General features: G+C 41.2%; 42 protein-coding genes and 2 pseudogenes. 12 read left to right on the forward strand and 32 right to left on the reverse strand.

All coding sequences use genetic code 11. The annotated features are described in order from the left end of the window. The 4 genes from B0H50_RS13270 to B0H50_RS03560 all read right to left on the reverse strand — a co-directional run. Nucleotides 1-233 (reverse strand): FISUMP domain-containing protein (locus B0H50_RS13270; protein ID WP_269843923.1); only part of this gene is annotated, 233 nt, incomplete at its 3' end. A gap of 2 nt (nt 234-235) precedes the next feature. After that, nucleotides 236-943, reverse strand: coding sequence for an FISUMP domain-containing protein (locus B0H50_RS03550; RefSeq protein ID WP_106197872.1), 708 nt, complete (start codon nt 941-943; stop codon nt 236-238). 9 nt (nt 944-952) lie between these two features. Next, entirely contained in the window at nt 953-12,244 is an 11,292-nt protein-coding gene (locus B0H50_RS03555; RefSeq protein ID WP_109587257.1) for a LamG-like jellyroll fold domain-containing protein, read from the reverse strand. Between the two features lie 2 nt (nt 12,245-12,246). Continuing rightward, the gene (locus B0H50_RS03560) at nt 12,247-13,161 is read right to left on the reverse strand and encodes a sigma 54-interacting transcriptional regulator (RefSeq protein WP_106197874.1); all 915 of its coding nucleotides are present in this window, start codon (nt 13,159-13,161) and stop codon (nt 12,247-12,249) included. A gap of 130 nt (nt 13,162-13,291) precedes the next feature. Here B0H50_RS03560 and B0H50_RS03565 point away from each other — a divergent pair, with 130 nt between their 5' ends. The 4 genes from B0H50_RS03565 (at nt 13,292) to B0H50_RS03580 (ending at nt 17,107) form a co-directional block, all read left to right on the forward strand. Then, entirely contained in the window at nt 13,292-14,614 is a 1,323-nt protein-coding gene (locus B0H50_RS03565; protein WP_106197875.1) for an aspartate kinase, read from the forward strand. 2 nt (nt 14,615-14,616) lie between these two features. After that, entirely contained in the window at nt 14,617-15,705 is a 1,089-nt protein-coding gene (locus tag B0H50_RS03570) for a methyltransferase (protein WP_109587258.1), read from the forward strand. After that, complete coding sequence (locus tag B0H50_RS03575; RefSeq protein ID WP_106197877.1) at nt 15,702-16,304, forward strand: beta-ketoacyl synthase chain length factor; 603 nt, start codon at nt 15,702-15,704, stop codon at nt 16,302-16,304. The genes B0H50_RS03570 and B0H50_RS03575 overlap by 4 nt, the downstream gene beginning before the upstream one ends. Nucleotides 16,305-16,498: 194 nt before the next feature. Then, entirely contained in the window at nt 16,499-17,107 is a 609-nt protein-coding gene (locus B0H50_RS03580; protein WP_233244494.1) for a lysophospholipid acyltransferase family protein, read from the forward strand. On the opposite strand, the gene B0H50_RS03585 is transcribed toward B0H50_RS03580, so the two are convergent. The 16 genes from B0H50_RS03585 to B0H50_RS03660 form a co-directional block, all read right to left on the reverse strand. Then, the gene (locus tag B0H50_RS03585; protein WP_106197878.1) at nt 17,104-18,327 is read right to left on the reverse strand and encodes a beta-ketoacyl-ACP synthase; all 1,224 of its coding nucleotides are present in this window, start codon (nt 18,325-18,327) and stop codon (nt 17,104-17,106) included. The two genes, B0H50_RS03580 and B0H50_RS03585, sit on opposite strands and share 4 nt — an antisense overlap. Continuing rightward, complete coding sequence (gene fabG, locus B0H50_RS03590; RefSeq protein ID WP_106197879.1) at nt 18,327-19,046, reverse strand: 3-oxoacyl-ACP reductase FabG; 720 nt, start codon at nt 19,044-19,046, stop codon at nt 18,327-18,329. Before fabG ends, B0H50_RS03585 begins: the two co-directional genes overlap by 1 nt. 1 nt (nt 19,047) lies before the next feature. Continuing rightward, complete coding sequence (locus tag B0H50_RS03595; protein WP_233244491.1) at nt 19,048-19,515, reverse strand: ApeP family dehydratase; 468 nt, start codon at nt 19,513-19,515, stop codon at nt 19,048-19,050. Next, nucleotides 19,505-20,683, reverse strand: a complete 1,179-nt coding sequence (locus B0H50_RS03600) for a beta-ketoacyl-ACP synthase (protein WP_106197880.1) — start codon at nt 20,681-20,683, stop codon at nt 19,505-19,507. The genes B0H50_RS03595 and B0H50_RS03600 overlap by 11 nt, the downstream gene beginning before the upstream one ends. After that, nucleotides 20,683-21,249: a DUF3261 domain-containing protein gene (locus B0H50_RS03605; RefSeq protein WP_158275875.1), complete on the reverse strand. Its 567-nt coding sequence runs from the start codon at nt 21,247-21,249 to the stop codon at nt 20,683-20,685. Before B0H50_RS03605 ends, B0H50_RS03600 begins: the two co-directional genes overlap by 1 nt. 70 nt (nt 21,250-21,319) lie before the next feature. Then, complete coding sequence (locus B0H50_RS03610) at nt 21,320-23,614, reverse strand: MMPL family transporter (RefSeq protein WP_109587259.1); 2,295 nt, start codon at nt 23,612-23,614, stop codon at nt 21,320-21,322. Further along, complete coding sequence (locus B0H50_RS03615; RefSeq protein ID WP_109587260.1) at nt 23,601-24,182, reverse strand: LolA family protein; 582 nt, start codon at nt 24,180-24,182, stop codon at nt 23,601-23,603. Before B0H50_RS03615 ends, B0H50_RS03610 begins: the two co-directional genes overlap by 14 nt. Continuing rightward, complete coding sequence (locus B0H50_RS03620) at nt 24,175-24,612, reverse strand: acyl-CoA thioesterase (protein WP_106197884.1); 438 nt, start codon at nt 24,610-24,612, stop codon at nt 24,175-24,177. The genes B0H50_RS03615 and B0H50_RS03620 overlap by 8 nt, the downstream gene beginning before the upstream one ends. After that, nucleotides 24,609-25,568: an LpxL/LpxP family acyltransferase gene (locus B0H50_RS03625; RefSeq protein WP_106197885.1), complete on the reverse strand. Its 960-nt coding sequence runs from the start codon at nt 25,566-25,568 to the stop codon at nt 24,609-24,611. Before B0H50_RS03625 ends, B0H50_RS03620 begins: the two co-directional genes overlap by 4 nt. Beyond that, on the reverse strand, nt 25,544-26,347 hold the full coding sequence (locus B0H50_RS03630; RefSeq protein WP_106197886.1) for a glycosyltransferase family 2 protein: 804 nt from the start codon (nt 26,345-26,347) through the stop codon (nt 25,544-25,546). The genes B0H50_RS03625 and B0H50_RS03630 overlap by 25 nt, the downstream gene beginning before the upstream one ends. Continuing rightward, nucleotides 26,347-28,440, reverse strand: a complete 2,094-nt coding sequence (locus B0H50_RS03635; RefSeq protein ID WP_233244492.1) for an AMP-binding protein — start codon at nt 28,438-28,440, stop codon at nt 26,347-26,349. Before B0H50_RS03635 ends, B0H50_RS03630 begins: the two co-directional genes overlap by 1 nt. A 197-nt stretch (nt 28,441-28,637) precedes the next feature. Next, nucleotides 28,638-28,898, reverse strand: a complete 261-nt coding sequence (locus tag B0H50_RS03640; protein ID WP_106197888.1) for an acyl carrier protein — start codon at nt 28,896-28,898, stop codon at nt 28,638-28,640. Nucleotides 28,899-28,901: 3 nt separating this feature from the next. Continuing rightward, nucleotides 28,902-29,177 (reverse strand): phosphopantetheine-binding protein, encoded by a 276-nt coding sequence (locus B0H50_RS03645; protein ID WP_106197889.1) that lies wholly within the window; start codon nt 29,175-29,177, stop codon nt 28,902-28,904. Between the two features lie 166 nt (nt 29,178-29,343). Then, nucleotides 29,344-30,090 (reverse strand): aquaporin Z, encoded by a 747-nt coding sequence (gene aqpZ, locus B0H50_RS03650; RefSeq protein ID WP_106197890.1) that lies wholly within the window; start codon nt 30,088-30,090, stop codon nt 29,344-29,346. 93 nt (nt 30,091-30,183) lie between these two features. Then, nucleotides 30,184-31,446: a diaminopimelate decarboxylase gene (gene lysA / locus B0H50_RS03655; protein WP_106197891.1), complete on the reverse strand. Its 1,263-nt coding sequence runs from the start codon at nt 31,444-31,446 to the stop codon at nt 30,184-30,186. After that, on the reverse strand, nt 31,439-31,981 hold the full coding sequence (locus B0H50_RS03660) for a glycogen-binding domain-containing protein (protein WP_106197892.1): 543 nt from the start codon (nt 31,979-31,981) through the stop codon (nt 31,439-31,441). Before B0H50_RS03660 ends, lysA begins: the two co-directional genes overlap by 8 nt. A gap of 150 nt (nt 31,982-32,131) precedes the next feature. Here B0H50_RS03660 and rpe point away from each other — a divergent pair, with 150 nt between their 5' ends. Next, the gene (gene rpe, locus B0H50_RS03665) at nt 32,132-32,785 is read left to right on the forward strand and encodes a ribulose-phosphate 3-epimerase (protein WP_106197893.1); all 654 of its coding nucleotides are present in this window, start codon (nt 32,132-32,134) and stop codon (nt 32,783-32,785) included. A gap of 17 nt (nt 32,786-32,802) precedes the next feature. After that, on the forward strand, nt 32,803-33,759 hold the full coding sequence (locus B0H50_RS03670) for an NUDIX domain-containing protein (protein ID WP_106197894.1): 957 nt from the start codon (nt 32,803-32,805) through the stop codon (nt 33,757-33,759). Between the two features lie 43 nt (nt 33,760-33,802). On the opposite strand, the gene B0H50_RS03675 is transcribed toward B0H50_RS03670, so the two are convergent. From B0H50_RS03675 to B0H50_RS03700, 6 genes are all read right to left on the reverse strand, one after another. After that, complete coding sequence (locus B0H50_RS03675) at nt 33,803-35,536, reverse strand: chloride channel protein (protein WP_109587261.1); 1,734 nt, start codon at nt 35,534-35,536, stop codon at nt 33,803-33,805. Nucleotides 35,537-35,542: 6 nt separating this feature from the next. Beyond that, nucleotides 35,543-36,463 (reverse strand): magnesium transporter CorA family protein, encoded by a 921-nt coding sequence (locus tag B0H50_RS03680; protein WP_106197896.1) that lies wholly within the window; start codon nt 36,461-36,463, stop codon nt 35,543-35,545. Between the two features lie 105 nt (nt 36,464-36,568). Continuing rightward, nucleotides 36,569-39,163 (reverse strand): protein translocase subunit SecD, encoded by a 2,595-nt coding sequence (gene secD / locus B0H50_RS03685; protein ID WP_106197897.1) that lies wholly within the window; start codon nt 39,161-39,163, stop codon nt 36,569-36,571. A 99-nt stretch (nt 39,164-39,262) separates the two neighbouring features. Beyond that, nucleotides 39,263-40,696: a glycoside hydrolase family 13 protein gene (locus B0H50_RS03690; protein WP_106197898.1), complete on the reverse strand. Its 1,434-nt coding sequence runs from the start codon at nt 40,694-40,696 to the stop codon at nt 39,263-39,265. Between the two features lie 10 nt (nt 40,697-40,706). Then, on the reverse strand, nt 40,707-42,677 hold the full coding sequence (locus B0H50_RS03695; RefSeq protein WP_109587262.1) for a 4-alpha-glucanotransferase: 1,971 nt from the start codon (nt 42,675-42,677) through the stop codon (nt 40,707-40,709). A 133-nt stretch (nt 42,678-42,810) separates the two neighbouring features. Continuing rightward, nucleotides 42,811-43,710 carry a hypothetical protein gene (locus B0H50_RS03700; protein ID WP_106197900.1) on the reverse strand — a complete coding sequence of 300 codons (900 nt, stop codon included), beginning with the start codon at nt 43,708-43,710 and terminating at the stop codon, nt 42,811-42,813. A gap of 114 nt (nt 43,711-43,824) precedes the next feature. Between B0H50_RS03700 and B0H50_RS03705 the strand changes: the two genes are divergently transcribed. Beyond that, nucleotides 43,825-44,487, forward strand: coding sequence for a DNA alkylation repair protein (locus tag B0H50_RS03705; RefSeq protein WP_106197901.1), 663 nt, complete (start codon nt 43,825-43,827; stop codon nt 44,485-44,487). A 100-nt stretch (nt 44,488-44,587) separates the two neighbouring features. Here B0H50_RS03705 and B0H50_RS03710 read toward each other — a convergent pair whose 3' ends face one another. The 5 genes and pseudogenes from B0H50_RS03710 to B0H50_RS03730 form a co-directional block, all read right to left on the reverse strand. Continuing rightward, entirely contained in the window at nt 44,588-45,892 is a 1,305-nt protein-coding gene (locus B0H50_RS03710) for an O-acetylhomoserine aminocarboxypropyltransferase/cysteine synthase family protein (RefSeq protein ID WP_109587263.1), read from the reverse strand. An 8-nt stretch (nt 45,893-45,900) separates the two neighbouring features. After that, nucleotides 45,901-47,244, reverse strand: coding sequence for an aminotransferase class III-fold pyridoxal phosphate-dependent enzyme (locus B0H50_RS03715; RefSeq protein WP_106197903.1), 1,344 nt, complete (start codon nt 47,242-47,244; stop codon nt 45,901-45,903). 15 nt (nt 47,245-47,259) lie between these two features. Next, entirely contained in the window at nt 47,260-48,054 is a 795-nt protein-coding gene (locus tag B0H50_RS03720) for an ABC transporter ATP-binding protein (RefSeq protein WP_106197904.1), read from the reverse strand. Between the two features lie 9 nt (nt 48,055-48,063). Then, nucleotides 48,064-49,044 carry an ABC transporter permease gene (locus tag B0H50_RS03725; RefSeq protein WP_199191857.1) on the reverse strand — a complete coding sequence of 327 codons (981 nt, stop codon included), beginning with the start codon at nt 49,042-49,044 and terminating at the stop codon, nt 48,064-48,066. 314 nt (nt 49,045-49,358) lie between these two features. After that, nucleotides 49,359-49,637: pseudogene (locus tag B0H50_RS03730) on the reverse strand (N-acetyltransferase family protein); the annotation flags it as partial. Nucleotides 49,638-49,846: 209 nt separating this feature from the next. Between B0H50_RS03730 and B0H50_RS03735 the strand changes: the two are divergent. The 5 genes from B0H50_RS03735 to B0H50_RS03755 all read left to right on the forward strand — a co-directional run bounded on the left by B0H50_RS03735 (nt 49,847) and on the right by B0H50_RS03755 (nt 52,239). Further along, a complete protein-coding gene (locus tag B0H50_RS03735) occupies nt 49,847-50,167 on the forward strand; it encodes an XRE family transcriptional regulator (protein WP_233244493.1) in 321 nt (106 codons plus the stop codon). Then, nucleotides 50,167-50,694 (forward strand): ImmA/IrrE family metallo-endopeptidase, encoded by a 528-nt coding sequence (locus B0H50_RS03740; RefSeq protein WP_109587266.1) that lies wholly within the window; start codon nt 50,167-50,169, stop codon nt 50,692-50,694. The genes B0H50_RS03735 and B0H50_RS03740 overlap by 1 nt, the downstream gene beginning before the upstream one ends. 211 nt (nt 50,695-50,905) lie before the next feature. Beyond that, a complete protein-coding gene (locus tag B0H50_RS03745) occupies nt 50,906-51,373 on the forward strand; it encodes an EndoU domain-containing protein (protein WP_109587267.1) in 468 nt (155 codons plus the stop codon). A gap of 8 nt (nt 51,374-51,381) precedes the next feature. Continuing rightward, nucleotides 51,382-51,714 (forward strand): hypothetical protein, encoded by a 333-nt coding sequence (locus tag B0H50_RS03750; RefSeq protein ID WP_109587268.1) that lies wholly within the window; start codon nt 51,382-51,384, stop codon nt 51,712-51,714. A gap of 252 nt (nt 51,715-51,966) precedes the next feature. Beyond that, nucleotides 51,967-52,239, forward strand: a complete 273-nt coding sequence (locus B0H50_RS03755; protein WP_199219606.1) for a hypothetical protein — start codon at nt 51,967-51,969, stop codon at nt 52,237-52,239. Between the two features lie 235 nt (nt 52,240-52,474). On the opposite strand, the pseudogene B0H50_RS03760 reads toward B0H50_RS03755, so the two are convergent. Then, nucleotides 52,475-52,578: pseudogene (locus B0H50_RS03760) on the reverse strand (transposase); the annotation flags it as partial.

The raw sequence follows: 52,578 nt of genomic DNA on the forward strand, positions 1-52,578 counted from the left end.
AAGCTATCGTAACAAACGCTATATTCTGCATTATATTTCAAATTTTCCGCCATCCAAATTTGATCGCCTATCGTCGTATATTTGTAAACTTGTCCGTCGCGGTCATCGATAAATGTGCCTCGCCCACTTTCCGGGCAAACATCTCCTGCAGAAAATCCAGAGCTTGAATCCGAACAGGCAAAGAACAAAACAGAAATAAAACTAAATGCAAGAATTTCAAAAAACTTTTTCATCATCACTCCTTGATGCAGCGAATAGACATTTTGTTAGATCCATTATGAACCAAAGAAAATGTTCGTCCAGATAAAATGCCTGCTTTTATTGATACTGTTGAATCGGAATAAATATTTGGAGTTGAACTACAAAAAAATGCACTTTCCCCAACCCCTTGAATTTTAAAATGTTTATTCGAAAAACCGGCTGGCAGAACACTAAAACCACACGAATCTCCAGCATAATACATCGAATACTCCCAAAATAAATTTGATCGTAATCTTAATCCATATTCAGATTCAAATTTTCCATCAACCAACCTAGTATTTTCTCCGCCAATCGTATTCATCAGTGTCAGCCAATCTTCTTCAGAAGGCACACGCCACCCCGCTGGACAAACAGTTGCCACTAAATTTGAATCAAGATTGCCAAAATCTTCTTCATTTTCAATTAGCGCATACAACCTTCCAAAAATTTCGCAATAATTTTCGACATTATCAGCGCAATAACTATGCGGCGAATCGTAATTCAAATTTTCTGCCATCCAAATTTGATTGCCAATCGTCGTATATTTGTAAACTTGCCCGTCACGCTCATCGATAAATGTGCCGCGTAAATTTTCCGGGCAAATGCTCGCCGCATCAAAATCGCTAGCACTACTGCTATTTTCGGAGCATGCGATCGCACAAAGGCAAATCGCCAACAGTCCAAACCTCAAAATAAATTGCATAAAGTTTCCTTAGTGAAAAAGTTCCCAGGTTAAAATTTCTGTTCCTTTGCGTAAGACCAAATACGATCCCGGAAATTCCCGATTATTTACAGAAACAGAATGTTCTCCCGCATTCCAAAATCCGTAATACAAAGTTTCGAGAGGAATTCCTACTGCGTTGACTAATTCTAACGTATAAGTCGCGGGTTCTGCAATTTTGACAATCACCTCTTTACCCATACGGTGCAACAAATCTGCTTTTTTATTTTCCGATGATTTCGGCGCAGAGAATTGCGGCTGCGGAGCAAAACCAAATAAAATATTTCCTTGCAAATCTAAAGCCACAATTGAATCGGCAACGTTCCAATCTTGCGTCAACGCAGCGTGAGAAGGATCATTATTCGCATTCCAATTTCCTTGCCAATTTTCATAATGCAAAGCAAATTGAACGCCATTTCCAAAATCCGATTTTTCTTTCGGATTTAAAATTTCATTTTCATAGATAAAGGAAACATAATACAAATCACCGCCAGCATACACAACACTTTGTTTTGCAAAAGGATTATTATAAACATCAATAATCGCATTCAATGTATCGCGATAATAATAGCGAGTTTCAAAACCTTGAATTGCTGCAGACCCAATATTTTCAACAAGCATCGTGATATTGCTAGATTGATTTAAATCATTTGATACATCTTTTGCAAGAACTCGAACCGATTTCTTTGATTCTTTGGCAACGCCATCTTCATCAAAACAGGCGAATTCATTTAAAGCATGTCCCATTTCATCTAGCAACAAAACTCCAGTTGCATCGCCATTTTCATTTTTCAATGAACTTGGATCATCATCAGTATTCCATGGGAAATAATAATCGTTTCGATGCAATCCCATTTTAGGTCCTTCGCCAAAATACGGAGAACCATAAGCGGGAATATTTTCATTGAATGTCAATTCCGCATAATAAACACTGCCCGCATCAGAAGAAATCGTCATCGGTAAATTCGGATAAAAACTTACCGCTTGCACATCTTCGCCTTCTCCGCGATAATAATAGCGCAACCGCGTCCCTGCAAAAATTTCATTCGTCAAATTTTTGATTTTTACTTTTGGGCGCGCCCAAGTTTTATCTTCAGGATTTTCAAAATCCATCTCGACTTGAACTTTCGGCGTTTCTGTTTTCCAATCGCCAGCGCCATAATCCACATTTTCAGGAGAAATTTCTTTTTCGGAATTGACTAATGCAATGCCTGCAATGCTTAAATTTCCCAACGGACGAATTTCAATTTGCGTTTCTGTATTCGAAAGTCCAAGCGTTAGACCTTCGACTTTTTGGCTTTCAAAAAGTCCAGTTGAATGCATTGTATAAGTTCCTCGAATACCACCATTGACGAAAATTTCAACCTTTGATTCCTCGCCGACGAAATTTCGCAAAAGTAAATATAAGTTATAATTCCCTGTTTTAGGATAAACATTCCATGTAAAAAATCCTAAACCTGACGAATTTTTCTGCCGCACAAATCGCCGTCCCGGCGCAGCGCACGATTGATCAATCGTCAAATCGTTCAATTTTAAATCCGCAGCACGCGCTGTATAAATTTCATCGCGCTCTAAATTCAAAATGCCTTCATACAAATTCCGAATTTGCTCCGCATTCAACGCTGCCGTGTAAAAGCGCAAATCTTTGATTTGACCGACCGCAGCAATTTTCGGCGAACGATTTCCCAAAATAAATTTTCCATTTCCGCTATAAATAAATTCTTTGGCAAAGGATAAACTTTGTACAAATTCACCATTTTTATAGAGCGAAACTTTTTTCCGATTCATCACAAACACAAAATGTTCAAACGCTTTCGGATTTCGGGCAGCATTAAAATATTTTCGTTCGCTGCCGTTTTCTACAAAATATTTTTTCTCGGGATTCAGTCCAATTCCAAAGGCATTTTCACCATTCTTTCCAACAATCGAATATTCTTGTTTTTTAGAATTGTAACCCGCCTTAAAATTCATTTCAAGAGAAAATTCATGAATCGAATCGGCGCGAGAAATTTTCGCAGTCATCGTTTCATCCGTCGGCGCATACAGATAAAGGCTCGAGCCAAAAAGCCAACGCTTAGAAATTTTTGACAAATCAAAATTTTTTCCCGATTCTAAAATTTCAAAACCGGTTTCTCCCGCGCCTTCGGAAAGCGGCCACCAATACGCAAGCGACATCGGATACGGATAAAGTTTCGGCGTTTCAATTTCTGTTTTCACAAAATTATGGCCGTAATCTTCGGCAAGAATTTTGATGACCGCTTTGCAGCCGATGCATTTATTTAACGATTTTCTATCGAGAACGAAATCTTCGGCTAAAATTTTTTCATCAGAAACAACACGACTTTCAATTAGATTTCCGGCGAAGTAAAAATTATAAGTGACTTTCGCAATGCCGCTTTCCTTTTCGTTTAGCGAAATATCTGTTTGAATTAAACGGTCGTTTCCGCTTTCTAAAACTTCGTATTCCACATTTTCAAATTGCGGCGCAATCGAATCAATTCGAATATACGGACCCATTTTTTGAATCGAAGAATTGTCTTCGCCGTAGAATAAAATTTGAGAGCGGTAAATTTCTGCGGACTCTGAAATATCGGAGTTACGCATTTTCCATGCAATTGGATTTGCAGAAACTTCTTGATGCTCCGCCACTAAATTGTTAGAAGCATAAAGTTGCAGCAAGTAATTACTTTTTCCGCGACAAGGATAAGGCAATTCAAGATAACCATTTGAAGTTCCCGCCCAAATGGTGTCCAAATTAAAATCATTGCAAACTAAATTTTCAACTTTTGCAGAATCGGAATTTTTCAATTTTACATTCTTGAACAAACTCGAATCCATCGCAAAGAAAGTGGAAAAAGTTTTCGTCTTCGCCACAATTTTTACAAATGCCCAATTTTCATTTTCACTGGAGGCATTTCCTTGTTCATCCAAGTAGCCCGCGATTTGCGTTTCTAGCGGAATGATTTTTTTCGTTTCAAAATTCGGTTTATAAATTTTTAAATTCTGCGGATTTTGCTTTTGTTTTTCCAGAGAAATTCTATCGATTTGAAATTCGACTTGCGGCCAATTCTTTTCATCGTCACCGAAATCATGCGACGGCAACACTTCTAAAATCGGGCCTGTTATTTCTAAATTTTCAAAAGCGTTAAAATTATAATCGCTAAGTCCAATCGTTCGAACAGTCACATCTGTCGGATTTTCCCAAGCATTTTTCGAAAAATGAATGGACAAATTGCGATACATCGAATGAACAATCGTATCGTTTTCATTCACCAATTTTCCAACATGCAAATCAAATTTTCTGAAATAAGTTTGATTACTTTTGGAGCCGTAAGTCAAGAAAAACGAAGTATTTCCTTGCAAACGATTCATTTCCAATTGATACAAAATCGGAAGCGAATCTTTCGGCTGCTTTTCTTGAACGCCTTTCGTTATCGGATACAGCGCACCATCTTTGCTATAATACAATTCCCAATTTTGATTTTCACCGGGCACGCGTCCGCGAATCGTTGCGATTTCTTCGATCCGAGAATTTAACGGAATTTGATTTTTTGAAATTTCAAAAACTTTTTTTATTGAATCATATTTGGATTTTAAATAGGGATGAATTGTACGCGAATCCGAGCGTAAAAACAAAGAATCATCGGAAACTTTTAATTGTTTAAACCATAAACTCGAATAAATTGAATCTTTCAAATTTTGTTTCGCTACATTTTCCAAAGGAACATTTTGCGCAAAACTTTTGTCTTTTATTTTTTTATCCAGCGAATAAATGTAACGCCAAACCACGCTAGAATCAACGCCGACATTGGTAATTTTCCAAGTGGAATTATCCGTTTCAATTTTCCAATCCGAAGAATCCGCTTTGACAAGTTTTAAATTTCCGGATGCATGAATCGCATCATTTGGAGAATGATCCAATTGGAAGGTGCGCAAATTTTGAAACGGAACTTGCCAAAGTTTTTCACGCGTTTGATAATGATTCGGTTTTAGCGTATACGAAAATGTTGAATCGGCAAAATTTTTCTGCGGTAAATTTTGCAAATTCCAAATTGCCGAAGAATTAGCGAGCGACGAATCCGTTACCGGATTTCGCATAAGTTGCACTTGACAAAAAACGCTAGTGCATAAATTCAACCAAAGCGAATCATTCCAATCATTCAAACCGAAATGTACGCGTGAAAGAAAATTCGGATAATAGCGCACTGTTGAAAATTTTTCTGTTTGCGGAAGAATAATAGAATCCAACGATTTCGTATACGGATACGGCACACGGAAACTAGAATCCTGCTGAATTGCCGAACTCGGATTTAAAATCGGCGCCACGTCGAAAAGAATATTCAGCGGAGAAATTCCCAAAGCAACAGAAGTTGAAACTTGCGAATCTTGAATATTAGAAATTACACTTCCATAAGCGTGGAAATTTGAATCGCGCACAGTTACCGCATACGAATTTTCCGTGTTGAAAAATTTCACATCAAAATTTGACTGAATATATTTTCCACTTAATTCATCGGCAAAGAGAAGCGGATTCGTTTCCGTCTTTCGCATTTTCAAACGAGCCGCTTCCACTGCGGTCAAATCTTCGCCCTTGGAATCGTACTTCCACGAAATGCCATCAAAGAAATTGGGAGAATTTTGGTCGGATTCAAAATAGCCTTCATTTCCAAAAAGCGTTTTATTCGTCGGATCAAATCGCACAAACCGATTTGCCAAATTATTGTAACCCCACTTCGGATTCCAATATTCCTGTTTTACTTGTAAATGGAGTTTGACTTTGATATCACCTGCAGCTTTATATTGATGGCAACTAAAATGTTTAGCCTTAAACGATGTTCCAAACTGTTTTTTCTTTAATGGAACTGCGCGTATTTCAAGCATATTATAATGCGGATTCTCTAATTTTAATGAATCTTCCTTTTCTTCTTTGGGCGTTTTAGATCCACAAATAGAAGTTTCTACTTGCTTATCATTAACAGAACAAACTTGTTTTGCTGAATAAATTGGAAAAAATACCGCCATCGAATCTTGATAATTAAAAAAGCCACGATCATGCCAATATACTACTTGCCCCCCAAAATTATTAAACCAATAGTAAAGTTTTTTATGTTCATCATAAATATTACTATTTAAAATATTTGTTAATTGATAATCATCACTCTCATTTTTCAATTCCTCGTTTGCATATCCCCAAAATATATCATTGTCTAATTTCTGTCTGAGTATTTTATAAACATCTCTCGGGAAAATTTTAACTTCCATCACAGAAGTATAAGGTTCTGATGATTCCTTATAGCCAACAATGTTTAAATCAGCATCTAAATTGATTTCAAAAATTCCACTTATGCTAGAATTTTCATTCAATGTTAATGTATCAATTTTAATTCGATAAGGATAACTTTTATTTTTTAAAAAACACATTCGATCACCATTATCATTCCCTCCTCGTAAATAAAAATCATACCCCTGCGATGCCAACAGCACAGCTACAGTCACCGGAAATTCGCTTCGATGCCGATGAATGCCTACGCTGTAGCGGTACTTTTTATAAACCGCAGGATATTGATAGCCATTTTTCAAATCCCACTTGTAATGAAAAGTTCTTTCTTTTTCAGCTAAAAATTTTGAAGTTACGTTGGTGCGTAATTCATAATCTAAATTTCCTTCGAAACGATTATCACCATTTTTATCGATGTAAGATTCATCGATAAATAATGCAGCCGGAAATTCCGAATTCACATCGCCTTCATCCCAATTTGCGCCCGGCGCTTCGACTAATCCGCCGGCAAATTTCACATTAAACGCATATTCTTTTTCATCTAAAATTTTTCCGTTAACATCCTTGGCAGTGATTTTCAAATAATGCATTCCCATTTCTGTTTCTGCAAAATGATTATCCGTTTCGCCGTTCCAAGTTAATTTATATGCACTTCGAGATGTTCCCGCCGCAAGATATTTATTTTGAAGAAGAGTTTTAATTTTTTCTTTTTTGGCATTTAAAATTTCTGCGTTAATAAAACTTGAACGTCCGACAATTCCAAATTCATAACCAAGTCTTGCAAGTTGCATTTGCAAACTCGTCGAATCCACAAAGCCAATGTACACGGTGCCCGTATCGTTCATATCGCTTACAATTTTTGTCGCTGCCGCATTCATGAGCCACGAAATTGTATCGCTAAATAAATTTCCGGGATTCGATTTGGAATAAGCTAAAATTTTCAAACGAGACTGATTTCCATTCGGGTAAAGTCCCGTTTGCGTGAGTCCATGAAACGGGATTTTAATTTGATATTCCGACGGATGAATATAAAGAACTCCGCCAAAAACTTTCAATTCTTCGGAAGAAAATTTTCCCGAATAAATTTTATCTTGCGCATTTTCAACACTTGATAAATCAATTACGAAAGATTCATTCGTTTGAATTTGAATAAACAAACTATCTTGCAAATTAAATTTTGAAATGCGATTATACGCAGGAATTTCTGTCGAGTTAATTTTTATCGCCGGCACATTTACGCTATCATTGATTTCGTTTGGCTTTGCATTCAAAAATTTCACATTTTGATTCAAATATTTAATCGATAAATTCGCATCCAATCGCCCATTCGACGCGGAATCAAAAATTCCTTGAGCGTTTCCTTTCCAAAGTAAATTCCACACATCATTTGAATCTTGCCAAACCGTCAAGCCTTCATTTTCAAAATTTGGTTTTGTGCAGAAAGGCGATACAAAAACAGGATTAAAATATTCACTCTTCGCGGGCACAAAAACAGAATCATTCAAGACTTCAAGTTTTGCGTTAAGCACCCAATTTGTCGTATCCAATTCATCTTTTTTGAATTCAAATTTTACGGTATCTAAGTCGCCGACAATTTGATTTTTCGGAATTGAATACGCAATTCGTGGAACTTGCAACTTCGGTAAATTTTCAGAATAAATCACCAAACTTTTTTCCGTTGAAACCCACTCACAAGAATCTTTGCAAGCTCGCGTCGAAAGCCTTAAAATATATTCGCCATCGTTGAAATTTTCTGCATTCCAAATCGCTAAATCTTGCTTTTTTACATCAACAGTTGACTTTAAATAATCAATTTTATTCTGCGTGAAAATGGAATCTTTTGCTGCGCGATATTCAATTTTAAATTCGGCAAAATTATCGTTTGCATGCAATTCGGGATTTGGTGCAATTCCCGAAATCAAAATTTTCCCCGAATAATAATTTTGAATCGAATCATTCGGATAAGTAATTTCGGGATAACGTTTCCCAATCGAAATGAGCGTATGATTTTTTTCAAAATTTCCTGCTTGGTCCAAGCATCCAAAATGAATGTTGTAAAGTCCGTTTTTCCAATTTGATTTTAAATTCTGTGGAACTTCCACCGTAAAATAATTTTCTTTTGCATTTGCTTTTTTCGCAAAAATCCATTGTGAAAATTTTTCATCCTTTTCACTTTGCATGTAACATTGCAAATCGGATTGATTGATTTCTAAATCACGGCTTTGATTGAGTTTTACAGTCAATAAATTCAATTGACTTGCGCTATCAAAGACAATATCATTGGCGAAAATACTTTCAATATCCGGTGATGTTCTATCAACTTTTAAATTTTCGAAAATTTGATTTTCAAAAATATTTCCGGCGTCATCGATAATTTGCACATTGACATTATACAAACCGTCTTCTAATCGATTCGCCATCGGTTCTTCAAAAGTAAAATCTAACGAATTATTTTTCAGCGTTGCGAAATTCAAATACGATTTTTTCTTTTGCTGCAATGCATCTTCAAAAATTAAATTCACTTGTAAATCAGCGGAATCCATAACAGTCAATTTTTTCTGAATCTGAAACGCAATTTTCAAAGTATCGTCATCGTTCAAAATATTTTCATTCCTCTTCAACGATGGCTTATTTTGCAAAAATTCATTTTTCGCAAATTTCAGTTTCAAAGAATTCTTTGCAATCGTCGGAATTTCATTATCAATAAGCACAAATGATTCAACCATTGTGCCGTTAATGCCTTCGATAAAATTTCCATTTTGATTGACGACGAAATTCCAAACGTCTTCAGAAAATCTTAAGCTGTCTAATTTCTTTCCGATTTCAAAATTCGGCTTTGTATAATCAAACGCTTGCGCTAAAATTTTTACTTTGCCCGAAAATTTATTTTTCATCGGAAATTTAAAGTCATAATACTCTTCTGCTTTGTGCGAAGTTTTTAAAAGCGTTACCGTATCTTGATTTGAAATCGCAAGCACGCGCAACGCCCGAATTGAACGATTCGAAAGAGTATCCAGCGATTTGACAAATCCAATCGGTTGCGTTTCACGACCATTCAACAAATTTTTCGTCAACTCCATTTTAAAATGTGGCGCCGTTTTATCCACAGTAATAAAACTCTTATAAGAATTTTTCTGCGGCTTTACATTTTCACTCAGCGTATTTTTCGTACAATAAATCCATTCGATGAAATATTCGCCTTCGGACAAATTCAGCGATTTTAAATTCGCACTCAATGCATAAATATTTTCATTTTTCTTTTCCACATTTAATTTGACGCTATCAATGAAAATCAAAGTTGAATCCAATCGCGAAATTTTTGCGTACGCAGAATTTGCAACTATCGGATAATCTAAATTATTCAGTGTCCCCGAAATTTCTTCTAAACTCGAAATGACATCAAACGATTTGGGAAATTTTTCTTCAAACAAAATATCCGTTACCTGAAAATAAAAACTCAATTTTTGACTTCCGACAAATCCCAATTTATTCATCATCGAAACATACAAAACATTCACGTCATCTTCTTCTAGCGCAGAAAGCGTCACCTTATCATTCTTTTTTAATTTTCGATTGACTTTATCTAAAACATCTTGATTCAAAGAAATTTTAAATTGTCCATTTTTTAGAATCGGGCTTGTGCTTAATGTATCCACCGCTTGATAATCATACGAAACGCCGTAATGCAAAATCCATTTTCCATTCGTCATGCGCTGAAATGCAATCTGAATTTTCGTGTTAAAATCTAAACGAATCCACCACAAACTATCCGTTTCTAAATCATCAATTTGAAAATGAAATTCTTGAATAAAATCCGTTACCGCAATCGCATCGACATTTGAAAATTTCACTCGCTTATAAATGCGAGAATTTTGCTTTTCAAATTCCACTTTTTGAATCGGAATTTTTCCATTTTCAATTTGTTTTTCGCTTGATTTTTTTTCAAAATTTTCTTTTGAAATTTTCAAATGAATCGCAGAAGAATCGAGATTTTGATTTTCCTTTTTTAAAAGAAGAGGAATGATGGAATCATTTTGAATTTCGCTCACGATTGAAATTTTCGGTTCATAAAACAAAAAATTTTCTAAGTCGCTATAATAAACGGTGATTTTATTTTTGCTATCAAAACTTGAAACTTCTACTTTATTTGAATCCTTAAAAGATTCGTTCACTGCCATGTACTTTGTATTTTTTAAAACCTCAGCTTTTTTAAGAACAGATTTTGTTCTGCTCGCATTTTCAGTGAGCATCGCGATGTTAACGCCAAATTCTGCAGCTTGACAAATCGCCTTATATTGTCTCCCCAAAAAATTTAGAGCATTGCAAGCTGCTTTTAATCCCACATCCACTTTTTTGCGAGTACTTTCCAATTTTCCAATATCCGAAATTAAATTTTGATATTCTTTTAAATTTTCATATTCTTTATATTTTTCCGCAATATCATTCAGCGGATAACCAAAGCGCGGTGCGTTTTGAAAGACCGCTACATTTTTTGCCATCGCGCTATAATTGGGAACATCGAACGAACCTTCGTCAAAAAAATTCACCGCATAATTCGATAAATTTTGCGCCGTTAAATTCATTCCACTTTTTAAATTTCCTGCGGCGTTTTTGATTTCGTCAAATTGATTCACATATTCTAAAATGCTCGAATACAATTCCGATTTAAATCCATCGGGAATAATTTTTTCGATGAACGATAAAATCTTCAAAATATTTTGCGGAATTTTTCCGCTATCAAATTCCAATTCTCGAATTGCATTTAATGCATCCACATATTGATTGAATTCGCCTAATTTCAACTCACTTAATTTATCTGAAATTTGATTTTTCAATTCATCGGCTATTTTTCCTTTTGCTAAAATTTCTTGCGCCGATTTTTTTGCATTCGAAATTAACTCACTTTCATTGGGCAAACCTTTAAAAATTTGCTGCAAAGAATCGGCCAAAATCGCTTCTAATTTTTCTTGCGGAATATGATTTTTACTTTGATCAAAATAATCCGCTAAAGTCCTACGGCCATTTCCAATTGTCGGCATTCCATACGAATAAATCAAATTGTAATTCGGCTGCAAAAATGAATTTTGAATTTCTCTCGAATTTAAAAGCTGTGTGCTGCCCAAATAATTTTCCACCGGAATATTTTTCGCTTTTGCATTTTCGATTAACGTCTTATATTTCAAATCGTTCAAATCCGCATCTTGTGCCAAGTACCACAAAGATTGATTCGATTCATTGAAATGGGAAAATACTTCTGGATTTTTCAAAAATTTTTCGGCAGAATCATCCAATTTTAACGCGGCATAATTCACCGCTTTCGATGCAAGCGTCAACATAAATTCTTGAAATAAGCTGCTTTTATCTAACAAATATCCCGTTAGCGCAACCGACATCAGCGACGCGACATCGCCTGCATTTTTCTTTTGCTTAATCGCATTCAAATTTTGATTGAACAACGCTTGATCTGCAAAACCCGTGCCTTCGTGCGGCGTGTTGAAAAATAAAACTTGAACAAATTCACCTTGATAATTTTTACTTTGAATGTATTCTCGAACAGCTAAACCGCTTGCGCCTTCAACAACTAAAATAAATTGCAGCGGAACCATTTCGGGATTTTGCGATTTTAATTTTTCAAAATTTGATTTTGAATTTTTCTTTTTCCAATTTTTCAGTTCTACATTTTCTGAATTTTCAAACCAATTTTTTTGCGCTAAATCTAAAATTGAATTTTCCGCTTTCGAAAATTCCTGTGCAAATTCAATCGGCGATATTTCTCTTAAATCATAACTTGTGCAATAAACGGAACCTTTTTCCCGCGCAATTTTTTCTTCTACATAATTTTTTAAGGAAGAATTCCAACAAGTTTTTGCGTTTGATGTTTCTGTGTTTAATAAAATGTAAATCGCAGAATTATTTGATGCCATCGCATTCGCCGTGCAAATAGACGCGCAGACGAAAACCAAGCTCCAAAAGAGCTTTCTTCCATAACCCAAACTGTTTTTCATTTTTAGTTCTCCAAATTCCTCAGTTGTTGATTGTGAATTTTTATTTGATAACAAAGTGAGCCGCGGCTAATTCCCAGCCGTGCTGCCGCCTTTGTTTTGTTGTTTCCGCATTGCAAAAGTGTTTCTTGAATACTTTTCCAAGCGGGAGTTTTTACGCTGCGATATAATGACGCAGACAATTCCTGCACATGAATATTTTGTAATGAACGAAAATCCCACGGTTCACTCGACAAAATATCGTCCAAAGTTTCGCCCAAATTTTGCAAAAGCTGAAATCGTTCTAATACATTTTTCAGTTGCCGCACATTTCCGGGCCACGGAAATTGACACAAACTTTTTAATTCACTTTCTGTTAAATTTCGCGAAGACAATTCCCGCCAAATTTCTACTGCGATTGTGCGCAATTCATCGATCCGTTCACGCAGCGGGAGCAATCGAATTGGGAACACATTTAATCGGAAGAATAAATCCTCGCGGAATTTCCCTGCACACACCGCTGCTTGTAAATTGCGATGCGTTGCACAAATCAATCGAAAGTCCACCGGAATACTTTGCTGCGAACCGACCGGCGTCACCGAGCGTTCTTGTAAAATGCGCAGTAAACGCGTTTGAATTTCGAGAGGAAGTTCACCGATTTCATCGAGAAAAAGTGTGCCGTGATCTGCCGCGCGGACAAATCCTTGCTGATTAGAAACCGCTCCTGTAAAAGCGCCTCGGCACGAGCCTTCAAAAAGACTTTCCACAAGTCCGGGGCTAATTGCGCCACAATTTACCGCGACAAATGCGCCTTGCGCACGATCGCTCATCGCATGCAATCGCCTCGCCATCACTTCCTTTCCTGTCCCCGATTCTCCACAAAGAAGAACCGGAATGGAAGACCGCGCTGCGATCTCTAAAAGTTTTTTGGAATCCGCCATTTTTCTCCTTTTTCAGGTTCATTTTCAAAAAACGCGTATCTATTACTATAGACGCTTTAATCAGTCAAAATGTTTCAATTGTTTTCTATTTTTTACAAAAAAACGTTTTTTTTACAAAAGGAACATCTCCATGGCAGATCGCATCGTTTGCAAATTCGGCGGAAGCTCTGTTGCAGAAGCCGGTCAGTTTCAAAAAGTAAAAGCAATTGTCGAAGCCGACAAGCGCCGCAAAGTCGTCGTCGTTTCCGCTCCGGGAAAACGTAACCCGAAAGAAACAAAGCTTACCGATCTTCTTTATACGACCTACGATCTCGCTTCCAAAAATTTGGATTTTTCTGTTCCTTGGAAAATGATTTGCGATCGCTACTTGGATATTGCAAAAGATTTGAATTTGGAAACGAAAATTGGCGATGACCTCGCTGTTCTCGAATCGAAATTGAAAAATGAATGCGATAAAATTACCATCGACTTTCTCGTTTCGCGCGGAGAATTTTTATGCGCCCGCTTGATGGCAGAATATCTCGGAGCAAAATTCGTCGATTCGTATGATCTCATCGCCTTTGACGAACGTTATCGCATTACGCCGAAAAGTTATGAAACCATCGCTGAAATTCTTTCCGATGAAGAGCAACTTTTCGTCGTTCCGGGATTTTATGGCGAAGGCCCGCACAAACAAGTGAAAACTTTCTCGCGCGGCGGTTCGGATATTTCGGGCGCCGTTTTGGCAAACGGCATCAATGCGATTACCTACGAAAACTGGACCGATGTTTCGGGCATGCTCATGACGGATCCGCGAATCGTAGAAAATCCAAAGCCGATCAGCTATGTGAGTTACCGCGAAATTCGCGAACTTTCGTATTCGGGAGCAAGCGTTCTCCACGATGAATCGATTGCACCGTGCCGCGCTAAAAATATTCCGATTAACATTCGCAACACAAATCGTCCCGAAGATGCGGGAACAATTATCGGGCCAACTCCCGAAAAAACAGATTTCCCGATTACAGGAATTGCGGGACGTAAAGGCTTCTCGATGATTTACATTGAGAAGAGCATGATGAATAAAGAAGTCGGCTTCGGTCGCCGCGTTCTCGCCATTCTCGAAGGCGAAGGACTTTCTTACGAACTCAGCCCGAGCGGCATTGACTCGATGTCTATCGTCGTCGATTCCAAAAGTTTAGATGCTGTAAAGGATGCTGTTCTCGAAGATATTCTTTTGCAAATGCATCCCGACCGCGTGAAAGTTTTCCCGGGAATCAGTCTCGTTGCAACAGTCGGCCACGGTATGACAAACCAGATTGGAATTGCTGCAAAGCTTTTCTCTGCACTTGCCGAAAAAGACATCAACATTCGCATTATCGATCAGGGTTCTTCGCAAATTAACATTCTCGTCGGCGTGGACGATGCGAATATGGAAAATGCAATTCGTGCAATTTACAGCGCATTCGTGAAGTAATTATGTTTGATCATTATTACACCGACGAAATGGATGCGGTGAACGCAAAATTTGAGGCGCAAAAAATTGCGTTTGCGCCTCTTTCGTTCCAAGCGGCAAAAGCGCTTCGGAATTTAGGCATTTTGGAACTTGTGAGCAAATCCCGCAAAAAAGGTATCACCGTCAAAGAAATTGCAGATAAATTAAATTTATCCGAATACGGCGTTTCTGTTTTGATGGAAATGGGACTTGGCATGTCGATTTTTAAACTCAAAGAATCGACAACGGAAGATCTCATTTACACGCTTTCGAAAGTGGGATTTTTCTTACTCGCAGACGATATGACGCGCGTCAATATGGATTTTTCAGAAGACGTTTGCTACCAAGGCGCAGACGATTTAGAAAAATCAATTCGCACAGGAAAGCCCGAAGGCTTAAAACATTTTGGTAATTGGACGACCGTTTACGAAGGACTTTCGCAAACGAGCGATCAGTTCAAAAAAAGTTGGTTTGGATTTGATCATTTTTATTCGGATTTAGCGTTTCCAGAAGCGCTTCCGATTGTATTTGAAAAACCGGTGAAACGCCTTTTTGATATCGGCGGCAATACGGCGAAATGGGCAATTCAATGTTGCAAATTTAAAAGCGATGTTCAAGTTTCGATTATTGATTTGCCAGGGCAAACTGCAGTCGCCAAAGAAAATGCAAAAAAGGCGGGATTTGAAAATCGCATCGACACGATTTCGTGCAATGTATTAGATTCTGAAACGAAATTTCCAGAAGGCGCAAATGCCGTTTGGATGAGTCAATTTTTAGATTGTTTTTCGCTTCATCAAATCACAAAAATTTTGACGAAAATTTATCCGGCGGTAAATTCTGAAACGGATATTTATGTGCTTGAACCGATTTGGGATAAGCAACGTTTTGAAGCGGCTTCGTATTCGCTGCAAGCGACTTCGCTTTATTTTACTTGCATCGCAAACGGCAATAGCAAAATGTATCGCTATAAAGAATTGAAAGATGCCGTGGAAGCCGGCGGATTTCATTTAGAAGAAGCGCATCACAATTTAGGAATCAACAGTTATTCGCTTTTGCGTTTTCGTAAAAAATGAATTTATACGTCAAAAAATTTTCGGCGTGGACATCGGAAGACTTGCCTAAACTTCCCTACGTTTCAATGCTTTTTAGAAGGCGCTTAAGCGCGATTACTAAAATGGTCGTTGAAACGGTGCACGCCGTTTCCGAAAATTTAGAACCGGTTCATGTGACGTTTGCTTCTGAATTTGGAGAAATTGTAAGACAGCATAAAATTTCTGAAGGCATTTTAGAAACAAGCGAAGTGATGCCTGCGCAATTTAGTTTATCTGTTTTTAATGCGCCCGTTTCGGCAGCATCCATTGTCGAAAAAAATATGCAAGGTTACAGCGCCATTTTTGGTGGCATTTATTCTTTTGAAAATGGTTTGAAAGAAGCGTGCGCGCCTTTAATTTCTGGTCGCGAAACAGAACGCATGTTTGTTTTTGCTGATGAACGCATTCCAGAAGATTATCAAAAAATTGCGCCTTATCCCAATCCGATTTGCGCACTTGCATTACGCATTTCGACTCAAAAAGAAAATTCCATTTGCGAATTAGATTTCTCTAAATTGCCCGAATTTTCAACCGCCGCAGAACAAGCTCTTTACTTTTTAAACCATCGATTGCCCAAGTGAATTTAACGCAAAGAATCATTTATATTTGGCGTTTAATTGCTAAAGTTTTTGTGTACGCCATTTACGGGATTTGCAGTTCCCTTTATATGATTTTATTCCCCGTTATTTTTACTTTGTCTGGATTTTCAAAAAAAAGATTTCGAAATATTGCGCGCACAATCAATTTTTATTTTTTCCAATTTTTTGTTTTCTTGATGAAATTGCTCGGCATTTTAACTGTCAATATCAAAAATAAAAATCGTTTAAAAGAAATTCACAGTTGCGTTGTTGTTGCAAATCATCCGTCTTTTTTAGATGTCTTAATTTTATTTTCGTTAATTCCCAAAGCAAATTGCATTGTAAAAGGAACTCTTTCCAAAACGCCTTTTGTAAATGCGATTGTGAATTTATTTTTTATCCCGAATACGCTTCCGTTTGAAACGCAATTACAAGATGCAAAAATCGGAATGGACGCTGGCGAAACTCTAATTATTTTCCCAGAAGGAACGCGCACAATTCCCAAAGAACCTTTGCATTTTAAAAAAGGCGCTGCACGATTTGCTTTATTTGCGGACAAAAATATTCAACCTATTTATATCGGCGGAAACGAAAAAATCGGCATTCGAAAGCACGATAAATTTTTCAGCTTTCATCCGACAAGTCGCTATCATTACAACCTTGAAATTTTAGACCCCATCACACTTGAAAAATTTAAAGCACACCCCGAACCTTCTGCAATTTCACTTTTAACAAATGAAATGCAAAAAATTCTAGAAGCGTGCCGCGAAAATGATTCAGAATTAAAATCCGATTTTTCAATTTAAATGCGCTTAAAAATAAGCGACGTATTGATTCCTCCGAACGCAAAATTATTGCTCATAAAATATTCAATATCCATTTCGCGCCCTGTGCCTGTGATGTAATCTAATTCACCACATTCGGGATCCACATTTTTAAGATTCAAATTCGGACTGAACCATTTTTTGTTCATCATCTGAATACTTTCCCAAGCTTCAATTGCGCCGCAAGCGCCCAGCGTGTGTCCCACATAACTTTTTAAACTGCTGATGGGAACTGCGCGCCCTTTAAAAGCGCCGTATGTCGCTTGCGTTTCTGCGATGTCGCCGAATTTGGTTGCTGTTCCGTGTCCATTGACATAACCGATAGCATCAGGCGAAATTCCTGCATTTTTAATAGCCAATTCCAAAGCGATTTGCATCGTTTCTTTTTTCGGCTGCGTCAAATGATTGCCATCGGTATTGGTTCCAAAGCCGACGACTTCTGCATAAATTTTTGCGCCGCGCGCTTTTGCGTGTTCATATTCTTCTAAAATTAAAGAGCCTGCGCCTTCACCGATTACAAGGCCATCGCGGTCTCGGTCATAAGAGGCGGGAGTAATTTCGGGAGTGTCATTTTTTACGCTCGTTGCAAATAAAATATCAAAGACCGCAGAACCTGTCGGATTCAATTCTTCGGCACCGCCTGCAATCATCACATCTTGCATTCCTTGCATGATATTTTCGTAGGCATAGCCAATCGATAAACTTCCGGCAGTGCACGCGGTATTCGTTGTAATCAAACGTCCCGTCAGTCCAAGCAAAACGCTAATGTTTACTGCGCACGTTTGTGGCATGCAGCGAATGTAACTCGTAGCCGTAATTTTTGTCGAATCATTAAACATAATCATCGACATAAATTCTTTAATGGCTTCGAAATTTCCCATCGATGAGCCATACGCTACGCCGATGCGTCCTGCTTTTAATTCGGGATCATTCAAATCGTATCCCGCACAAGTTAACGCACGTTCTGCTGAAGCTACAGCCATATGAGCAACGCGTCCCATTCCGCGCATTTTTTTACGAGGAAATTCGGGCAAGTCAAACAAAATCGGAGCAGCAAGGCGCGTGTTAATTTGTTTGTAACAATCCCATTCCGGCATGCACTTAACGCAATTTTTAAATTCATGCAAGCGATTAAAAATCACTTCATCGTCCATTCCCAAAGGGGAAATGCTCGATCCACCTGTTACAACAACGCGACGCATTAAGCTAATCCTCCGTTTACAGAAATGACTTGGCGAGTAATGTAAGCTGCACCATCTGAAAGCAAGAATAAAACGGTTGCAGCAACTTCTTCAGGTTTTCCGACACGTTTCATCGGAATCGAAGGTAAAATCATATCGAGTGGAGCATCCTTAATCATTTCCGTTTCGATTAAGCCTGGAGCGACACTGTTTACCGTAATATTTCTTGAAGCCAGTTCGACCGCAAGCGCTTTACTTGCAGCAATTAAGCCGCCTTTGCTTGCGCTATAATTGACTTGTCCGCGATTTCCAATAATGCCCGAAACCGAAGCAATCGTTATAATGCGCCCTTTGCGTTTTCTGCACATCGGCATCACAATCGGTTGCAACACATTGTAAAATCCGTTTAAATTCACATCGATGACTTTATCCCAATAATCTTCTGTCATCGCAGGGAATGCGGTATCTTTGCAAATTCCCGAAGACAAAACGACTCCGTAATAAGCGCCATTTTCAGAAATATCTTTTTCTAAAACTTCTCTGCAATTTTTCCGATCCGTCAAATTAAATTGCATCAACTGAATTTTATCGCTGAAAGTTTCTGCGAGCTCTTTTAATTTTTCTGCGTGACTATTGTAATGCGCCACAACGGAATAGCCCGCTTCTAAAACAGCTTTCGTAATCGCAAAGCCAATGCCTCCGCTTGCACCCGTTACTAAAATGCGTTTTTCGTTTTCCATTTTATACTCCTAAAACTTGTTTCGGATCATCGACTTCAATCGTGTTCATCGTTGCCGTTGCGATGAGTTTATCGTTTACAAAAGCGCGCCCTTCAAAAGTGACCGCTTTATCCATACGAACCAACTGCTTTACCCAAAGCCGAACCGTTTCGCCATTACGAAAAACATTTTCATACGCTTGAAAATTGGTGACGCTTAAAATGAATCCCATTTTCGGCGGAAGATTCATTTTTTTACAAACGATTCCGATTAAAACAGAAACGCTCTGCGCCATATATTCAAAAGCAATCCAAACCGGAACGCCGTCGTAAATATCTTCGTAAAACATGCTTTTTTCATTTACATCAACTTCGGTTTCGGCGATAAAATTTTCCACATCGTATGACACCACACGCGAAAGCAAATGCATTTTTCCTTTGTGCGGAACAAGCTCCGAAACTTTTTCATGCGTATCAAATTCAGTCATCATTTTTCCCCAAAATAAGCGACACATTGCAGCCGCCAAAACCAAATGAATTGCTCATGCAAATATTTAAACGCGCAGAAGTTTCACCTTTTTTCACCAAATGAATTTGAGGAATTTCTAAATCGCGCTCGCCATCAAAATGATGCACCGGCAAAAAATGTTCCGCATTTTTTTTGTCTAAAGTTAAACAACAAAATGCAGCTTCTAATGCGCCCGAAGCTCCAAGCGTGTGCCCCGTTAATCCTTTCGTTGAACTACACGGAACATCGCAACCAAAAACGCGATTCACCGCGACACTTTCCATCGCATCGTTTAACTTTGTTCCGGTGCCGTGTAAATTGATGTAATCGATTTCCGTAGATTTGATTTTCGCATCGTCTAAAGCTTTTTGAATTGCTAATACAGCGCCTTCGCCATCGGCTCTTGGAGCGGTGACATGATCGGCATCTGCACTTTCACCAATTCCTAAAATTTCAAATTTTGCATTTTCTTTCTTTTTTGAAATTAAAAAGAATGCGGCGCCGTCGCCAATCGTTAAACCCGAACGATTTTTGCTAAATGGATTTGCCGGATTCATCGAAACCGCTTCTAAAGAATCGAAGCCGAGCACAACGGTTTCGGTTTCAATATCCACTCCGCCGACAATTGCCGCGTCGCAAAATCCCGCTTCAATCCAATTTCGCGCCGAAGCAAACGCCGATGCACTCGAAGCACACGCTGATGAATGTGTAAAAATCGGGCCTTTGATTTGAAATCTATCCGCAATAAATTCTGCGGCGAAATCCGCCTGTTGCATTTTCAAGCGATAATTTTTCGGATAATTATTTGTTTCTTTAAATTCTTGCAAAGCGCTGAGCGATGCTTCGGAACCGTTATCGCTTGAGCCCACAAAAATTCCAATGCGTTCGTTTCCAAATTCTTGAACGGCTTTTTCAATGGATTTTTCCATTTGCAAAAGTACGGATTCGCTTAAACGATTGACGTGATTTTCGTAAAATGAATTTTTCACATGCGGTAAATTTTCAAGCGCAATCGGAGCGACATAACGCAATTTTTCGCCATATTTTTTTTGAACAAATTTTGGCGGAAGTTTATTTTTTAACGCATTCCAAATCGTTTCTTTTTCAAATCCCAAAGCGCACGCAAGCGCAAAATCTTGAATGTACAACATTATTCTTTTCCTCGTTCGATTTGGTATTCGTATTTGCGAATGAGATTTTCAAAGCGAATTTGATTTTTTGATTTTTCCATTTTCATGAGAAGCGTATCATTCTCAGAAAGTGTGCGCACGAAAACATCTTCGTTTTTCAATTCTTTAAATTCCAATCCAACTTTTTTAAAATGCTTTTCCAAAACATTTTTCGGATAATACACAAATTGAATGTCCGCGATTATATATTCGGGTTTTACTTTTTTTGCATCCATCCATTTGCTTGTAAAAATCAACGAATCTTTTGTGTAAACTAAATTGGCGATTTCGTTTCCCATCGAACTAAAAATCATTAAATGGATGAGCGAATCATTTAATTGCATCCACGACATTCCTGTGATTTTTTTTTCACCATAATGCCCTTGCATCTGTTGATTTTCTTCGAGAGAATTTTCAAAAAATTCTGGCGAAATGAGTTCTCCCGATTTGGAATTGGAATAATACACCACTGCATTTTCTTTTAAACTTTTCGAAGACGATGCGCACGCGCTAAGCATCCAAACAGTAGCGGCTAAAACGAAAAGCATGCAGCGTGAAAAATTTCGCATCAAGTTAATTATAGAAATTTAATTTAAATTCCTTTGGATTTTTGTTCGTTCAATTTCTCGTAAACGGCGAAAGTAAAAAGCAAGCCGAAATTCCTAAAAGAACGGTTAAACCTAAAACAGAAACCGGCACGAAACTGCTCAAAGAAAGAGTTCCAAATGAGAAAAGCGTCGTGAGAGTTGAAAGCAAAACCGCAAAAGCGGTAGAGTCCGAATGGTCGGCCGAATCTTTAAAGAATAACGAATAATCGATGCCAATGCCAAGCACTAAAATCAGTCCTGTGATAGCGAAAAAGTTCACGGGAATTTCTAAATAGCCGAGCATTGAAAGGGTAAACAAACACGCTAAAATCGGAGCGCGCACAATGCGAAGTGAATCTCGCCAAGTGTAAACAAACGAAAGAATAAAGAACACCGCAAAATACGCAAATGCAACCAACGCAAGCGCAGAAACCGAAAGTTCCGTGAGCGCAGAATTGATCGTTTTCATTTTGTTGACCGCAAAAATTCCGTTTTCTGTGTCTTCAAAATTTTCCGCATTAAATTCTTCGCTTAAATGAAGCGGCATCACAGCGCTATAAAATTTTCCGTTGATTTCTCCAATCCAAAGCATCTCTTTTAAATTTTTAAATTGCATTGGCAATTCTTGATTTTCAGAAATGCCGCCGAATAATGCTGCGGGATTTTTTTGCGGGCGAATTTTCAACGCTTTGCAAAGTTTTTTATAACGCAGCGGAAGAGTGTGACGCAAAACAGAATCCATTTGCGCGCGCCGTTTTTCGGAAGGCACAAATTGCGAATACGCTAAAAAAGATTTTAGCAAAGAATCTTTTTCGGCTGCTTTTAATTTTTCGGCAAGCAATTCTTCTTTTTCTAAAACTTCTTCTTGTGAATTTCCAGTCACGATAAAATAAGTCGGAGAAATTCCCGTATTCATCCATTTGGCAACGCGCATTTCGCTTTCGCCCAAATCTTTGGAAACTTGATAAAGTGCGCGAATATCGGTGCGCACATTCATCTTAGAAAATCCAGGAATCAATGCAGCAATTAAAACTGCAAAAATCAAATAGCGCGGAATTTTCGGAATGCGTTCTAATTTTGAATATCCCGCTAAAATGAGTTGCGGAAATTTCAACGAGAATTTTTTACGCGTTTTCATCTTTTCAGAAACTTTCGGGAAAACCAAAAGCACAGAAAGTAATGCGCTCAAAAGACCGATCATCGAGAAAAACGCCATTTGACGAAGCACCGGAAAATCAACGATCATGAGCGCAACATAACTGAGTTCCGTCGTCATGAATCCGAGCAAAATACTTTTCACTTGGGCATTTTTATCGGCGAAATGATGCAGCGCATAATCAATGCTCACGCCGATGACACTTGTTCCAAATACAAATGTGAAAATATGAATTTCATGAAATGCGGCTAAAGTCGCGCCCGTTGCCGCAAGAATCGCAATCAAAATGGACGAAAGAATCGCAATGATTGGAACCGCTGAACGAAACACAATCAAAAGCAAAGCGAAAACGACAACCGTTGAAATGCACGAAATCCAAGCGACTTCTTTTTGCGCTTTTTTAGAACTCGCATAACTATGAAACGGAACGCCCGAACGCATCACCGATAAATTCGGATGCGCTTTTTTTAGCAGATCAATTTTATTTTCTAACGCAGCGATTACGTGATCATCCGAAGCAAAATCCGATACGTTACTTGCCATTTCTGCATTCACAAAAATATAAGTCTTCCCCGAATCTTCAACGGTAAACATTCCGTTTCGAAGTGTTAAATTCCCCGACAACAAAGGATTTTTTAGAACAAGTCTATCTTCCACATTTTGCGCTAACAAATACGGATCTTCATGCAAATGTTTTAAATCGGCAATTGCAAAAGAGCCGTAAACATGCGCAAGCGATTGATTCAAAAAATAATTTGCCCGCGCCGAATCTTTCATTTTTAAAATGGCGGGATCTTGTAATGCAAATCGATTTTCAAAAAGATAATTCGAAACTTCTTCGTATGATGACGAATCGATTTTCCATGTTGCAAATTCAATTTGTTTACTTTCTAAAAGAAGTTGCCCGATTTCATTTGCCGAAGCTTCTGCCGTTGAAAAATTGGAGTCGCCGACAAAAATCATTAAATGCGACGCAGAGCGCAGCGAAAGTTCCGATTCCGCCGTTTGAATTTCTGTATTCGATTCCGAAATCGGAAGCATCGAATATAAACTTTTATCGATTTTCCACGGATACGCAATGACGACTGCGACGATTAACGCCAAATGCAAAATCGCCCAAAGCGCCATATTAAAATAGCGCTGTTTACTTAATTGATTATCGGAATTCATACGTCAAAATATTTCCTTCGCCATCGACGATTTCCATTTTTTCTAAAACTTTTTTTCCAGAAAGAGAAATGGTTGCGATTGCTTTTTTCACCGCATTTTCTTTCGGCGTTAATCCAATATTCCACTTTCCTTTTTCCGAAACAAAGTAAGCCTGAAAACGTTCTTGAATTGCTGACGTATCACCGCAAAAAACCGCTTGAAATGTTTTTGCGATTTCACGAAAGATTGCATTATCTGCTGCGTTCATTTCGGATTTTGAACCGTCCGCAAATGTTTGCACAATTTTTGTTTTCGAAATTTCAAGTTTCGACGCAAACGGTTTTTGCGTGTCAAACACAATTCCGTCTTCCGCAGAAATTTCATATTTGCCCGAAGATTCAAAAGTGCGATCAATTTTTGGCACAAATCTTTTTTGCTTAAAACTGCCGTGCATTTTTTCTGTTTTTGCAAATATTTGCATTACTTGCAAAACTTCTTGCGATTGAAAATCGGCGGGAGAATTCCACAAGTCCGCTTCGGCAAAAAGAAACGCCGACGAAAAAAATATCCACGCAAAAATTTTACGCATGATTTTCCTCTGCCAAATATTTGTCCACGCGTTCTACAAAATCTTTGGGCGAACCGATCATCGATTCGTGCGTTTTGACATTTACCGCCATCTGCGTGCTCTCGGCTTTTGTAATGACTTTTCCTGTTTCTTCATCGATGAATTTATAACTGATTTTCATGCAGACATCATATTCTTCGAGAGTCGTTTCGATGCGAAATTTTTGCATAAAATGCAGCGGTCGAATATACTTAATATGCAACTGCACAACAGGCCAAACATATCCCGCTTTTTCCATTTCAAAATACGTGTAACGAATTTTGCTCAACAAATCACAGCGCGCCGTTTCCATATACTTCACATAATTGCCGTGCCACGCAATATTCATCGGATCTAAATCGTAAAATTGCACTTGAATTTTTGTAATCGCTTTTACTTTTTGGGAACTCACGATGATTCTCCTTTTTGCCAGAAGTCGTAAAAATTATACCATTGATAGGGATGTTTCAAGCAAAACTTTTCCAAGTAAGATACAAATTCATTGGCAAGTTCTGCTGTTTTCTGTTTTTGTTCCGAGCGTTTTCCGTTCCATTCTACTTGAGAACGAATCACATGAAATTCGTATGGCGATGTGATGTCTAAATCTTTTTTGCGAAAAGCAAAAATAAAATAGATGGGCGCTTTTAAAATGCCCGCAAGAGTAAATGCGCCTTCGGGAAATTCTGCGGTTTCTCCTAAAAATTTTAATGGAATCATTCGATTTTGAAAATGCGCAGAAGTCCTATCGCCAGCGATGGCGACTAAATTTCCCGTTTCAATTTTTTCACGCATTTGAATTGCCGTTTCAACGCCGATTTCATTTGCGTTAAAACTATTTTGCAGCAATTCCGGATTGAGTTTTTGAAGAATCGCATTAAAATTTTTTGTGCCCAAAAAATCAATGACAGGAAAAACTTGAAATTTTCGAATCGTGTGTTCTTTCTGATAACTCGTAAGCGAGCGCGTCGCTTCAATATTTCCTAAATGCGAGCACAAAATAAATGCACCATTTCCCGCATTTAACTTTTCAACCAATTCCTGCAAATTATCATTTTGCGTTTCGAGTTCAGACAAATTCATCTTTCCCGCCCAACCGCGAATTTTTTCAATCATCGAAAGAGCGAAAGCTAAAATATGTTTGTAAACAGCAAACGCGGGCACTTTTTGATTTTTGATTGCAAAGACATGCTGCAAATAATGGCGAGAACGCCGCCGCACAGGAGCTGCGCCTAAATAAAAGAAAAAAACGACGACAGCGGTAATGCATTCCACGCATTTCCGCGGAAGATGCACCGTTGCCCACAACATAAACCGCAGTTTCCAAGCGGGTTCTGCCGTTTCTTTTATCTGTGACCAGTGTTCTTCCATTTATGTTCACCCATTTTCTGCTGACGTGATTTTCGAAATTCTGCAGCGCGTTTTTTCGCCACAAGAAGTTTCGGCAATCGCAAAAGCATGCCGCAACAAAGACGCGTATGCAGCCAAGAAATATCGATGTTATCGTGCAACATTCGGAAATTGGAAATGCCGTGTTCCGGATAATTGACTTTCACCGGATAAGAAAACATGCTTACTCCCGCCCACGAAAGTCGCACTAAAATTTCAATATCAAATCCCATGCGCAGCGAACGCAAATTTTCTAAAATCGGCATCGTTTGCAAAATCGGATAAATGCGAAATCCGCACATCGCATCGGGAACTCGCCGAGAAAGCGTTTCAATCTTCACCCAAAAATTGGTAATCTTTCGACCTTGTTCACGGCTCTTTGGCACAGACGCATTGTACTGCGGAAAACCTGCGATCAAACTTTTAAAATGCCTCCGCGATTCTTTGAGAAAAAACGGAATGGCTGCGGGATGATGTTGTCCATCGGCGTCAATTTGAAGCGCATGCGTAAATCCTTCTTTGTGCGCTTCGCGCATTGCAGTGCGAACAGCTGCGCCCTTTCCCAAATTAGAGCTGTGCGAAATCACCGTCACATCGGGAAATGATTCGGCGACTTTATTGAGCACTTGCAAATCTTCGGGAGAATTTCCATCGTCCACAATAAACACGGGCAAATTTTGTTCTTTTAAATTTTTCACCACCGACCAAACCGTATTTGCATGATGATAAACGGGGACAATAGCGCAGGGCTTAAATTCCATTACAACTCCTTTTTGAGCACAAGGGTGCCCGAAGCGCAAACTTTTTCACCTTCTAACAACATGCGAAATGCGAGTTTTCCCGTTTCTTCCGAAAATTTTTCTTCGATTAAAAACGGAACATTGGGAAAAATCGGATGCATAAATTTAATGCGGAGCATTCGATCTAAATGCGAATTGCGTTTTAAAAATCCGCGGAAAAATCGCAGCACTAAATCGATTTGCACAACCGCCGGCAACAATTTAAATTCGGGAAAATGTCCATTGTAATAATCACTCGTTTCAGGAATCACGCATTTGACCGTAAACGCATTTTCTTCGAGATGATAACGCAAAATTTTAAAATTGAAATTTTCTGGAATTTCAAATAATCGTTGAATGTCGCGCACTTTAATTTTTCCCATCACATCTTGCGGAAGTTCTTCTAAATAGCGCCACTTTTTTGGAAGCACGGTATTTTCCAAAAATCCAGAAAGATGAGCGCGGAAATATTCATTGATTTCTTTTTTCGATAAATTTTGAAACTGCGATAATCCCGCTTCGTTTAAAACAATTGCCGCCGCTAAAAATTGGCGTTTACCCGTCATCGGAACCACGCGCACATCGCGGACTAATTTTGTTTCGCGCAGGCGATTTTCTACTTCGGGAAGCGAAATGCGCTTTTCTTCAATTTTCACAATGGAATCTGCGCGCCCGCACAAAGTAAATTTTCCATCGTTTTCAATTTTCCCTAAATCGCCGGTTAAAAATCCTTCGGCATCTGTATAAGACGATTGAATTTTTAAGCAACCATTTTCTGCTAGCGAAATTTGATTGGGCGGAATCGGCGTCCACAAAATTTCTTCTCGAATATCACGAGTCGCAATGGCGCCCGCTTCGGTGCAACCGTAAATTTCTTGAACGCCATTTCCCGAAAGCGTTAAAACTTGACTGGCGACATCATCGGGCAAAACGCCGCCCGCCGATAACCAAAACGGTTTCGTTTTAAAATGCAATGGCGTTTTACTAACCGCTAAGCGTTTTAAAAATGCGGGACTCGCCACAATGACTGCGGGCTCTTTTTCAATCTGCGCAATTTCTTCGGGAAATTCAAATCGCATTCGACGAATTGGAAGCCCCGCAGAAATCGGTAAAAAAATTGAAAACGCAAGTCCGTAAATATGATGATGATTCACCGTCGAATAGATATTTCGATTCGCAAAATTTTTGGCAAATCGTTTTGCTAAAGCCTCCGCTTCATTTTCAAATTGCATTCCTGTTTTTGCAATTTCTTTCGGCGCGCCCGTCGTTCCCGATGTAAAAATAGAAGCTTTGACCGTTTGAATATCAAATGTTTCCCACGATTTTTCCGCAGAAAATTTCTCTAACACTTGCGGAATTTGCAGCGCATTTTCTGCACCCGAATCATTTAAAAATCCGATATTTGATTTTTGAATTTCGCGGATAAATTCTGGTTTGCAATTTGCGGTAAGCAAAATTTTCTTTTGACTTTGAAAAAGCGCAAATAAGGCGACGATAAAATAATACGAGTCATCCGCATTTAAAATCCACGAATCGAAGGATTCTTTTTCTATCGCGGTGCGAAGTTTCGAGACATCGGTTTTCAAATCTTTCCACGTTTTATTTTCCGAAGCGATTCCATTTCCGCTAAATGCAACCACTGCATTTTCCGGTCGCGAGTCTGCGCGGAGTTTTGAAAACGGGATGTAAGACTGCAGAGTTGATTGTTTCATTTTTCGCACTCCATATTCAACCACAAACAAAATTCCCATGCAAATATAGGAGATTAAACCGTTGTAAAGAGACCAAATTTTTTCATCGGCGAGAAGAACGGTCCACATCGCGATGCTTCCGTTTACGATGAAAAATAGGCACCACGCAATCGTGACTTTTTTACAATAACTTTCCACCGAGAAAGCATCTGCCGAAAGTAAAATGCGTTTGTCCGCAAAAGTCGCCAGGCGAAAAATTAAATTCGGTTTTCGAAAAAGCGTTGCCGAAAAAATGCAAAGCATTCCTGCGTTCACAAGAACCGGATAAATTTTCACCAAAATTTCATTGTTAAACGCAAACGCTAAACTGCCACAAAGAAACAAGAAAATGCAAAAGCCAATTTCTTTTGCTTTCAAATGGCCTTGTTTTTTTGTTGAAGAAAAAAGATGAAACGCCGCAAGCAAAAGCAATAAAAGGCTTAGCTTACGCGGCGAAAGCCCCCAAAATCGGAGACCGCAAAATACCAGAACAGGATAAAGAACCGATAACGCGGCAAAAAAAATCTTGCCCGTTAACGATTTCATTTTTTATCGAGAGAACCTTGAGCGGCGTCGAAAATTCCATCGACGACATCTTGTAAAGTCCGCATTTTTTTGAAGACTTCAGGATCCATATTTTTCGGAATATACTGTTTGAATTTAACGATTAAATCGACAGCATCAATGCTATCCAAATTCAAATCTTCGTATAATTTCGCTTCGGGAACCACTTTCTCGGGCTCCATTTCAAAATCGTTAATCAACGCTTCACGAATTTTTCCGTAGAGTTCTTGCTTGTCCATAAATTAGTCCTTTTTATTTTCCCGGATGTATGCGGCAAGGGCATTCACGGAAGCAAAATGTTTACGGGTTTCTGCGTTGACGGTAGAAAATGTCACGCCAAAATTATCCTTGATGGCAATTCCTAATTCCAAAGCGTCAATGCTATCGAGTTCAAGTCCTTTGCCTTCTTTATCTTTTCCAAAGAGAGGCGCATCGTCATCGATATCCGCTGGGGTGATATCTTCTAATTCAAGCGCTTTGATCAGCACATCCTTGATTTGCAAATTCAAATCGGACATAAAATCTCCAACAAAGTGATGTTCAAAATATAGTAAGTGCAACGCAAAAAATGATCCCGTTTCACGAGAAAATGAAGTGCAAAAGGTAAGAAAAAGGCGGCCTAAAAAAGAGACCGCCCATTTTCATTTTATGCGTTACACACAAAGTAACTTTTTCGTCGAAAAATTACTTTTCGTCTTTTCCGCATTTGCAGCACTTGCAGCAAGCGAGGAACTTGTAAGCAACACCGCCGATGACGCCGCCGAGAATCGGAGCGACCCAGAAGAGCCAAAGTTGCTTAATCGCTGTTCCGCCGACAAAAACTGCAACAGCCGTAGAACGAGCCGGGTTCACCGAAGTATTCGTTACCGGAATGCTGATGAGGTGAATGAGAGTTAAGCAAAGACCGATTGCGATCGGAGCAAAACCCGCCGGAGCGCGGCTATCTGTTGCGCCCATAATCACAAACAGGAAAACTGCAGTCAGCACCATTTCGATGAGGAATGCAGAACCCATTCCGAATGTTTTACCGCCAAATGCATTGCGGCCAGCTTCATTCAAAGAATCCGACCAACCGTTCGTTGCGAAGGCGCCGATGCCCGCGTTTAAATCGGGGCAAGCGATTGCATAAAGCACTGCTGCTGCGATAATGCCACCGATTACTTGTGCGATAATGTAAGCCGGAGCTTCTTTTGCAGAAAAACGTCCACCAGCGACCAAGCCCAAAGTTACAGCCGGATTCAAATGGCAACCCGAAATGTGGCCGATAGCGAAAGCCATTGTGAGAACGGTAAGGCCGAAAGCCAATGCAACACCGACATAGCCGATGCCAGTTGTCGGAACACCACAAGCGAGAACTGCTGCGCCGCAGCCACCGAAAACGAGCCAAAATGTACCGATTGCTTCTGCGATAGATCTTTTTGCGAGAGACATTTTTTCTCCTTTGAAAATTTTGCCTTTAATATAAAAAAGCCTCGATCCTTCTGAAAGAGGAATCCGAGGCAAATGTGATGTAGTTTACAGAGATTAGAGAGCGATGATTTTTTCGTTTTCCATCAACTGTTCAAATGTCTGCCGTTCACGAATCACGTGCAATTCTCCATTTGAAAGAAGAATTTCCGGAGCGTAACGACGGCTATTATAATTGCTCGACATCGCACTTCCGTAAGCACCTGCATCGTGCAAAACCAAGAAATCGCCGACTTTAGCTTCGGGCAATTTCCGCGTTACGACAAAGCCGCCTTCTTCTTGCGTAAAGACATCACCCGATTCGCAAAGCGGACCTGCGACGATGACATCTTTTTCGGAATCCAATTTGCGTCCATCTTTTGAAACAATGGAAATCGCATGATAAGATCCGTAAAAAGACGGGCGCACGAGATCATTGAAGCCAGCGTCTACCAAATAGAACAATTTATCTTCTTGGAATTTTACCGCGCGAATTTCGGCGACGAGCACAGCGCTTTCTGCGACCAAGTAACGTCCCGGTTCCACTTCGAGAGCGACATCATGTCCGATCGATTGCGCAATATCTTTGCGGGCTTTATCCCACAAATCGTAATATGCTTTTACATCGATGCGGTTTCCTTTTTCGCTTTCTTTATACGGAATCGGAAGTCCTCCGCCTGCAGAAATCACGCGGAGATGTGAACCTAAACGGCGCGAAGCGTCGCGCATGGCATCGCAAACTTTGGAAAGATGTTCAAAGTCCGAGCCGCTGCCGATATGCATGTGCAGACCCGTAATCCACATTCCGTTTGCCTGCGCCAACTTAACGCAATCTTTAATCTGCGAATGCCAAACGCCGTGTTTCGAAAGCGGTCCACCCGTATTCGTTTTTTGCGAATGACCGTGGCCAAATCCCGGATTCACGCGAAGAGTCAAATTTGATTTCACTCCTGCGTCAGCGAGTTGCTGAATCATATCCGCCGAGCCGACGTTCACATGGATATTGTATTTCTTCACAAGTTCCAATGCGTCGCGGTCAAAAATATCCGCCGTGTAAACGATTTGCGGAACTTGCTTGTCGCTTTCGTCGCCTTTAAATCCTGCGCGTAAAGCGCGGACAATTTCACCAGCACTCACAGCATCCACTACAGCGCCACATTTTTTAATCAGCGAAATAATGGAAAGATTGGGGCAAGCTTTTTGAGCGAAACGAACTGTATCGAAGCACTTGAGTTCCTGAACACGCTTTTCGATAGTCGCCCGATCATAAAGCCAAAAAGGGGTGCCGTATTGCGCGACACCCTCTCGAATAATTTCGTCCGAAAAAATCGAATTAGACATTCTTGACGCTATTTTCGCCACCCTGACCGTCAGGAACGCGGTCCGGATTTGCTTGGTCAATTTCCCAGCTTCCGTCAAAGACGAATTTATATTGGTAAGAACCTGCAGCAAGACTTGTTTTCAAAGTCCACACGCCTTGTTCCCCTTTTGTCATCGCAGCCGGAGTCCAGTTGTTGAATTCGCCCGCGACTTCAACCTTTTGAGAATCGGGAGAATAAACGCTGAAGACGACTTCGGTCAATTCGACCTTGGACGCTTTCTTCGCTTTCGGAGCTGCTTTGACAACTTTTGCCGCCTTCGGAGCCTTTGCGACTTTTGCAACAGTCTTTTCAACTTTCGCCAGTTTGACAGCTTTCGGAGCAGCCTTCGGTGCAGCTTTTGCGGCAACTTTAGAAGCAGCCTTATTTGCCACCTTTTCCACTTTCGCCGGCTTGACAGCCTTCGCTACCGTTTCTTTTTTCGGAGCGGTTTTTGCAGCCTTTGCAGGGGCTTTCTTGGCAGGAGCCTTTCTCACAGTTTTCGTTTGAGTTGACATCGATCAACCTCCTTTTATTGTGCATAAAATAATAGCAAATTAAACTCAAATTGTGTATTTCCTTTTTTTAGTTTTTGTTTTTAGAAATGCTTCAAAAGAGAACAAAAACTCTTTCTATTTTTTGCGAAAACTTTTTCCGGAAGAATTCTTATGACAAAGCCTTCTGCAATCATTGCCCCGAGCGTTTTGAACGCAAACTTTCTCCGCTTACAAGATGAAATTTCTGCGATAGAAAAAGGCGGCGCAGGACTCGTTCACTTAGATATTATGGATGGACATTTCGTTCCTAATATCAGTTTCGGTCCCGACATTTCGAAGCAAATCGGCAAAGCGTCCTCTCTTCCGATGGATTGCCATTTGATGATTAGCAATCCCGAAATGTTCGTTGATGAATTTGCCAAAGCAGGCGCGCGTTACATTTCAATTCAAGCCGAATCAACGCATCACTTAGACCGCATTTTAAATCGCATTCGCGAACTCGGCGCAAAGCCCGCAGTAAGCATTAACCCTGCAACTCCCATCGAAAATATCAAATGGGTTTTGGATACGGTCGATATGGTGCTCGTGATGTCGGTGAATCCAGGCTTCGGCGGACAAAGTTTAATTCCCTATTGCTTGGATAAAATTCACGAATTGCGTTCTCTCAAACCGGAACTCGATATCGAAATTGACGGCGGCGTAAAATTGTCAAATATCCTCGATGCAAAAAAAGCGGGAGCCAATATCTTCGTCGTCGGCAGTGCGATTTTCAAAACAGAATCGCCCGAAGAAACTTGCCGTGAATTTGTGAATCAGGTGAAGTAAATTTCTGCGGAGAAATGATGTTAAACACATCCCTTTGCTACATCGAACAAAACGGTTCTTATCTGTTGCTTCACCGCGTAAAAAAGCAGAACGATATCAATCACGATAAATGGATTGGAATCGGCGGGAAATTTGAAGAAGGCGAAAGCCCCGAAGATTGCGTGCGGCGAGAAGCCCGCGAAGAAACGGGACTCGAACTTTTAGATTTAAAATACTGCGGAATCGTTACCTTCGTAAGCGACGGAATGAACGAAGTCGAATTTATGCATCTCTTTCGGGCGACAAAATTTTCGGGCGAATTGAAAGAATGCGACGAAGGCGTTTTAGAATGGATTCCCAAAGAAAAATTTGCAGAGCTTCCGCATTGGGATGGCGACCGCATTTTCTTAACTCTCATCGATCGCGAAGTTCCATTCTTTTCGTTAAAACTCACATATCGAGGGAACACTCTTACCGAAGCACTTCTCAACGAAAAGCCCGTTCAAGCTAGCGATTTCGCTTACGGTTCTCTTCCCGAATTTCCGCCGATGCGACGTCATGAACGCGAACTTTCCCGCGAAGATGCGATGGAAATTTTAACGCAAAATGAATACGGCATTCTTGCAACAGAAAATTCCATCGGTTATCCTTATGGAATTCCTTTGAGTTACGCCTTTGACGGGGAACATATTTGGTTTCACGGCGCAAAAGCGGGCGAAAAATTTAACGCCATTACAAGAAATTCCCGCGTGAGTTTTACCGTTGTCCGCAACACAAAAATTCATCCGGAAAAATTCAGCACTGCCTTTGAAAGTTGCATTGTCTTCGGACGCGTTCGTATTCCCAAAGATCCCAAAATCGGTTTGCGTTTACTCGTCAAAAAATACAGCCCCGAATTTCAAGAAGCGGGCGATGCTTACATTGAACGCGCTCTGCATAAAACCGGAGTTTTCCGCATTGACATTGAACACATTAGCGGGAAAAAACACGAATAATTTTTGTGAAAAAATTTTACGCAGCATCGCTCAAGCGATGCTTTTATTTTTCATTTTTCACCGCTTTATCGTAAGCGTGTAAAATCGTCGCCGACGAAATCGTGCCCACAATTTTCCCGGCGGAATTTTTCACATAAACTTCGTTAATCGAATGTTTCAGCATAAACTTCATCGCCGAATGCAAATCAACGCTCGCGGGGAGAAGCGGCGAATGCGTCACGCAATCCGAAACCAAAAGCACATTGGCTCCGCCTTCAATCGAAACGATATTGCGCAAAACTAAACTCCAATCGAGAACGCCTAAATATTCTTCGTCATCAAAAACCGGATAGGTATGCATCGTCGCTGAATCTGTAAATTCCACATTAAATGTATCGATATCTTTTTCCGCTTCGTGAATTGTCTTCTTCGCATCCAAGCAAAGCACTTTTGATTTCTGCATGACCGAGCCCACCGAAATTGTCCGCAGTAAATCGGGATCCATTTCTAAGCGATGCGCGGGCGACGAAAATTTGTTTAAAACTTGACTCCGATAAATTCCCCATTTGCGGCTAAACGCAACGTGGACAACTGCCGCAAGCATAATTCCCGGAAGCAGTTGATAGCTCCCCGTCATTTCGCAAACCATCACTACGCCGGCGAGCGGAGCCTTTGCTGCTCCCGCAAAAAATGCGCCCATTCCCACCAACGCCATCGCACCCGGTTCTTGTAAAACTCCGGGCAAAACCGTTTCGAAAGCAACTGCAAAAGCAGCCCCGAGAACACCGCCGAGAAAAAGCGAAGGACCGAAAACGCCGCCAGCACCGCCGCTTCCCACCGTAAACGATGTCGCCATAATTTTAGCGATGACGAGTCCGAGCAAAAATAAAATCGATGGCGAATGTTCTGGATCGACGAGTCGCGTCATGCTTTCAACGTAATCCCAAGTGCCGCCCATCGCCTGCGGGAAAAAGAATGCAACAGCACCGCAGAGAATGCCTCCGATTGCGGGCTTTGCCCAATTCGGAATTTTCCACGCGGTGAAAAAATCTTCGACTTTATAATAGAATTTGACGTAGAGATACGAAGCGGGAACGCAGAGAAGCCCGAGTAATGCGCAGCAAAAAAGATTCAAACTATTTACAAAATAAAAGTCGGGCACATTAAATGTCGGCGCTGTTCCAAAGACGCTCGAATAAACGGTAAAGCCGACAACCGAAGCGATAATTGAAGTTCCAAATGCGCTGCTTTCAAAATCTTCGCAGTAAAGAATTTCTACCGAAGTGAGCGCGCCCGCTAACGGCGCTTTAAAAATAGAACCCAATCCCGCAGCCATTCCTGCGAGTCCGAATTGACGCCGCACCGCTCGAGTCATTTTGAAAAAGCGGCAAATGGTCGAAGCAATTCCCGAACCGATTTGCGACACCGGACCTTCAAAGCCCGCGCTTCCGCCGCTGCCGAGAGTAATCGTACTCGCCAAAAGTTTCACGGGCGCAACGCGTTTCCGCAGTACTCCGCCGCGATGATGAAACGCATAAATGGAGCGATCCGTTCCTTGCCCCGCTGCCTCAGGAGTTTTTGCAAAAACAAAAAGTAAAAGCCCGACTAAAAGTCCGCCGATCGCTGGCGCAAGAAAAAGAAACGGACCCGAAAAAGTTTTATTCACAAACTCCGTCGTCGATTCCAAACAAATGCGAAATATTATGGCGACGCCACCGGTCACAAGTCCGATGAAAGCTGCCAAAAACATTTTTGGCATGTAAGAATTGATGATGAAAAGTCGGGAAATTTTTTTCATCGGAAGCTACTTGCGTTTTCGCCAAACAAAGAGAACGCCAGCCACCGATAGAACGAAAATCGCCACGATAATCCAAAACGAATACGGATTATTTTCGCCCAGTCCAAATGGAAATTTCACATTCATGCCGAAGATACTCGCGACGAAAGTCGGAATGGTAATCGCAATCGTGATAATGTTTAGTGTTCGCATTAACACGTTCATATTGTTGTTCACCACACTCGCCCGCGCATCCATTAACGATGCCAAAATGTTTGCGTAAATTTCGGCCTGCTGCAAACTTTGCCGATTTTCAATCACCACGTCATCTAAGAGCTCGCGTTCGTTTTCGTTAAACTGCATGCCGCGACCCATCTGCAATTTTTTGAGCAACGCTTCGTTCGAATTGAGCGCGCTCACGTAATAAATCAAGCCCTTATTGAGAGTGAACATATATTGCAGATATTTATTGTCGAGAGTATTCTGCAATTTATCTTCGAGTTCTTCGCTAATCCGATTCATAATCTTCAAGTGCTCGTTGAAGTGGTAAACGGAATAGTTCAAAAGTTTAATGACAAATGTATTGAGGCTGTCGATTTTAGAGAAACGGCGGGAATCCATCAGCGGAATTTCTGCATCCGAAAGGAGAAGCACCCAGTCTTCGAACAAGAAAATTCCAAAAGACTCCACGCGGAATTCAAAATTATCTTCGGAAGTATAATTGCGCGGTTTCTTAAAAACGATGGTGGTAAAATCATCATCGTATTCCACACGCGAAAGTTCGTCATTATCGAATGCAGAAGCAATCGTATGTTCTGCAATCTCATATTTTTTGACAAGAGCGCCCCGCTGTTCCTGGCTCGGGCTGCCCATCAACACGATGTCTGCGGAATCTTCGTCCGAAGCCTTCGTGATGCGGCCATTCTCAATTTTATAATACTTGAGCATAAAAGCCTCTCTTGTATTATGAACGCCTACAATTTTTTTTGCACCCCAAAAATAAAAAAGACCGAGGACAATGCCTAGGTCTTTTATGAGAAATGTTTGTAAAAATTACACGAGACGGCGCACGTGATTGTGGAACCAGACGACGAACGGTGAACAGATAAACACCGAGGAGTAAGTTCCGACGAGAGTACCGAACGACATCACCAAACCGAAGTCGCGAATCGAAGAACCGCCCATCACAGCAAGAATCACGCAAACAAAGAATGTCGTGCCCGAAGTAATCACCGTACGGCTAAAGCACTGCGAAACCGAAGCGTCCACCGTTTCTGCAAAATTGGCCGAACCGTGGAGACGAACATTTTCACGAATGCGGTCGTAGTTCACAATCGTATCGTTCACCGAGTAACCGATCATCGTAAGGAATGCCGCGACCATTGCGCCGTCGACCGAAAGACCGAGAAGCGAAACAAAGCCAATCGTGAGCATCGTATCGTGTACCAGGCCGAGAACTGCGCCAAGACCGAAGCCAAGACCGAGTTTGCCAAAGCGGAACCACACATAAAGGCAAATGGCGAGCCAAGCGAGAAGCACCGAGAGAAGTGCGTTAAAGCGAAGTTCTTCGCCGATCGTCGCACCGACTTCGTCTCTCGACAAAATCTGCACGCGTTCGTCCGAGTCAATAGCCTTAATCACGTCAGCGCCTTGTTCGCTCTTCACCACAACTTCATAAGTGTTCTGCAAAGAGGTTCCGCCGACTACGCGAACCATTCCATTTTTCACATTGAACTTGGAAAGTACATCATTCAAGTCCTTGATATGATCCACGTCATCGTTATATTGCACGCGGAACACAGTACCACCGGTAAAGTCGATGCTGAAATTGAAGCCTTTGAAAATAGAGAGTGCAAGAGCAATCACAACGCAAATGACCGAGAGTCCGACGAAAATCTTCGACTTGCTCGTAATCGGGAGATGTGCATTATTGAGAGCCGGAACACCACCGCCAATAGAAATCGTGTTGGTATCTTGCTTGGCGAGTTTCATATCGAAAATCGCACGCGTAATGGTAAGAGCGGTAAACATCGAAGCGGCAATACCGATCATCAAAGTTAAACCGAAGCCCTTCACCGAGCCAGTACCAATCTTATAAAGAATAAGAGCCGTTAAGAACGTCGTCAAGTTCGAGTCGAAAATTGCGCTGAATGCACGTTCATAACCCTTCGCAATCGCTGCGCGAGCCTTGTTGCCAGCGCGGAGTTCTTCACGAATACGTTCGAAGATAATCACGTTTGCGTCGATAGACATACCGACGGTTAACACCATACCTGCGATACCCGGGAGAGTTAATGTAGCTCCAAATGCCGAGAGAACTGCTGCGGTAATCAAAGCGTTGCAAACAAGACCGACACTTGCGATTAAACCACCAAAGCGGTAGTACATAATCATAAAGATAACGGTAATAATAAGACCGATCAAAGCCGAGCCAAAACCGCTGCGGATATTGTCTTCACCGAGAGTTGCACCGATTGTGCGGCTTTCGATAATATTCATCGGAGCCTTGAGAGCGCCCGAACGAAGAACGACTGCGAGACGGTTTGCTTCCGCCATGTCATCGAGGCCGGTAATTTGCGCTTCACCATTCGGAATGCGGTCGCGAATCACCGGAGCGCTGATCACTTGATCGTCGAGGACAATCGCCATTTGCTTGCCGATATTGGCAGCGGTAATTGCCCCAAAACGTTTCGGACCAATTCCTGCAAATTTGAGGCTAACTGCAACTTCGCCCGAGTTCGTTCCATCGCTTACGCGGTACGGACGCGCATCGGAAACATATTCACCGCTCATTTCAGCGCGGCGCTTCAACAAATACAAACGCTTTGCCTTAATCTGCGTGCCATTCGGCTTTTCAAAGCCCGAGCCCCAAGCAAAGACGACATCGTGCGGAATCAAAGTTTGCACGGTGCGATCGTTCAAGATGCGCTTAATCGTTTCAATTTGTTCTTGGGCAACGAAACCGCCGTTTCCAAACGACATATAAAGAGCCGAGAGAGCGGTTCCCTTATTGACTTCTTCCGAACCAGCAGCCGCAGTCGTATCAGCCTTAGCGGTATCCACTTTATTCGCGTTACCTGCGAAAAGTTCTGCATCCGAAAGCGTATCGGCTTTTGCGGTTTCCGTCTTGGCAACCGTCGAATCAACCTTTGCACTGTCCTTGATTTCGCCGCGACCGAGCAAATAATTATCGATGAGCGAAACGACTTGTCCGAACTTTTCTTGTTCAGCGAGAATCTTAAATTCCAACTTGGCGGTGCTTCCGACCAAAGCCTTCGCCGTCGAATCGTCCACGCCCGCTAGTTCAACATTGATGCGGTCATTGCCCGACGGAGAAATCTGCGGTTCAGAAAGACCGAACTGGTCAACACGGTTGCGGACAATTTCCAGCGATTGTTGCTGAATGTCTTTAATGTCTTCGTCTTTGAGACCTTTGCTATCGATTTGAAGCGTAATGCTTGTACCGCCAGCAAGATCCAACCCAAAGTTCATTGCCTTTGCAGCAACCTTCGGATTTTGCTTCACAAAATCCTTCTTCGCATCACCCGATTTTGAGTGAACTTGGATGGACGGAATAATCGACCAAGCAGCAAGAAGGATGACTACGAGTATAATGAACTCGCGCATACCAAATAATTTTTTCTTCATCTGAACATTTTCCTTAAAGGCATAAGAAACCTAAAGATGCGACCAAAATTAGAAAGTTTTTAATTCTTCGTCGAAGAAAATAAGCCAAAAGCGTGCCATTTACGCTTGCAAAGTCCGCTTCGTCAAAACGATTCCGCCTTTTTCTACAAAATAGCCCGCGACGCCTTCTATCGGCGATTTTCCGCGTTCATAGACAATTTCTGTCCGCGCAGCAATTCCCGGCAAAGGAACAGCACCTGGGAAGCCAAGTCGCAATTCGACGAAAGTTTTCCCAAGTTGACGACAAAGTAAAATGCCTTGTCCTTCGGGACGAATCGTTAATGTTCCCTGAATCATCGCCGGTTCGCGTTTGCGGAAAGCCAAAAATGTCTGCATTAAACGGAATGTTTCGGAATTTTCGCCTTGCGGTAAATTCTGCCACGGAAAACAGCGACGATTATCGGGATCTTTTCCACCTTCCATTTCAATTTCATCGCCATAATAAAGCGAAATCGCATCCGGCAAGCACAAAAGTAATGCCCAAGCGAGCAGAGAACGTTCCGGATTTTTCCCCGCTAAAGTCCGAAGCCTTGCCGTATCGTGGCTTCCAAAAAGATTCATTTGCACGCCGAAAAGTTTCCGCGCAAACAATTCTTGCAATTCGTGACAGAAAGAATTCAAATCCATTCCCGCGGTAAACAAATCCGTCGTATCGCCGGTTGAAGCCGCATCTTTGGACTGCATGCCTTCGGGGAAAAGAAAATTCAGTGCGAGTCTTCGCACGGGATAATTCATCACGCCGTCAAATTGATCGCCCGCAAGCCACCGCGACGGATCTTCCCAAATTTCGCCGACGATATACGCTTCGGGATTTAACTTTTTGACGCGAATGCGAAATTCTCGCCAAAAAGAATCGTCGTCAATTTCGTTTGGAACATCTAAACGCCAGCCGTCGATGCCGCGGCGAATCCAATATTCGGCGACGTGCAGCAAATATTCGCGGACTTCCAAATTTTCGGTATTGAATTTCGGAAGCGCAGGCATTCCCCACCAACATTCATAATTCGGTTTTCCCGAATACGCTTTCACCGGAAAAGAATGAAAATGAAACCAGCCTTTGAACGGCGAAGCTTCGCCCTCTTCCATCGCGCTCACAAACGGAAAAAATCCGCGGGAACAATGATTGAAAACGCCATCCAAAATAATCCGCATGCCGCGCTTGTGCACCTCGGAAACGAGTTCATCAAAATCGGCGAGAGTGCCTAAAACCGGATCGATTTGCAAATAATCAATCGTATGATAACGATGATTTGCAGCACTTTTAAAAATCGGGCAAAGATAAAGTGCATTCGCTCCGAGATTTTGGATATAATCCAACTTTTCAATGATGCCGCGGAGATTTCCTCCACAAAATCCATTCACTTCGGGAGTAGCGCCCCAGTTGCGGAAAGTTCCCGCCGAAACATAAGCGGGAGAACGCGCAAACCGTTCGGGAAAAATTTGATAAAATACCGCCGATTTGACCCAGTCCGGACAAAGCGAATGATCTGTCATGGAAACCTACTTAACGCAGAGAGCGATTCGTGCGTTCGCTTGTAAGATTCGAAATTTCCGCAGAAAGCGCAGAATTGTCGGCGAGTTCTTCGAGAGAACACGGCATTTTATACGCCCAATTTTGCGGGCCCACAGTTCCCGGAGTATTCACCCGTTCATCGTTTGGATTCGCAGGCGTCCAGCGCGAACTGAGCGCTAAATAATCTTGAATCGGCGGAATGCAGAAAAGACTATTCGACTTGAAAATGTTGCGGATTAAAAGCTTCACCAAATCCGGCGTTAATGCCTGCGGCGCATCGCCTTCGAAATACAGATGATGCTTCCAGAAAAGATTCTTGTCAAAGTCGCCTTCTTGCCAAAGCCCGAGAAGAGTCGAAGTATCGTGCACGCTCGTCGTCGAAACAGAAAGCCGCGGATATTCCGAAACTTCGTAATACGGCTGATACGGAGCGTCCCAATTTCTTGCCCAACGTTCTACGCGAAGCGAATTGATTTGCAATTCGCGGAGAACGGTCGGAACGCAATGCGGAACTGCGCCCAAGTCTTCGGCGCAGACGACCATATCGGTTTCTTTTGCCAAAACCGAAAGCAATTTTTTGCCGTTTGCGTACCAAAGATTTTCTTGAGCCGCTTCGTTTGCGTGCAACAAATCGCTGAGTTTCTTTTGCTCGTTCGAAGGAAGAGTTCCGAGAACCGGAGCGTTATACCAATACCAGAACGGATAATACGCATTCGCCGGAGTTCCCGGCACAAAAATGCGGTTCCATTGCACTTTCAAAAGCGCATCTTTCACCGATTGTTCTTCGTCCGAATCGATGATCGCACTTTCGCAATCGCAATCTTTTTTGAAAACGTAACGGTCGCTTGAATACGGCAATAATTCAAAGAATTTACCAATGCAGCGATCGGTTTCGCCGCCCAAAAATCCGCGGAGTTGATCCTTCGAATAATTCGGACGCTGCAAATATTCCACCGTTTCTTTTTTAAATCCCGCTGCCGAAAGGGCTTCGAGAGTGAGCGGAATCGCGGGCGAAAAATGCCCGAGAATGCCGGTGCGTTCGTTCTGCGGAATTGCCCAAATGCGGAAAAATCCGAGGACGTGGTCAATGCGGTAAGCGTGATAAAATTTACTCGCTTGCGCTAAACGATCCTTCCACCATTTGAAATTTTCGCTTTCGATAACATCCCAGCGGTAAGTCGGAAATCCCCAATTTTGTCCGCTGTAGCTGAACATATCAGGAGGTGCGCCCGCCCGATCGTCGAGAGAAAAGTATTGGCGATTAAACCAAACGTCAGCGCTATCTTCGTTGATGAGAATCGGAATATCGCCTTTCAAACGCACGCCCATTTCCGTGAGTTTATTCGATGCGATTTTGAATTGCCCTTCGGCTTCGAACTGCATCCAACATTGGAAAAGTGCATCTTTCCGCGATTTGCGGAAAAGTGTGCTCAAACGCAACGCCGTCGGATTTTGTTCTTCTTTCCAACTGCGCCAGCTCGATTCGCCATTTTTTTCTTTGAGCATCGCATAAACAGCGTAAGGCTTGACCCACGGATTCGCTTCAATCCATTTTGTGAGCGCGACATTTTTTTCGAGCATCGCATAATTCGCATCGAAAATTTTGCGCAAAATCGTGCGCTTTTCGCGGGCAATTTCCGAATAATGCACTTTCGGGTCTGCGGCAAACTTTTTCTGCAGCGCAGAAATTTCCTTTGCAAAATCTTCGGCTCCGTGAATAATCTGCAGCCGAATAAAAGCGGGATTTAACGCAAACGCGCTTCGCGCACTATACGGCGATGATTCAAAACCCGTATCATTGACCGGGAGAATTTGAATAATGCTTAAACCGCACTTTTTCGCCCAGGCGCCAAACGGAACCAAGTCCAAAAATTCGCCGATACCAACGCTGTCTTGAGAATGCAAAGAGAAAACGGGGACAGCGACACCGCTTTGAAAGCTCGAAATTTCACCATAACGCATACCTCAAAGATAAATCATTTTAGAGCGAAATGATGCTTAAAAAAATGTGAAATCAATAGCCAGACTTTTCGCAGGATTTGCACAAAAAAATTCCGCAAGAATTCAATTCCTGCGGAACATTTCGTTTCAAATTTTAACCGATTAAGTCTTCGGGACGCGGATATTTCCGTGGACGTCCCCGTTTCCGCTTGACCGGAACTGGCTTTCCATCGGGACCGATTTGCATCGGGCGAAGGCTCACCCCTGCCGCTGCGGCTGCAGCCCCGGCAACTGCTAACGCAGAACCCGGTTTGAAAAGCGCGGACAAATCGAGTTCGGGCTTTTCGGCAATCGCTTCGCCCGGTTGAACGCCGCTTGCGGCGGCCGCTGCGAGAGCTGCTTTTTGCGCTGCCAACGCTGCTTCTGCCAAGTGTTTTCGGACAATTTCTTGCTGACGCTTCGCTTCTTCTTCGGCGCGTTTCTTCGCCAAATCCGCTTCGGAAATAATTTCTGTCTGTGTAGCGCCGAATTTTGCGCTACCAAAAGAACCGACGAGAACGCGACCCGAACTTTGACGCGGCGGAAGAGCCGAAGCGGGCTTACTTTCCATCACCGGATTCGGTGCCGAAGCCATTTTTTTGATTTGACTCGGCACAAAAAGCGGCTTTTTCGGTGGCGGAACAGAACGCTGATACGAATTTTGCGACCGGAAAGGCGTTTCGGACGAAAAATTTTGATCAAAACGGCGCGGAGACGACGAATAATGCGCACCATTATCGTTCATAAAACGATTTTCATAGTCCGACATTTTCGGCATCGGGCGCGAAGAACGGTTAAAAGAATTCCGTTTTTCGTACTGTTCTGCAATTTTGCGGATGCGTTCTTGCTCTTTGGCAAGTTTTTTCGCTTCGCGTTCTTTCTTAGAAGGGCGGAAACGATCCCGTTTTTCTTCGTCAACGGGATGTAACGCTAAAATTTCGTCGTCGGAAAGTCCTCGCAATTCTGCAGGAACTTCAACAATTGGAAGATCTTCTTGTGATATTTTATCTGTCATGGGATGTAAAAATGCAAAAAAACGGTATTTTTAGACATCTGAACATGATTTAATTTAAAAAAACTATTTGTCAAGGTCTAGAAATTATTTGAAATGTGTTGTATTTTTTAGGCAATGCTTCGATTTACACAAGATATCATTTTAGCCCTTCGGGCACAAGCCAATGAAGAAGAAGCTCGCATTATGTCTAAAAGCATGCGCGATTCCTTCGATTTCTTAGGAGTAAAAGTCATTAAGCGTCGCGAAGCCACTTACCCAATCTTCGACAAGAACCCGCCCAAAGACGGCGACGAACTTGCCGCAAGAGTCACGGATATGTGGGCTCAGCCGTATCGCGAAGTGCAATACGCCGCTTGTGATTACCTTTTTAAGCACAAAAATCTTCTCGGTGCGCAACATCTCAACTTTTTGAAGATGCTCATCAAGACGCGTCCATGGAAAGATACCGTTGACACGATTTCGACGAGCATTCTCGGAAATCTCGCGTGGAGAATCCCGCCCATTCGTCAAAAAATTGCGACATGGATCCGCGATCCCAACATTTGGGTACGCCGCAGCGTGATTTTGTTCCAATTACAATACCGCGATCACACCGACTGGAATTTGCTCAAGTCGTGCTGTTTACACTGCGCAAAAGACGAAAACGATTACATCCGCACTAGTATCGGACGCGCGCTTTCGGAATATGCTCGCATCAACCCAAATGAAGTCCGTCACTTTGTGATGAACACAGAACTTGCACCGCAAACTTCGCAAGAAGTCTTACGCAATATTTAACTTTTTCCATTTCAACTTGAAAAAAAAGAGTTTCCGAAGGAAACTCTTTTTTTAATGAGAAGTTCGAAATGAGAAATGTCCGCAGGTCCCGCCTAACTTATCATTTCTCATGAAACGCAACGTCAAAGCTTTGCTTCAAGTCTTCGATTAAATCGTTTGCATCTTCTAAGCCGACGGATAACCGAATCGTTTCGGGTAAAATATCTGCAGCTTTTTGGAGCTTCGGATTTAATTCGATATGCGTTGTGACCGAAGGATTGATGATTAAAGATTTTGCATCGCCGATATTTGCTTGCAAACTAAACACTTTCACCGCTTCCAAAAATTTTCGTCTGGTGTTCGCGTCGCCTTTTAAGCCAAAACTTAAAATCGCGCCCGCTCCCTTCGGAAAATATTTTTTTGCCAAAGCAGCGTAGCGGCTCCCTTTTGCATGCGGATGTTTCACCCACAAAACTTCGGGACGCGTTTCCAAAAATTCGACAATTTTTTCGGCGTTCGAAACTTGCTTTGCGATGCGTTCGGAAAGAGTTTCAATTCCAAGAATCACTAAGTATGCGCTGAATGGAGCAATGCACGCACCCAAATAATTCAAATAAATGGAACGGATGCGGCCTGTGAAAGGAGTTTCGGGGAAAACTTCTTGATACGAGCGCAACTTTTGCTGTTGCGAACGCAAGAAATACGGCTTCCCTGAAAACTGCGGAAACTTTCCGTTGTTCCAATCGAACTTGTTATTTTCCACAATTGCGCCTGCGACGACATTTCCGTGTCCGCTTAAACCTTTCGTCGCCGAATACACCACAACGTCTGCGCCAAAGTCAAATGGATTTAACAAGTAAGGCGTTGCAATCGTGTTGTCGACAATCAAAGGAATGTTGTGCTTGTGGGCAACCCGCGCAATTTCTTCGATGTCTAAAATCGTCGCATTCGGATTTGAAATACTTTCGATGAAAATCACCTTCGTATCTTCTCGAATAGATTTTTCAAAAGAAGAAACATCGTCAGGGTCTTCGACCAAATCGTATTTCACACCGAATTCGGAAAAGACTTGTTCCAAGCTATCGACCGAACCGCCATACGAACGCGCCGTCGCCAAAATGCGGCCCGAGCCCGCAGTCACATTGAGCAAAGCGTAAGTCACCGCAGCCATTCCCGAAGCGAGCGAAACCGCACCCGTTGCCCCTTTGTGTAGCGCAATCAAACGCGCTTCTAACGCATCCGAAGTCGGATTCGAAAGTCGCGTGTATAAAGCATCCGAAGAATCGAAATAAAACAAATCATCGGAGCGCTTCACCGTTTCAAGCGTGTAAGCTGTCGTCTGATAAATCGGCACCGAGACCGCGTGATTATGATCTTTGGGATCATAGCCCGCATGAAGTTTTAATGTATCAAATGAATAACTCATCGAGCCTCCTAGACTAAGTCATCGGCAAATTCAGAAATCGCTTTGTCCAAGCGCACAAAGATTTCGTCGATTTGTTCTTTCGTAATAATTAACGGCGGCGCGACGAGAATCGTGGAGCCTCCGCCCATCGTCAAAAGCCCGTACTTATTGCGCAAATCCGGAATCAAATTGCCGAGGAAAGCTTCGCCGTTTTTGTTTTTGCGAATGACGTCTTTATGATCTTTGCTGTAGCTAAATTCAATCGCACCGAAAAGTCCAATCGAACGCACATCGCCCACAGATTTATGCTTTGCTTTGAGTTCTGCAAGTTTCTGCTTTAAATAAGGTTCAAGTTCGAGCACGTGTTCTTTGACATTTAAGCGTTTGTATTCCTTAATGCAAGCAAGTGCTGCAGCAACGCCGAGCGGATGCGTGTTATAAGTAAGTCCCGCCGTAAAAGAATTCTGCGCATAATATTCGCCGATTTCTTTACTCACCAAGACGCCGCCGAGAGGCGCATACGCACTGTTTACGCCTTTTGCAAACGTGATGATATCAGGTTCAACATCTTCGCGCTGGCAGGCAAACCAATCGCCGCTGCGCAAGAATCCGCTCATCACTTCATCGCAGACAAGCAAGATGCCATACTTCTTCGTAATTTCGCGAAGGCCTTTCAAATATCCCTTCGGATACAAATAGACGCCGTTACTTCCCGTGACCGATTCAATGAAAAGGGCTGCGATGGTATCGGGACCTTCTTGCTGAATTTGATATTCGGTGCGAGCCAAGAAATGCTTCGTCGCTTCTTCTTCAGTTTTGAATTTAATGTCGTAGCCGTAAAGATGCGGCGCCGGGAATTTGATAAATCCAGGAATCGTCGGGAAAAGACTTGCGCGATCGCTTTCGCCCGTTAAACTGCTTGCTCCATAAGAGCTTCCGTGATACGATTCATACTTCGATAAAATTTTATCGCGGCCGGTAAATGCTTTGGCAAATCGAATTGCAAATTCATTCGCTTCGGAACCACCCAAAGTGAAAAGCACTTTGCCCATATTCTTCGGAGCGATTTCTTCAATCAAAAGCTTCGAAAGTTCGCCCGCTTCATCAAAGGCGTGGCGCGGCGCAATATAAGCCAAACGTTCTGCCTGCTTTTGAATTGCAGCGATAATATTTTTGTTGTTAAATCCGATGTTCACATTCACCAGCTGCGAAGAAACATCGATGTATTCTTTTCCCTTTTCATCGTAAACGTAAATGCCATTTGCATGATCGATGTGAAAAGGTTTGTAATCTTTATGCGGAGCATTCGCAAAGGAAAACAGATTGTATTTGCGAGCCGATTCGTAATCGTTAATAGAATTTGTCTGTGTCATGTTTTATCTCCTTGGTTAAATAAAATATTCGGGGTTAGGCTTTACTCTTGCCAGATTAAAGCGTTCTAAAATTTTCTTGCGCAGTTTTAAGAATTCTTCACTTCCGCGGTTGCGCGGGAAAGTTTCATCAATTGTTAAAACTTCGCTTATGCGCCCTGGGCGCGGTGTCATAATCACAATGCGATTTGACAAATAAATTGCCTCGTCAATATCGTGAGTGACAAGAATCATCGTCGTGTTATTCTTTTGTTTCAAATTCAAAAGCAAGTCTTGAATTTCGGCACGCGTAAACGAATCAAGAGCGCCCATCGGTTCATCGAGAAGCAAAACTTCGGGGTCGTTGATTAACGCCCGCGCAATCGCTACGCGCTGCGCCATGCCGCCGCTGATTTGATGCGGATAATTTTTTTCAAAACCGACGAGTCCAATTTTTTCAATAAATTCTTGCACCCGATTGGCGTTTTCCTTAAAGACTTTTCGCACTTTCAAACCGAGCGCAATATTTTCTTCGACGGTGAGCCATTCAAATAAGCAGCCTTGTTGAAAAACATAACCGCGCTTCGAATCCGTTCCTTTTACCGATTTTCCGTCGAGTAAAATTTCTCCGCTTTGCACCGCATCAAGCCCTGCTATTAAACGCAAAAGCGTTGTCTTTCCGCAGCCCGATGCACCGAGAATCGAAATAAATTCGCCGCGATGAACATTCAAATTGATGTCTTTCAAAATCAATTTTTGTTCACCCGTTTTTTCGTTTTCAAAAGAACGGTTCACTTGGCGAATGGATAAAACTTCATCTAAAATTTCATTCATGAAAAACTCCTAGCGAACGATTCCTTTTTGATAACGCAGCACATAATTTTGAATCGCAGAAACCACTTTCAAAATCGCGCCGAATAAAATTGCCATCACGAGAATTGCAGCAAAAACTTTGTAGTAAGCACTCCAAACTTTTGACGTGTTAATGTAGTAGCCAAGTCCGCCCGGCTGCCCCATCATTTCGGCCATCACAAGAGTCGTAAACGAAAATGCGCTAGCCGTTGTAATGCCTGTAAAAATTTGCGGCATCGCATGTGGAATCGCCACATGAAAAATTTGGAAAAATGAATTGGCTCCAAAAGTTTTGGCGAGTTCAAATTTCGCTTTCGGCGTCGAAAGAACGCCTTCGGCTGTCATCGTCGCAACCGGAAACCAAGCGCAAATCGCAATCAAAAATGTCGCCGCCAAAAACGAAGTCGGAAAAAGCGTCAAAGCAAAAGGCATCCACGCAACCGCAGGAATTACCCCGCTCACATTTAAAATCGGATTTACCCAATAACGAAATTTCGGAAACCATCCAATCAAAACTCCCGTGAGAATTCCCAAAAGAACACCGCTTAAAAATCCCGCAAAGAAAAGCCGAATCGAATACAGCGTATTTTGCAAAACAAAAGCGCCATCGCCTAAGAACGCATCGAGAATCACCGCGGGGCCCGGGAAAAACGGCTGCGGCAAAATCAAAAATTTCGTTCCCAACAAATCCCAGAGCGCAAGAAAAATTCCCAACGCAAAACGAAACTGCGCATGCGAATTAAACTTTTGAATTTTATAACGCGGAACTTTTCTCACATATAAAACAATCGTCGCCACCGCATAATACACGATAATCAACGCCAAAACAAATCGATACGCATCGTTATCGTTAATCAAAAATCCAAAGTAATCATACGATTTCAAATTCACGCCTTGGGCAACTTGCGGCACAAAGGCGTTTACCAAAATCGCAATCAAAAATCCAAGAATACTCAGCACAAAACTTTTCACAATCCAACTCCGTCCAGTTTCAAAAAATTTTTAGGCAAAAAATTCCTAACGTTACAAGCGCACTTGTAACTTCAAAAAATTTCGTCTTCAAATTTCTGTTAAAGTTTCAGTTCTTTCTTTTGACGCGCAAAATATAGACGCGAAAATTCATCTTGTCCAATACTATCTTTTTATGCCATGTTATAAAAATTTGTTATAGCAAATAAGGGGGCTGTGTATCAGCATTACAGGAAATATTACGAGGTGAGGGAAAATTCAAAAAGCCGCCCTTTCGGGCGGCTTTCTTTAATTCCATTTTGAATAGTCTTCGCATTTCATTCCCCAAATTTCACCGGCTTCGCTTCTCGATGTTCGCCGATTAATTTTTCCATCCAAATCATATCATACCACGTGTGAAATTTATAGCCGCTTTTGTGAAATGTGCCAACAAGAGTAAATCCCATTTTTTCGTGAAAATATTTGCTGTCATTGGTCAAATGCGAATCTTCTTTTTCAGAAACCGCGATGCACGCATTCATATTGAGAATTCCCATTTTCCGAAGAGAATTTTCTAACGATAAATAGAGCGATTTTCCAATTCCTTTTCGGCGGGAATTTTCTTGTAAAAATCTACAGCTTTAGAACATTCTTTCAATCGTCAAAAGAAATATCGATTTAAAAACAAATCAAAATTAACCATTTAAGTAAATTTATAAACTTTTTAGATTGACATTCAATGCTAAATTGATTATATTTCCATTGAATTCCAAACAGGAGACACATTATGGTATCATCTTTTGGCAAATTTTTACGGAATCTTAGAATGGATTTAGGCGAACTGCTACTTAACATGGCATGCAAGCTTGAAGTGTCCCCAGCTTTTCTTTCCAGCGTAGAAAATGGAAAGCGTAAAATTCCCGAAAATTGGTTATCAAAAATCAAAAAGTTATACAAGCTTAATGACGCTCAAGTCGCAAAGATGAAAGAAGCTTTTTATGATTCAAACAATGAAGTCGAAATTGGCTTAGAAAATTTACGGGAAAACCAAAGAAATTTAGCAATCGCTTTTGCTCGTAAATTGGAAACAATTCCCGATCAAGACATCCATAAAATTTTAAGAATTTTAGATAAGGAGAAAAATTAGTGAATTTCAAAGCAACAGCTTTATCTATAAAAGATATTAGACAAATTGTCAAATTAATCCGCAAAAAATGTGGCCTTGAAAATTGCCATAATATTCCAGTTTGTGAACTGTTTGAATGGGTTTTAAACAAACTATTCGATGAAGTGGAATGGGAAATTGTTCCTAAATCAAAAATGGCTGAAGAAGGCATAACCTTCACTGGGCTTCATTGTATAAAAATAAGAGAAGATGTTTACATCAATGCTTGTCAAGGGGACGGCAGAGCTCGTTTTACAATCATGCATGAAATCGGACATTTTATTTTACATGATCCAACCCGTGTTGCTTTATGTAGGCTTGCACCAGGAGAAAGGCTTCGCGCATTTGAAGACCCCGAATGGCAGGCAGACACTTTTGCTGCAGAATTTTTAATGGATTTAGACCTTATCAAAGGTATGGAATATAAGCAGATTTCTGCTGTTTGCGGAGTAACATTTAGAGCTGCCCAAACAAGAATTGCGAAATTACAAAAGGAGGGTTCTAACTAAAAAACACCACCCATTTTAAAATTTAAACAAGTCCTGTACAGCGAATACAGGCTATTAAGAAACTGCATCAGCAGATTTTAGTTAACGACTAACTGATCTGTCTTGATGTTCAAACATTTTATTGTCGTAAAACGACAAAGGTATTTTATGTCAAGACAATTCTTTGACAAATTAAGGCGTTGTGTACCTTCTACTTTTGAGGAGGATTCACATGGGAACAAGTAAACCGGGGCGCTATATGAATACAAAAGGAAGCGCCCAAACGATGAGTCAATTTGCACTGATTCATGCATCAGAAGGTAGATTTACCAAACCGCAGAAGTCTGCAATAAAATTACGACTTGCTGCTGGTGGACATAGTCAAAAAGGATTAGAGTTGCTTGAAAAATATGGAATAAAGTATAACATTGTAAAAACCTATCCTAATGGAGTTCGTGTAGGAAATATTCCTAATCATCAAGCAAAACGTAAGCGATTAGGTATAAGCCAAACATGGTTTCCATCATCTTGGAATGAAAAGAAGATTAAGCGAGCGGCAGAACATGTTGCTCGATTATACAGAAACCGCAATGCCCCAGACGGATTAACTATATTCGGAACATATAAAGGTGTTCGTGTGGGGGTTATGAAAACGAACGGACAAATCGCAACAGCTTTTCCTGACAAATTTCAACCTTGAGGATTAAAATGATTGATGTTAAAGAATACAAAGCAATCATTGCAGAACGCAAAAGAATCGCAGTCGAAACTGATGATAATTGGGACTACGGCATCGAAATGTGCTGGAATAAATTGATAGACATGCTGACAAAAGATATCAATGAAACGATTGATTTTCTTGAAAATGTTTGCAGTCCCGACGAAATCAATTGGACGAGTGAAATTTTTGAAGACATCGTTCAAAAAACAAACTCAAAAGAATTCGTCGCAGCGCTTCATCGAATTTACGAAAAGATGCCTGAAGATGTAAAGCAATCTATCGCAGTCGATATAAAGTATGCCGATTTATCCTTAGATTAAATCAAAAATCGCAAAATTACAAAAGGAGGAATCTAACTAAAATTATCATCCATTTTAGAGTTTAAACAAGAACTGTACAGCGAATACAGTCAATTAGTAAAAAACATCAGCAGATTTTAGTTAACGACTAACTGATTTGTCTTGATGTTCAAACATTTTGATCGTCGTAAAACGACGAAAGGATTTTTATATCAAGACAAATCGTTGACAGATTAAGCCTTTGTGTACCTTCTACTTTTGAGGAGGATTCACATGGGAACAAGTAAACCGGGGCGCTATATGAATACGAAAGGAAGCGCCAGAACAATGAGTCAATTTGCATTGGTTCATGCATCAGAAGGCAGATTTACCAAACCGCAGAAGTCTGCAATAAAATTACGACTTGCTGCTGGTGGACATAGTCAAAAAGGATTAGAGTTGCTCCAAAAATACGGAATAGAGTATAACATCGTAAAAATATATTCAAATGGAGTTCGCGTTGGAAATATTCCAAACCACAAAGAAAAGCACGGTTCTGTCAAATAAACTGTGTCATTTAGTTTTTGTTAGCTAAAAAAAGAGCTTTGAAATTTCAAAATTGAAGAAGCGAAAAGCAAAATCAAAGCGTTGTTTTTTCAACTCGATTTTGTCTTTGCGACAACTTCAAATTTCTCCTTTTGAAGCAATTCAAATATAATAAGAAATGATAAAATTGTCATTCCTTGTTTGAAAAATCATCCAATTAAAGTTTTTGTGTTTCCGTTTGGGGGCGGAGAAAATTCATTTTGGAATTGGTCTTTGGAAACACGGATTCTATTGCGTCCGGAAAGCCTGAAAGTCCGTCTACACAAGCGATGAGAATGTCTTCCACTCCGCGATTTTTCA

Origin of the sequence: Hallerella porci (assembly GCF_003148885.1) — a bacterium.
Classification (GTDB): Bacteria; Fibrobacterota; Fibrobacteria; order Fibrobacterales; family Fibrobacteraceae; genus Hallerella; species Hallerella porci.

Excerpts from the sequence above, each read along its gene's own strand:
- B0H50_RS03550 (WP_106197872.1), bottom strand. The coding sequence starts at position 943 with ATGCAATTTATTTTGAGGTTTGGACTGTTGGCGATTTGCCTTTGTGCG.
- B0H50_RS03555 (WP_109587257.1), bottom strand. The coding sequence starts at position 12,244 with ATGAAAAACAGTTTGGGTTATGGAAGAAAGCTCTTTTGGAGCTTGGTT.
- B0H50_RS03560 (WP_106197874.1), bottom strand. The coding sequence starts at position 13,161 with ATGGCGGATTCCAAAAAACTTTTAGAGATCGCAGCGCGGTCTTCCATT.
- B0H50_RS03565 (WP_106197875.1), top strand. The coding sequence starts at position 13,292 with ATGGCAGATCGCATCGTTTGCAAATTCGGCGGAAGCTCTGTTGCAGAA.
- B0H50_RS03570 (WP_109587258.1), top strand. The coding sequence starts at position 14,617 with ATGTTTGATCATTATTACACCGACGAAATGGATGCGGTGAACGCAAAA.
- B0H50_RS03575 (WP_106197877.1), top strand. The coding sequence starts at position 15,702 with ATGAATTTATACGTCAAAAAATTTTCGGCGTGGACATCGGAAGACTTG.
- B0H50_RS03580 (WP_233244494.1), top strand. The coding sequence starts at position 16,499 with ATGAAATTGCTCGGCATTTTAACTGTCAATATCAAAAATAAAAATCGT.
- B0H50_RS03585 (WP_106197878.1), bottom strand. The coding sequence starts at position 18,327 with ATGCGTCGCGTTGTTGTAACAGGTGGATCGAGCATTTCCCCTTTGGGA.
- fabG (WP_106197879.1), bottom strand. The coding sequence starts at position 19,046 with ATGGAAAACGAAAAACGCATTTTAGTAACGGGTGCAAGCGGAGGCATT.
- B0H50_RS03595 (WP_233244491.1), bottom strand. The coding sequence starts at position 19,515 with ATGATGACTGAATTTGATACGCATGAAAAAGTTTCGGAGCTTGTTCCG.
- B0H50_RS03600 (WP_106197880.1), bottom strand. The coding sequence starts at position 20,683 with ATGTTGTACATTCAAGATTTTGCGCTTGCGTGCGCTTTGGGATTTGAA.
- B0H50_RS03605 (WP_158275875.1), bottom strand. The coding sequence starts at position 21,249 with ATGCTTTTCGTTTTAGCCGCTACTGTTTGGATGCTTAGCGCGTGCGCA.
- B0H50_RS03610 (WP_109587259.1), bottom strand. The coding sequence starts at position 23,614 with ATGAATTCCGATAATCAATTAAGTAAACAGCGCTATTTTAATATGGCG.
- B0H50_RS03615 (WP_109587260.1), bottom strand. The coding sequence starts at position 24,182 with ATGCGTAAAATTTTTGCGTGGATATTTTTTTCGTCGGCGTTTCTTTTT.
- B0H50_RS03625 (WP_106197885.1), bottom strand. The coding sequence starts at position 25,568 with ATGGAAGAACACTGGTCACAGATAAAAGAAACGGCAGAACCCGCTTGG.
- B0H50_RS03630 (WP_106197886.1), bottom strand. The coding sequence starts at position 26,347 with ATGGAATTTAAGCCCTGCGCTATTGTCCCCGTTTATCATCATGCAAAT.
- B0H50_RS03640 (WP_106197888.1), bottom strand. The coding sequence starts at position 28,898 with ATGGACAAGCAAGAACTCTACGGAAAAATTCGTGAAGCGTTGATTAAC.
- B0H50_RS03645 (WP_106197889.1), bottom strand. The coding sequence starts at position 29,177 with ATGTCCGATTTGAATTTGCAAATCAAGGATGTGCTGATCAAAGCGCTT.
- aqpZ (WP_106197890.1), bottom strand. The coding sequence starts at position 30,090 with ATGTCTCTCGCAAAAAGATCTATCGCAGAAGCAATCGGTACATTTTGG.
- lysA (WP_106197891.1), bottom strand. The coding sequence starts at position 31,446 with ATGTCTAATTCGATTTTTTCGGACGAAATTATTCGAGAGGGTGTCGCG.
- B0H50_RS03660 (WP_106197892.1), bottom strand. The coding sequence starts at position 31,981 with ATGTCAACTCAAACGAAAACTGTGAGAAAGGCTCCTGCCAAGAAAGCC.
- rpe (WP_106197893.1), top strand. The coding sequence starts at position 32,132 with ATGACAAAGCCTTCTGCAATCATTGCCCCGAGCGTTTTGAACGCAAAC.
- B0H50_RS03670 (WP_106197894.1), top strand. The coding sequence starts at position 32,803 with ATGTTAAACACATCCCTTTGCTACATCGAACAAAACGGTTCTTATCTG.
- B0H50_RS03675 (WP_109587261.1), bottom strand. The coding sequence starts at position 35,536 with ATGAAAAAAATTTCCCGACTTTTCATCATCAATTCTTACATGCCAAAA.
- B0H50_RS03680 (WP_106197896.1), bottom strand. The coding sequence starts at position 36,463 with ATGCTCAAGTATTATAAAATTGAGAATGGCCGCATCACGAAGGCTTCG.
- secD (WP_106197897.1), bottom strand. The coding sequence starts at position 39,163 with ATGAAGAAAAAATTATTTGGTATGCGCGAGTTCATTATACTCGTAGTC.
- B0H50_RS03690 (WP_106197898.1), bottom strand. The coding sequence starts at position 40,696 with ATGACAGATCATTCGCTTTGTCCGGACTGGGTCAAATCGGCGGTATTT.
- B0H50_RS03695 (WP_109587262.1), bottom strand. The coding sequence starts at position 42,677 with ATGCGTTATGGTGAAATTTCGAGCTTTCAAAGCGGTGTCGCTGTCCCC.
- B0H50_RS03700 (WP_106197900.1), bottom strand. The coding sequence starts at position 43,710 with ATGACAGATAAAATATCACAAGAAGATCTTCCAATTGTTGAAGTTCCT.
- B0H50_RS03705 (WP_106197901.1), top strand. The coding sequence starts at position 43,825 with ATGCTTCGATTTACACAAGATATCATTTTAGCCCTTCGGGCACAAGCC.
- B0H50_RS03710 (WP_109587263.1), bottom strand. The coding sequence starts at position 45,892 with ATGAGTTATTCATTTGATACATTAAAACTTCATGCGGGCTATGATCCC.
- B0H50_RS03715 (WP_106197903.1), bottom strand. The coding sequence starts at position 47,244 with ATGACACAGACAAATTCTATTAACGATTACGAATCGGCTCGCAAATAC.
- B0H50_RS03720 (WP_106197904.1), bottom strand. The coding sequence starts at position 48,054 with ATGAATGAAATTTTAGATGAAGTTTTATCCATTCGCCAAGTGAACCGT.
- B0H50_RS03735 (WP_233244493.1), top strand. The coding sequence starts at position 49,847 with ATGGATTTAGGCGAACTGCTACTTAACATGGCATGCAAGCTTGAAGTG.
- B0H50_RS03745 (WP_109587267.1), top strand. The coding sequence starts at position 50,906 with ATGGGAACAAGTAAACCGGGGCGCTATATGAATACAAAAGGAAGCGCC.
- B0H50_RS03750 (WP_109587268.1), top strand. The coding sequence starts at position 51,382 with ATGATTGATGTTAAAGAATACAAAGCAATCATTGCAGAACGCAAAAGA.
- B0H50_RS03755 (WP_199219606.1), top strand. The coding sequence starts at position 51,967 with ATGGGAACAAGTAAACCGGGGCGCTATATGAATACGAAAGGAAGCGCC.